The 56926-nt window shown below is 66.7% G+C and carries 52 protein-coding genes and 1 pseudogene (1 of these 53 cut by a window edge); 31 read left to right on the top strand and 22 right to left on the bottom strand.

Annotation, left to right across the window (positions count from 1 at the left end; translation table 11 throughout):
• Positions 1-945: the 5' portion of an ABC transporter ATP-binding protein gene (locus tag J7I89_RS01065; protein WP_214966581.1), read on the bottom strand. It extends 801 nt beyond the left edge of the window; only the first 945 of its 1746 coding nucleotides appear in the window; its start codon is at positions 943-945; its stop codon lies off the left edge, out of view.
• 212 nt (positions 946-1157) lie between these two features.
• On the opposite strand from J7I89_RS01065, the gene J7I89_RS01060 reads away from it, so the two are divergent.
• Complete coding sequence (locus tag J7I89_RS01060; RefSeq protein WP_214966580.1) at positions 1158-1604, top strand: hypothetical protein; 447 nt, start codon at positions 1158-1160, stop codon at positions 1602-1604.
• 19 nt (positions 1605-1623) lie between these two features.
• Here the strand turns inward: J7I89_RS01060 and J7I89_RS25870 are convergent.
• The 3 genes and pseudogenes from J7I89_RS25870 to J7I89_RS01045 form a co-directional block, all read right to left on the bottom strand.
• Positions 1624-1767, bottom strand: a pseudogene (locus J7I89_RS25870) (alcohol dehydrogenase catalytic domain-containing protein); the annotation flags it as partial.
• 112 nt (positions 1768-1879) lie between these two features.
• On the bottom strand, positions 1880-3361 hold the full coding sequence (locus J7I89_RS01050; RefSeq protein ID WP_214966579.1) for a cytosine permease: 1482 nt from the start codon (positions 3359-3361) through the stop codon (positions 1880-1882).
• A gap of 15 nt (positions 3362-3376) precedes the next feature.
• A complete protein-coding gene (locus J7I89_RS01045) occupies positions 3377-3775 on the bottom strand; it encodes a nuclear transport factor 2 family protein (protein ID WP_214966578.1) in 399 nt (132 codons plus the stop codon).
• A gap of 430 nt (positions 3776-4205) precedes the next feature.
• Here J7I89_RS01045 and J7I89_RS01040 point away from each other — a divergent pair, with 430 nt between their 5' ends.
• The 4 genes from J7I89_RS01040 (at position 4206) to J7I89_RS01025 (ending at position 7103) form a co-directional block, all read left to right on the top strand.
• Positions 4206-4451 carry a YbaK/EbsC family protein gene (locus J7I89_RS01040; protein ID WP_214966577.1) on the top strand — a complete coding sequence of 82 codons (246 nt, stop codon included), beginning with the start codon at positions 4206-4208 and terminating at the stop codon, positions 4449-4451.
• A gap of 141 nt (positions 4452-4592) precedes the next feature.
• Positions 4593-5441 (top strand): PhzF family phenazine biosynthesis protein, encoded by an 849-nt coding sequence (locus tag J7I89_RS01035; protein WP_214966576.1) that lies wholly within the window; start codon positions 4593-4595, stop codon positions 5439-5441.
• Positions 5442-5571: 130 nt separating this feature from the next.
• Complete coding sequence (locus J7I89_RS01030) at positions 5572-6375, top strand: alpha/beta fold hydrolase (protein ID WP_214966575.1); 804 nt, start codon at positions 5572-5574, stop codon at positions 6373-6375.
• Between the two features lie 5 nt (positions 6376-6380).
• Positions 6381-7103, top strand: a complete 723-nt coding sequence (locus J7I89_RS01025; RefSeq protein ID WP_214966574.1) for an alcohol dehydrogenase catalytic domain-containing protein — start codon at positions 6381-6383, stop codon at positions 7101-7103.
• An 83-nt stretch (positions 7104-7186) separates the two neighbouring features.
• On the opposite strand, the gene J7I89_RS01020 is transcribed toward J7I89_RS01025, so the two are convergent.
• Positions 7187-8578 (bottom strand): cation:dicarboxylate symporter family transporter, encoded by a 1392-nt coding sequence (locus J7I89_RS01020; protein ID WP_214966573.1) that lies wholly within the window; start codon positions 8576-8578, stop codon positions 7187-7189.
• A 201-nt stretch (positions 8579-8779) separates the two neighbouring features.
• Here J7I89_RS01020 and J7I89_RS01015 point away from each other — a divergent pair, with 201 nt between their 5' ends.
• From J7I89_RS01015 to J7I89_RS00965, 11 genes are all read left to right on the top strand, one after another.
• Positions 8780-9946 (top strand): GTP-binding protein, encoded by a 1167-nt coding sequence (locus tag J7I89_RS01015; RefSeq protein ID WP_214966572.1) that lies wholly within the window; start codon positions 8780-8782, stop codon positions 9944-9946.
• Positions 9943-10065 carry a type B 50S ribosomal protein L36 gene (gene ykgO, locus J7I89_RS01010; RefSeq protein WP_056624948.1) on the top strand — a complete coding sequence of 41 codons (123 nt, stop codon included), beginning with the start codon at positions 9943-9945 and terminating at the stop codon, positions 10063-10065. Before J7I89_RS01015 ends, ykgO begins: the two co-directional genes overlap by 4 nt.
• 134 nt (positions 10066-10199) lie before the next feature.
• Complete coding sequence (locus tag J7I89_RS01005; protein ID WP_214966571.1) at positions 10200-10781, top strand: AAA family ATPase; 582 nt, start codon at positions 10200-10202, stop codon at positions 10779-10781.
• A gap of 236 nt (positions 10782-11017) precedes the next feature.
• Positions 11018-11911 (top strand): SRPBCC family protein, encoded by an 894-nt coding sequence (locus J7I89_RS01000; protein WP_214966570.1) that lies wholly within the window; start codon positions 11018-11020, stop codon positions 11909-11911.
• An 876-nt stretch (positions 11912-12787) separates the two neighbouring features.
• Complete coding sequence (locus tag J7I89_RS00995; RefSeq protein WP_214966569.1) at positions 12788-14002, top strand: glycosyltransferase family protein; 1215 nt, start codon at positions 12788-12790, stop codon at positions 14000-14002.
• The gene (locus tag J7I89_RS25535; protein WP_214966568.1) at positions 13989-15206 is read left to right on the top strand and encodes a glycosyltransferase; all 1218 of its coding nucleotides are present in this window, start codon (positions 13989-13991) and stop codon (positions 15204-15206) included. Before J7I89_RS00995 ends, J7I89_RS25535 begins: the two co-directional genes overlap by 14 nt.
• Positions 15206-16408 carry a glycosyltransferase family 4 protein gene (locus J7I89_RS00985; protein ID WP_214966656.1) on the top strand — a complete coding sequence of 401 codons (1203 nt, stop codon included), beginning with the start codon at positions 15206-15208 and terminating at the stop codon, positions 16406-16408. Before J7I89_RS25535 ends, J7I89_RS00985 begins: the two co-directional genes overlap by 1 nt.
• Before the next feature lie 2 nt (positions 16409-16410).
• On the top strand, positions 16411-18342 hold the full coding sequence (locus J7I89_RS00980; RefSeq protein ID WP_214966567.1) for an ABC transporter ATP-binding protein: 1932 nt from the start codon (positions 16411-16413) through the stop codon (positions 18340-18342).
• Positions 18339-19661: an aminoglycoside phosphotransferase family protein gene (locus J7I89_RS00975; protein WP_214966566.1), complete on the top strand. Its 1323-nt coding sequence runs from the start codon at positions 18339-18341 to the stop codon at positions 19659-19661. Before J7I89_RS00980 ends, J7I89_RS00975 begins: the two co-directional genes overlap by 4 nt.
• On the top strand, positions 19658-20824 hold the full coding sequence (locus J7I89_RS00970) for a phosphotransferase (RefSeq protein WP_214966565.1): 1167 nt from the start codon (positions 19658-19660) through the stop codon (positions 20822-20824). Before J7I89_RS00975 ends, J7I89_RS00970 begins: the two co-directional genes overlap by 4 nt.
• Positions 20821-22371, top strand: a complete 1551-nt coding sequence (locus J7I89_RS00965) for a UDP-glucose/GDP-mannose dehydrogenase family protein (RefSeq protein WP_214966564.1) — start codon at positions 20821-20823, stop codon at positions 22369-22371. Before J7I89_RS00970 ends, J7I89_RS00965 begins: the two co-directional genes overlap by 4 nt.
• Before the next feature lie 125 nt (positions 22372-22496).
• Here the strand turns inward: J7I89_RS00965 and J7I89_RS00960 are convergent, their stop codons facing one another.
• From J7I89_RS00960 to J7I89_RS00950, 3 genes are all read right to left on the bottom strand, one after another.
• Positions 22497-22703 (bottom strand): hypothetical protein, encoded by a 207-nt coding sequence (locus tag J7I89_RS00960; RefSeq protein WP_214966563.1) that lies wholly within the window; start codon positions 22701-22703, stop codon positions 22497-22499.
• A 375-nt stretch (positions 22704-23078) separates the two neighbouring features.
• Entirely contained in the window at positions 23079-24092 is a 1014-nt protein-coding gene (locus J7I89_RS25865; protein WP_214966562.1) for a serine/threonine-protein kinase, read from the bottom strand.
• A 5-nt stretch (positions 24093-24097) separates the two neighbouring features.
• Complete coding sequence (locus J7I89_RS00950) at positions 24098-24505, bottom strand: hypothetical protein (RefSeq protein ID WP_214966561.1); 408 nt, start codon at positions 24503-24505, stop codon at positions 24098-24100.
• 426 nt (positions 24506-24931) lie between these two features.
• Between J7I89_RS00950 and J7I89_RS00945 the strand changes: the two genes are divergently transcribed.
• From J7I89_RS00945 to bcp, 7 genes are all read left to right on the top strand, one after another.
• Positions 24932-25732, top strand: a complete 801-nt coding sequence (locus J7I89_RS00945) for a hydroxypyruvate isomerase family protein (RefSeq protein WP_214966560.1) — start codon at positions 24932-24934, stop codon at positions 25730-25732.
• A 118-nt stretch (positions 25733-25850) separates the two neighbouring features.
• On the top strand, positions 25851-26729 hold the full coding sequence (locus J7I89_RS00940) for a 2-hydroxy-3-oxopropionate reductase (RefSeq protein ID WP_214966559.1): 879 nt from the start codon (positions 25851-25853) through the stop codon (positions 26727-26729).
• Positions 26730-26840: 111 nt separating this feature from the next.
• Positions 26841-28619: a glyoxylate carboligase gene (gcl, locus tag J7I89_RS00935; RefSeq protein ID WP_214966558.1), complete on the top strand. Its 1779-nt coding sequence runs from the start codon at positions 26841-26843 to the stop codon at positions 28617-28619.
• Positions 28620-28640: 21 nt separating this feature from the next.
• Entirely contained in the window at positions 28641-29867 is a 1227-nt protein-coding gene (locus tag J7I89_RS00930) for a glycerate kinase (protein ID WP_214966557.1), read from the top strand.
• Positions 29860-31203 carry an allantoinase AllB gene (gene allB / locus J7I89_RS00925; protein WP_214966556.1) on the top strand — a complete coding sequence of 448 codons (1344 nt, stop codon included), beginning with the start codon at positions 29860-29862 and terminating at the stop codon, positions 31201-31203. The genes J7I89_RS00930 and allB overlap by 8 nt, the downstream gene beginning before the upstream one ends.
• 11 nt (positions 31204-31214) lie before the next feature.
• Positions 31215-31991: a winged helix-turn-helix domain-containing protein gene (locus J7I89_RS00920; RefSeq protein ID WP_214966555.1), complete on the top strand. Its 777-nt coding sequence runs from the start codon at positions 31215-31217 to the stop codon at positions 31989-31991.
• Between the two features lie 123 nt (positions 31992-32114).
• Positions 32115-32594, top strand: a complete 480-nt coding sequence (gene bcp / locus J7I89_RS00915; RefSeq protein ID WP_214966554.1) for a thioredoxin-dependent thiol peroxidase — start codon at positions 32115-32117, stop codon at positions 32592-32594.
• 245 nt (positions 32595-32839) lie between these two features.
• Here bcp and J7I89_RS00910 read toward each other — a convergent pair whose 3' ends face one another.
• Positions 32840-33814: a polysaccharide deacetylase gene (locus J7I89_RS00910; protein ID WP_214966553.1), complete on the bottom strand. Its 975-nt coding sequence runs from the start codon at positions 33812-33814 to the stop codon at positions 32840-32842.
• A gap of 13 nt (positions 33815-33827) precedes the next feature.
• Positions 33828-35348: a cytosine permease gene (locus tag J7I89_RS00905; protein WP_251044754.1), complete on the bottom strand. Its 1521-nt coding sequence runs from the start codon at positions 35346-35348 to the stop codon at positions 33828-33830.
• A gap of 109 nt (positions 35349-35457) precedes the next feature.
• Here J7I89_RS00905 and J7I89_RS00900 point away from each other — a divergent pair, with 109 nt between their 5' ends.
• Positions 35458-37023, top strand: coding sequence for a PucR family transcriptional regulator (locus J7I89_RS00900; protein ID WP_214966552.1), 1566 nt, complete (start codon positions 35458-35460; stop codon positions 37021-37023).
• Positions 37024-37182: 159 nt separating this feature from the next.
• Here J7I89_RS00900 and purU read toward each other — a convergent pair whose 3' ends face one another.
• Genes purU through glyA form a run of 7 tightly spaced genes read right to left on the bottom strand, consistent with a single transcriptional unit; the run spans position 37183 to position 46051 of the window.
• Complete coding sequence (gene purU, locus J7I89_RS00895) at positions 37183-38079, bottom strand: formyltetrahydrofolate deformylase (RefSeq protein WP_214966551.1); 897 nt, start codon at positions 38077-38079, stop codon at positions 37183-37185.
• A 3-nt stretch (positions 38080-38082) separates the two neighbouring features.
• Positions 38083-39456, bottom strand: a complete 1374-nt coding sequence (locus J7I89_RS00890) for an L-serine ammonia-lyase (protein ID WP_214966550.1) — start codon at positions 39454-39456, stop codon at positions 38083-38085.
• A complete protein-coding gene (locus tag J7I89_RS00885) occupies positions 39456-40091 on the bottom strand; it encodes a sarcosine oxidase subunit gamma (RefSeq protein ID WP_214966549.1) in 636 nt (211 codons plus the stop codon). The genes J7I89_RS00890 and J7I89_RS00885 overlap by 1 nt, the downstream gene beginning before the upstream one ends.
• Positions 40084-43032 carry a sarcosine oxidase subunit alpha family protein gene (locus J7I89_RS00880; RefSeq protein ID WP_214966548.1) on the bottom strand — a complete coding sequence of 983 codons (2949 nt, stop codon included), beginning with the start codon at positions 43030-43032 and terminating at the stop codon, positions 40084-40086. The genes J7I89_RS00885 and J7I89_RS00880 overlap by 8 nt, the downstream gene beginning before the upstream one ends.
• A complete protein-coding gene (locus J7I89_RS00875; protein ID WP_214966547.1) occupies positions 43029-43451 on the bottom strand; it encodes a sarcosine oxidase subunit delta in 423 nt (140 codons plus the stop codon). Before J7I89_RS00875 ends, J7I89_RS00880 begins: the two co-directional genes overlap by 4 nt.
• 27 nt (positions 43452-43478) lie before the next feature.
• A complete protein-coding gene (locus J7I89_RS00870; protein WP_214966546.1) occupies positions 43479-44699 on the bottom strand; it encodes a sarcosine oxidase subunit beta family protein in 1221 nt (406 codons plus the stop codon).
• Positions 44696-46051: a serine hydroxymethyltransferase gene (glyA, locus tag J7I89_RS00865; protein WP_214966545.1), complete on the bottom strand. Its 1356-nt coding sequence runs from the start codon at positions 46049-46051 to the stop codon at positions 44696-44698. Before glyA ends, J7I89_RS00870 begins: the two co-directional genes overlap by 4 nt.
• A gap of 174 nt (positions 46052-46225) precedes the next feature.
• Here glyA and J7I89_RS00860 point away from each other — a divergent pair, with 174 nt between their 5' ends.
• Positions 46226-46897: a GntR family transcriptional regulator gene (locus tag J7I89_RS00860; protein ID WP_214966544.1), complete on the top strand. Its 672-nt coding sequence runs from the start codon at positions 46226-46228 to the stop codon at positions 46895-46897.
• A gap of 161 nt (positions 46898-47058) precedes the next feature.
• A complete protein-coding gene (locus tag J7I89_RS00855; RefSeq protein WP_214966543.1) occupies positions 47059-47592 on the top strand; it encodes a hypothetical protein in 534 nt (177 codons plus the stop codon).
• Between the two features lie 82 nt (positions 47593-47674).
• Here the strand turns inward: J7I89_RS00855 and J7I89_RS00850 are convergent, their stop codons facing one another.
• The 3 genes from J7I89_RS00850 to hxlB all read right to left on the bottom strand — a co-directional run bounded on the left by J7I89_RS00850 (position 47675) and on the right by hxlB (position 50020).
• Entirely contained in the window at positions 47675-48211 is a 537-nt protein-coding gene (locus tag J7I89_RS00850; protein ID WP_214966542.1) for a hypothetical protein, read from the bottom strand.
• Between the two features lie 516 nt (positions 48212-48727).
• Positions 48728-49351 carry a 3-hexulose-6-phosphate synthase gene (gene hxlA / locus J7I89_RS00845; protein ID WP_214966541.1) on the bottom strand — a complete coding sequence of 208 codons (624 nt, stop codon included), beginning with the start codon at positions 49349-49351 and terminating at the stop codon, positions 48728-48730.
• A gap of 66 nt (positions 49352-49417) precedes the next feature.
• Positions 49418-50020 carry a 6-phospho-3-hexuloisomerase gene (hxlB, locus tag J7I89_RS00840; RefSeq protein ID WP_214966540.1) on the bottom strand — a complete coding sequence of 201 codons (603 nt, stop codon included), beginning with the start codon at positions 50018-50020 and terminating at the stop codon, positions 49418-49420.
• 176 nt (positions 50021-50196) lie between these two features.
• Here hxlB and J7I89_RS00835 point away from each other — a divergent pair, with 176 nt between their 5' ends.
• Genes J7I89_RS00835 through J7I89_RS00825 form a run of 3 tightly spaced genes read left to right on the top strand, consistent with a single transcriptional unit; the run spans position 50197 to position 52955 of the window.
• Positions 50197-51510, top strand: coding sequence for a response regulator transcription factor family protein (locus tag J7I89_RS00835; RefSeq protein WP_214966655.1), 1314 nt, complete (start codon positions 50197-50199; stop codon positions 51508-51510).
• A 27-nt stretch (positions 51511-51537) separates the two neighbouring features.
• On the top strand, positions 51538-52119 hold the full coding sequence (locus J7I89_RS00830) for a GNAT family N-acetyltransferase (protein ID WP_214966539.1): 582 nt from the start codon (positions 51538-51540) through the stop codon (positions 52117-52119).
• Between the two features lie 26 nt (positions 52120-52145).
• Positions 52146-52955 carry an IclR family transcriptional regulator gene (locus tag J7I89_RS00825; RefSeq protein WP_214966538.1) on the top strand — a complete coding sequence of 270 codons (810 nt, stop codon included), beginning with the start codon at positions 52146-52148 and terminating at the stop codon, positions 52953-52955.
• Between the two features lie 59 nt (positions 52956-53014).
• Here the strand turns inward: J7I89_RS00825 and J7I89_RS00820 are convergent, their stop codons facing one another.
• The gene (locus tag J7I89_RS00820) at positions 53015-54151 is read right to left on the bottom strand and encodes an aromatic ring-hydroxylating dioxygenase subunit alpha (protein WP_214966537.1); all 1137 of its coding nucleotides are present in this window, start codon (positions 54149-54151) and stop codon (positions 53015-53017) included.
• Positions 54152-54234: 83 nt separating this feature from the next.
• Positions 54235-55440 (bottom strand): NAD(P)/FAD-dependent oxidoreductase, encoded by a 1206-nt coding sequence (locus J7I89_RS00815; protein ID WP_214966536.1) that lies wholly within the window; start codon positions 55438-55440, stop codon positions 54235-54237.
• A gap of 253 nt (positions 55441-55693) precedes the next feature.
• Between J7I89_RS00815 and J7I89_RS00810 the strand changes: the two genes are divergently transcribed.
• Positions 55694-56044 (top strand): bifunctional 3-phenylpropionate/cinnamic acid dioxygenase ferredoxin subunit, encoded by a 351-nt coding sequence (locus J7I89_RS00810; RefSeq protein ID WP_214966535.1) that lies wholly within the window; start codon positions 55694-55696, stop codon positions 56042-56044.
• 37 nt (positions 56045-56081) lie between these two features.
• Positions 56082-56926 (top strand): BCCT family transporter (locus J7I89_RS00805; RefSeq protein WP_214966534.1); only part of this gene is annotated, 845 nt, incomplete at its 3' end.

Raw genomic sequence — 56926 nt, 5'->3', positions numbered from 1 at the left:
TTCCATCTCGAGCACCTCGCCGATCCGGTCAGCGGACACGGCGGCGCGCGGGATCATTACGGCCATGAACGTGGCCATCATGACTGACATCAGGATCTGCAGCAGGTAGCTGAGGAACGCGATGAGCGTGCCCACCTGCATGGAGCCGTCCTCGATCCGGAACGCGCCGAACCAGATCACCGCCACGCTGGAGACGTTGAGCACCAGCATCACCACGGGGAAGGCGAGCGCCATCAGCCGGCCGGCGCGCAGGGCGGTGTCCGTGACGTCGTCGTTGGCCTGCGCGAACCGGGCGGTCTCCAGGTCCTCCCGGACGAAGGCCCGGACCACGCGGATGCCGGCCAGCTGCTCGCGGAGCACGCGGTTGACGGTGTCGATCCGGACCTGCATGCTGCGGAACAGCGGCACCATCCGGCTGATGATGATGCCGACGCCGATCAGCAGCACCGGCACGCTGACGGCGATCAGCCAGGACAGCTGCACGTCCTGCCGGATGGCCATGATCACCCCGCCGATGCTGAGCATGGGCGCGGCCACCATGAGCGTGGCGGACATCAGCACCAGCTGCTGGACCTGCTGGACGTCGTTGGTGGAGCGGGTGATGAGGCTCGGGGCGCCGAACCGGGTGACTTCCTGCTCGGAGAACTCCCCCACCCGGGTGAAGATGGCCCCGCGCAGGTCCCGCCCCATGCCCATCGCGGCCTTCGCGCCGAAGTACACGGCGGTGACGGCGCAGGCGATCTGCAGCAGGGTGATGAACAGCATGAGGCTGCCCACCCGCAGGATGTAGCCGGTGTCCCCCTTGGCCACGCCTTCGTCGATGATGTCCGCGTTCAGCGTGGGCAGGTACAGCGAGGCGATGGACTGCGCCAGCTGGAAAACGACGACGGCGATCAGCAGCCGCCGCTGCGGCCGCAGGTATTCAACGAGCAGCTTCCAGAGCATCCGGACTCCACGTCACTCGAAGTGATTCGAAGGCCAGTTTACGTCCGGCGGCTTGGGACGGGCTGGGACGGGGCGGGTCCGGCCGGGCTCGGGCTCCGGGCGGGGGCCATCAACCGGGCCGCCGACCGGCCTCCCCTGTAGGCTGTGGTCACCGCCGGAAAACCGCGGTGACCGCATGTTGAAGATTGGGGACTTCATTGGGGGAACAGCGTTTGGATTCCGGCGCGCCCGGGGACATACCGGCGGCCATCCGAATATCGACGGCGTGCTGGCTCACCAGCGCCGTGGTGTTCGGCATCGTGCCGGTCATCCTAGACGTGGCAGGAATCAAGTTCGGCCAGTCCATGCCTGACTGGGCGGTCCCCTTCATCGTGGCGTTCGCGGTGCCGCTGACTGCCCTGCAGGTGTGGGCCGCAGTCCAGCTGCAGCACGGGGCGGGGTGGGCGCGCCTCCTCCTGACGGCGGCCGCCGTCGTGTCCGTGCTGGCTGCGCCGCTGGCCCAGTCGGCGCTGATCCTGGCCGGTTTGGTGCTGACGCTGGCCGGCGCGGTGCTGATGTGGCTGCCGGTGAGCAGCCGCCACTTCCTTTCGGTCCGGGACGGCGCGCAGGCGGAGGCTTTGAACAGGCATTCCGAGCGATGCCCGACGGCGGGGCCGTGAACAGGGGCGGCGCGTCTCCCGCGCAGTTGCGGCAGCGGCCGCACGGTGCGAACCAGGACAGGACGACATGGTCGCCCACGGAAACACCGTCCACGTCCGGTCCGGTTTCCCTGATTATTCCGGCGGCTTCGTGTCCCAGGACGAGTGGCTTGTCGGCGGCCAGTCCCCGTTGACGATGCGAAGATCGGAGTGGCAGACGAAACGCGCGCGCGGGTGGTTGCCATTGGTCTAAGGCTTCCTTGGCGTTGGTCCGGAGTGTGTTGCCGTTCCTGTAATCAATGCCTCATCGTCGCTACTGGCGCACCATGGCCGAGTTGCTGCTCGCTGCGGGCCATTGCGGCGCCTTCCCCGGCAAGGTCCAGCGAGCGGCTAAGCAGGAAGTAGACGACCGAGGTGACCAGAAGTCCGACGAGCCAGGCGATGTCGACACCGCCAAGTGCCTCGGCAATTGGCCCGGTGTAGCTCCAGGAACCGATCTGGGGCAGCACCATGAACGGGATTTCAGCCAGGAGACCGATAGCGAAGGCGACCAGACCACGCCACGCCCAGACTCCGTAAATGCCCTTGGGGGTGAACAGGTCGGTGATGGCGTAATGGCCCTTGCGGACAAGGAAGTAATCGACAAGGTTCGTAGCCGTCCAGGGAACCAGCAGATACAACATCAGGGTCAGTGCGGAGAAGACTGTGGCAACCGCCCCCGAGGTGATCGTGCTGGCAATGAGGTACCACGCCGCAGTCAGGATGAGGACGGTGATGATCCGGGCTTTGCGGGTCGGTTTGATGGGCCGGATGGAATCGATGGTGGTCAGCACGGTGAGCATCCCGCCGTAGGCGTTCATTCCCATGGTGGCTGCCAGAGCGAGGGCCGAAAGCAGCGCGGTGGCGTCGCCAAGGTGGACGAACACGGTGTTTCCGGCCAGCTGGAGCCCGGCGAGGCCGTCGGTGGCACCGAGCCGGATTGCCAGCCAGGCCCCGAGGATGATCAGCCAGATCGCGGAGGAGGATGCGCCGAAGAAGACGGCAGCGATAACGGACCGGCTCCTGGTCTTGGACGGCAGGTAGCGCGAATAGTCGGAAACGTAAGGTGCGTAGGTGATGTTGTACGCTGCTGCCGCGGCGAACTGCGCCATGAACGCACCCCAGTTGAAGCCGTACTCAGTGGTGCTTTCGGCTCCGCCGGCGTTGCCGGTGATGACTCCGATGGTCAGGATCAGCATGAGCGGCAGGGAAACGTAGAGCAGCACGCGGAAGGCCTTGTGTACCCAGTCGTGGCCAAAAATCGCAAGCGCCGCCGCGCCGAGGGCCGCTACGACGGCGATGATGGCCGGGCTCCAGCCAAAGGCGCTGTTTAAGCCGTCACTGAGGAGCACCGTGTCAACCACGTTAAAAGCCACATAGGTGAACAGGGTGGCAATCAAAGGAATCACAACGCCCCGGTACCCGAACTGGGCCCGCGACTGGATCATCTGCGGAAGGCCCATAGTGGGGCCTTGAGAGGCATGGAAGGCCATAAAGACGGTTCCGACCGCGATGCCAAGGACGCTGGCGACGACGGTCCATCCCAGGCTCAGGCCCATCGAGGGGCCGATGAAACCGATCGGGATGGAGAAATATTGGAAGTTGCCCAGGAACCAGAGCGGCGTCTGGTGCCATAGCTTCCCGTGCCGTTCGTTATCGGGAACCCAGTCGATGGAGCGTATCTCGATCAGGGGTGCGCCGGGCCGCGCCTTGGGCTGGTCGGATGCTTCTGAGGTCATTGGTCGACTCCGTGATCAGAAAGTGTTGAGTGAGAGGTGCTCGTGAACGGCCAGGATGCCGCTGGAACCGGACCGGGTGAACACGATGGTCTCCCGTTCCTCAGTGGTTGTCCGCTGTCCCTGTTCCTCGGTGGTGGTTGCCACGCTGTGGGAAAAGACCGCGGTTGTGCCGCAGATCTGGATGAACGGATCACTGCTATGACAGCTGATCACTTTCCATCCTTCGGACATCCAGGTGCGCCACTGCGCTTCGTAGTCGTCCCGGCTGGTGAGCCGTTCAGGGGTCCCGTGGAAGATGAAGGTGGCCTGCGGATCGAAAGAGGCGAAGTATGCGTCGTCGTCCATGGCGGAATAGGCCGTGACGATCCGGGACGCTGCCGAAGTGATTTCTTCCGGGGTTAATTGCAGGCTCATTGTTCTCCACTGTCTGGTCGGGACTGCCGTGCCGGCCAAAGACTGCCGCCGGGCTAACCGGCAGGTGATCGGAGTGATTCCAATCACACGACCCACTATGCAACATATGATGCCCGATAGGCAACGATGTGACTGAATTGGTCGCTCCTGTCGTCCATGGAGGACTTAGCGTTTGATCAGCTTTACGACGTCCCGGCGTAGTTCCCCGCTGGGTGATACGTGCCGCGAGCAGCGTTCCCAGGACGATTGTCCGCAGGGCCGGGTGAAGCCACGACGCACCGTCACGCACTGCCTCACCCCCAGATTCTGGCCGGACGTAGTCTTGTTCCCAAAAGGACGCATATGCGATTCGCTCCCGCTAAGGGCGCGCCGCCCGCAGCTTTGAACGGAAGAGAGAACCCCTCTGACTGACACGATCCTCCTGCCCGCGGTGGCCGACGCCGAAACCACCGTGGCCCAGACCGGCATGCTGGTGGGCGGCGTCACCGCCGCCGGCATCGAAGGGCTCCCGATCTATATGGACCGGGCCGTCCTCGACGCGCCCCGGGTGGTGATGGGCGGCGGGAACCGCTCCAGCAAGATCGTCCTCGCCCCCGCCGAACTCCTCAAGCTGCCCGGCGTCGAGGTGGTGGACGGGCTCGCCACTCCGCGCGAGCCGGCGGAACAGCTGGACTGAAGCCGGACTCAGCGGCGCCGCCGGCAATCCACGGAGCGGAGGCCACTTTCGCAGATTGGCTATGGTGCCGCGTCCGGCCACCCGCCTACCGTGGGTGAGGGCTTCGCCAGAAGATCCGCCGAATCCGAGAGAAAGAGCAGCATGGCCGCCGTCGTCAACGAATACCCCTTCTCGCAAGTGGACGTTTTTGCTCCGGGACCGAAGCCGGGCAACCCCGTCGCCGTGGTCCATGACGCCGATGGCCTGTCCACGGAACAGATGCAAAGCTTCGCCAACTGGACCAACCTGTCGGAGACCACCTTCCTGCTGCGGCCGTCCCATCCGGACGCGGATTACAGGCTCCGGATCTTCACCCCGCGCGCAGAAATTCCGTTCGCTGGGCATCCCACCCTCGGCTCTGCCCACGCCTGGCTGGAAAACGGCGGCCAGCCCCGCGGCGAAGAAGGGCTCGTGCAGGAATGCGGGGCCGGCCTAGTCAACGTCAAGCGGGCGGACGACGGGTTGTCCTTCGCGGCGCCGCCCCTGCGCAGGTCCGGCCCGGTGGAACCCGCCGCCCTCGAACAGGCCGTGGCAAGCCTCGGCATCGGCCATAAGCAGGTCTTGGGCAGCAACTGGGTGGACAACGGCCCGGGATGGCTGGGAATCCGGCTGGCAACGGCCCAGCAGGTGGTGGACCTCAAGCCCGATTTCTCCGCCATGGGCGACCTCATGGTCGGCGTCATCGGCGCCTTCGAGGACGGCGGTCCGGCGGACTTCGAGGTCCGCGCCTTTGCCCCCGGTCTCGACGTGCCCGAGGACCCCGTAACCGGAAGCCTCAACGCCGGCTTGGCGCTATGGCTGCGCGGCGAGGGCGTGGTGGCCGCGGACTACACCGTCCGGCAGGGAACGGTCCTCGGGCGGGGCGGACTGGTCACGGTCACCAGCGAAGCAGAAACCATGTGGGTGGGCGGCGCCAGCCGCACTGTGGTCCGCGGCAGCGTGGGGCTGTAGGCCCCACCGTGACACTCCGGCCGCCCATGGATGCCGGAATCCCTCAGGTCTAGAATCTGCCTCAGGTCCGGAAAAAGGACCCGGCGGCCGCGTCCGGCGGACCGTACGCAACGCGAACACGGGGTGGTTCATGGACGCCGTCGAAGTTGCAGGATTGCGTATCGCCTACCAGCGCGCCGGCCGGGGGCCAGCACTGGTGCTGTTGCATGGAGCCTACGAAGACAGCCGCATCTGGCGGCCGCAGCTGGAAGCGTTGTCGGACGAGTTCACCGTTGTTGCCTGGGATGCTCCCGGCTGCGGCAATTCGGCTGTCCCTCCGCCGGACTTTTCGGGCGAAGACTTTGGGAACGCCCTTGCCGGTTTTCTTCGGGCCGCTGTGCCGGAAAGGCCCAGCGTCCTCGGCCTGTCGTGGGGGTCCGGGGTTGCCCTGGAGCTCTATCGAGGGCATCCGGAGCTGCCGTCTTCGCTGGTCTTGGCTTCCGCTTACGCAGGTTGGGCAGGTTCGCTGCCTCCGGAGGAAGTGGACCGGCGCAACGCCCAGGTGCTCAGCGAGCTCGACCAGCCGCCGGAGAAATTCATTCCGGTGTGGCTGCCCACGCTCTTCACCGAACACGCCGACCAGGCCGTCGTCAACGAGGTCAGCGGGATCATGGCCGATTTCCACCCGGCAGGCATGCGCGCGGTGCTGAACGCCAGCGGCCACGCCGACTACCGCGACGTCCTGCCCACCATCACGGTTCCCAGCCTGCTCCTCTACGGCGAAAAGGATGTACGGTCACCGTTGAACGTCGCCCACGAGATGCACCGGCAGATTCCCGGGTCAACGCTCGCCGTGATTCCCGACGTCGGGCATCTCGCCTGCGCGGAAGCGCCGGCGGCGTTCAATGCCGAAGTACGCCGGTTCCTGCACGGGCTCGAAGACCGGGCCGACTAGCCCGGATGAAACGAATCGAGATCCGGGAACACGGCGCCGAAGACGTCCTGCAGCTTGTGGATGCCGGTTCCGTTGCCGAGCCGGGCCCCGGGCAGGTCACGGTGGAAATCCATGCGGCCGGAGTGAATCCCGCCGACACCCATGTCCGGGCCGGCAACTACGAGTTCCTCAAGCCCGACCTGCCGTTCGCGCCCGGATACGACGGCGCCGGCGTGGTTTCCGCCACCGGCACGGGCGTGACCCACGTGCAGAAGGGCAGCCGCGTCTGGGTCTCAACCATCCCGGCGCGGACGCTCGGGACCTATGCCCAGACGATGGTGTGCGACGCCGGCATCGTGCACCCCCTCCCCGACCACCTGTCATTCGAGGAGGGCGCGGCGCTCGGGGTCCCCTACACCACCGCCTACCGCGCCCTGTTCCAGCGCGGACACGGCTCCCCCGGCGAGGTGGTCCTGGTCCACGGGGCCAGCGGAGGCGTGGGCATACCGGCCGTCCAGATCAGCCCGCGTTCCCTCATGGTGGCTGAAGCCGACGTACGGGGCACCGCCCTGTGGAACATGACCCCGGCGGAGTTCGAGGAGGCGTACGCCGCTCTGGACAGCGTGCTGCGCTCCCAAACCATCCGGCCCGTGATCGGCAAGCAGTTTCCGCTCGCCGAGGCAGCCGAGGCCCACCGGTTCATCACCACGTCGCGGGCACTGGGCAAGGTGGTCCTGCGGGTCAGGTAGCAGAACCACCGGCGTCGGGGCCCTGCCCGCGGGGGCCGGAGACCGCCGTCGTGGGCCGGCTGCCAGCCCACGACGGCGGCGGGTCACCGCGCCGGTTCGGGCACCTCGCGTTCGCCGGCGTCCGCCGGCACGCTGCCGACGGCGGCAGGAACCTCCGGCGAGCCGGCCGCCGTCGAGCTTTCACCGGCTCCCCCGCGGAACGCCTCGAGCATGGCCTCCCGGTCAAACTGGCCCTCCCACTTCGCCACCACGAAGGTGGCCACGCAGTTGCCCAGCAAGTTCACGGCGACCCGCATGGAATCCATGACACGATCCGCCCCCAGCAGCAGTGCCACGCCGGCCACGGGGAAGATGCCCAGCGCGCCCGCAGTGGCGGAGAGCGCCAGGAAGGCCGAGCCCGGCACTCCCGCCATGCCCTTGGAGGTGAGCATGAGGATGCCCAAGGCGGCGAGCTGCTGGCCGAGGTCCAGGCTGTGCCCGAAGGCCTGGGCAAGGAATAGCAGGGAGATGGAGAGGTACAGCGCCGCGCCGTCGAGGTTGAACGAATATCCCGTGGGAACCACCAGCCCGGTGGTGGCACGCGAGCAGCCGGCGTTGGTCAGTTTGGTCATGATGCGCGGCAGGACGGACTCGGTGGAAGCCGTTCCCAGGGCCAGCAGGAACTCCTCCCGCGAATACCTGATGAACTGCCACAGCGGCACCCGCGGATAGACCCACGCCACGAGGAACAGGAGCCCGATGAAGACCAGGGCTGCGCCGTAGCACGCGGCGATGAGAACCGCGTAGGTGCCCAGGGAACCGAGCCCGTACTGGCCGATGATGAACGCCATGGCCCCGAACGCGCCGATCGGCGCCACGCGCATGACCCAGCCCATGATCCTGAAGAACAGCTCCAGCACCGTCTCCAGCAGGTTCACCACCGGCAGGCAGCGTTCACGGCCCACCACCACGATCGCGGCGCCGAAGAAGACCGAGAAGCAGAGCACCTGCAGCAGGCTGTTGGAGGCGAAGGCGCCCACCACGCTGGAGGGAATGATGCCCAGCAGGAACTGGCCGGCATCCTTGGGCGGAGCGGTCCCGGTCTTGGCGTCCAGCGCGTCCTGGGACAGCGAGGACGGGTCGATGTTCAGGCCCGCGCCGGGCTGGACCACGTTGCCCACGATCAGCCCGAAGAGCAACGCAAACAGCGTGGCGCCCGTGAAGTACACCAGGGCCTTCACGCCGACCCTGCCCACGGCCTTGACGTCCCCCACCGCCGAGATGCCGGTGACGATCACCAGGAAGATCAACGGCGCAATGATCATCTTGATCAGCTGGATGAAGCCGTCGCCCAGGGGCCGCAGGCTCGAGCCGAGGCCCGGCCAGAAGTGCCCGATCAGCACTCCGAGGCACACCGCCACGAGGATCTGGAAGAACAGCTGTTTATGGAAGGGCTTCTTCGGTGCCTGGACAGCAGGAGACGCTGGGAGGTTCATCTGGTTGCCTATCGGTGTGGGGCGGCACTAGCGCCGTTCGGTCACAGGCAACGCTAGGGACCGGATGTTTCCGGGACGCTACATCCGCACTGCGGAATTGTTTAACCGCTTAATGGAACTTTCAAGTTTGGCTCGCGCGTCCGGCCGTCCCCTGCTCCGTGTCGGGTTGTATTTGAGAATCATTCTCATTAGAGTGGAGCCATGCATCTCACCGTCGTCAGCTCCCTCGATGCCCTGTGCCGCCAGCAGGCGTGCCAGGCCCTGGCCGCTGCCCACCCCAACGCCGTCATCGTCCTTCATGACCTGCTCGAGAACGGCCGTGTCATCCGCCGCGTCTTCGGCCGGTCCGGGCCCATCGAGCGTGAAGAAACCCTCCTGGAGCACGGCTGCCTCAGCTGCACGGTGCGCCTGGACGTGGTCCCCACCGTCGAGCGGCTGCTGGCACTCGGCGAGGACCACATCATCGTCGGGCTGCCGCCGGCCGTTCCCTCGTCGACGGCCATCAATGCCCTGAAGCGGGGACTCGCGCACGAGTTCACGGTCGACGCCGCCGTCCTCGCGTGCGCGCCGGATGCCGTGGAAGACCACATCTGGGACCACCACACCCTGTTCGAGTCCGGGTTCACTCCCGTCCCTGACGACGGACGGACCCCCGGGGAGTTCCTCATTGGAGAACTGCAGTTCAGCGACACGGTCCTTTGGGCCGATCCCGAACTTGTCCCGGTGGACCCAGAAGGGCGCGCCCGCGGCCTGCAACTGCTCCGCGAGCTGGCGCCGCACGCGGACATCACGGAGGATGCGGGCAGCATTCGCCGGGGCAGGCATGACTACGCGGAGGCAGCCGGCAGGACCGCCCTTGGCGCGGTGCGGGTCCCGGCAGGACCGTCCGCGTCACCGTTCACCACCGTCATGCAGCGGGTTCAGCGCCCCCTCCACCCCGAGCGGTTCCGCCACGCACTGGCCACGCTGGCGCAGGGATGCTGCTGGCTCCGCGGCCGGCTGTGGATAGCGGCTGCCCCCGGATGCCGGATCGCCGTCCAGGGAATCGGGCCGCGCGTCTGGCTGGAGAACACCGGCCCGTGGCTGGCCGACCAGAACGCCGCCCCCTCGGCGGACCGGGCAAGGGACTCGGACGCGCGGCTGGACTGGCACCCGGAGTTCGGCGACCGCGGGACTGTCCTCGCGGCCACCGGCGAAGACATCGATCCGGAGGAGATCGCCCGGCTGCTGACCGGCTGCGAACTGACCGATGCGGAAATGGAGGCCGGCTTTGCCGGTCTGGGCGATCCGTTCGGCCTCGCCGGACCCAACGAAACACAGCCCAACGGAACCCATCCCAATGACCCCAAACAATGGAGCAACACATGAAAGTACGGAACTCGCTGCGGGCACTGAAGAAAATGCCGGGCGCGCAGGTGGTCCGCCGCCGCGGCAGGACCTTCGTCATCAACAAGAAGAACCCGCGCATGAAGGCCCGTCAGGGCTGACCACGGCCGGGAACGTCGGCCGGTGAGTACCGCCAATCCGGCGGTGCCCACAGTGGCACCCACAGTGAGTTATGCCTCATCCCGGGACGATCCGGCGGCGCGCGTCGTTGGAACTGGTGGCGGAAGGAGGCCACTTGATCATTGTTCTGACGGGAATTGACGGCTCAGGAAAGACGACGGCCGCCCACTCCCTGGTTGCCGCGGCCCGCGCGCAGGGCACGGAGGCGCTGTTGCTCAGCAACTACGCCGGCCGGCGCAGGATGTCGCTGCTCAGCGCCAGGTTAGGCGTTCGGCTCCCTGGCCGGCTGGCCGATGCCGGGGAAACTGCCATCCGCGTGGCGAACGTGCTGGTGTCCCATGCCCGGGCCCGGCAGTTCCCCGGCCTGGTGGTCATGGACCGCCACCTCCAGTGCCAGCTGGCACTGCGCCGGACCAGGGGCCTGCCGCGCGGACGGTTTCTTCCCCGCCTCATCGGCGCGCTGCCCCGCCCGGACCTGGTGGTCAATCTGGACGTCAGCCCGGAACGGGCGCACGAGAGAATCGTGGCGCGCGGCACCGACGAGGAATCCCTTGATGATCTGAAATCACTTCGCGACGCCTACCGCTCGCTGCCCGAGTACACCGACTTCGTGAAGATCGACGCCGATGCGCCACCGGCTGAGGTGCTCGCCCGGCTGACACAAGCCATCGGCGACTCCGGCGTGCTCAAGGTTTAGTCAAGAATTCCCGAAACCCGGCAAATCCGCCGCAACGCGGTGAACGCGGCGGTACATTGAATCCAAGCTCTCCGCTTTCCCCCCAGACCGGAGTGCCGGAAGCCTCCGTGCTTGAGTCCCTGGATTCGCGCGGGGGCTTCCTTTTGCTCTGGCCGCGATGGGTCGCCGACGATATAGTAAGCATGCTGATGACCTTGGTTTGGTCATCGTCTGTTCACGTCGACGAAGGAGACACTATGAGCACGCGGGTCGAGAAACGCATTTTGGTGAACGTACCGGTAAGCACGGCGTACAACCAGTGGACGCAGTTCGAAGACTTTCCGCATTTCATGGGCGGCGTCAAGAAGGTGACGCAGCTTAGCGACGACCGCCTCGAGTGGGTTGCCGAGATCGCCGGCCTGAAGCGGAAATGGGAGGCGAAAATCCTCGAGCAGGTGCCGGACCGCAAGGTGGCCTGGGCGGCCACCGAGGGCGCCACCAATGCCGGTTCCGTGGAATTTGAGGATGTGGGCGGCGGGCAGACCTCCATCCGGCTCGTCATCGACTACGAGCCCGAAGGGCTGGTGGAGAAGGTGGGCGAGAAGCTCCACGTGGTGGATCGCCAGGCGGAGGCCGACCTCAAGAGGTTCAAGCAATTCGTCGAAGCCGAAGAGTACGCCAGCGGCGCGTGGCGGGGTTCCGTCAACGAAGGCGCCTCGGTGGGCACCCCGGGCGTTGAAGATGCGGCCGAGTCACGCGGTGACAGCGGCAAGGCCGGCATTTCCGGCAAGGTGGCGGCGGCCGCCGGAGTGGCCGCGGCGGCAGCGGCGGCCACCGCAGCGACTGCGGGCGGCAAGAGCCCGGAGGCTGCTCCGGCTGCGAGCGAACCGATCACTCCGGTGGCCACCCCGCCGGATACCGGAACTGCAGGCGCCACGGGCACAGGCGAAACATCAATCGCCGGCGGTTCACCGCTGACGGACGAGACAATCGCCCACCCCTTCGACCAGACCAACGGCCTGATCGATGACGAAGGGGACTCGGACGAAACCGCTGCAAGTGACACGCGGAGCGCTGCCGATCGGGCGGAAAATGCGGACCGCACCCCCGGCACCGTCCCGCCAATTGCAGGAAATCCCGGCCAGCACTAAACCCGGCACGAAACGCATGAAAAACGACGGCTGGCCATCCCGCCGTCGTTTTTCATGATTCGCAAATCGATGCATTTATTTTGCTGGTAAACGTACAATTAGAGCATTGACCTCCACGGAAAGCGGTGGCAACGTGGGATTCAACTCCCACCCTCCATCGTCGCGGGGTACCAATGCACAGCTACTTCATACCCTTGGTTTTTGCCTCGGGCAGGCGCAGACGCAGAGGTCTCCGCCACGCCGCGGTGCTGGTACTCCTCGCTGCCGCTACGTTCGTGGCAGCCTCCACCCCGGGCTTTGCCCGTGACCCGCTCCCCCCTCACACCGCACAGCTCGCGGTACCCGCCGCGATCACTGAGGCGCTGGGAAGCGTCCCTTCCGTGGCGCCAATCGCCGGCATCTTCAGCGAGCAGCAGACAGCCGCGTGGGCGGGCGCGCAGGGCGATGACCACTGGCTGCGGGAAAGCGCGTTGCGCACGTCGGTGCCGCTTGCGCCAACTGCGGATGCGTGCCCGTCCTCACTCCCGCCGCAAGAGAAAGGGACCTGGCAACACCTCAGCCGGTCACCGCCGACTCCCGGCGGCCACTGCGCGTGAGCCGGCCTGACGGCTATCGGAAGGGATGCACGCAGGCCCCCGCCGCCCAGGCACGAAAAAGCCGCCGGCAGTAAAGAATTACGTTCCGGAACTTGTTAGCCGGCGCATGGTCCGAAATACTCCGGGACATTTATGAGAGTTCTTTAATGATTCCTTGCCGGGACGGACATTTATGAGAGTTCTTTAATGATTCCCTCATTCCCGATTAAGTCTTGTCATTAAGGCTTGCCAAACCAAACGCTATTCTCGCCGAGAATCCGGCATGCTGCGAGGGCCCCACGTGGAACACATAAGAATTGTTCTTTATTCACACGACTCCCTGGGTCTCGGGCACGTGCGCCGCAATCTCGCCCTCGCCCATGCCCTGAGCAACCAGCTTCCAGGCCTGACCGGGCGTGCGGTGACGGGGGTCCTGGTTTCCGGCACGGTGCTCGCCCCGGGATTCAAGCTTCCCCCCGGCTGGGATTGGGTGATCCTGCCGGGCGTTGAGAAGAGCCGCAGCGGCTACCGTCCAAGGAACCTCGACGTTCCCATGCCGGACCTGGTGTCGCTCCGGGCTTCCTTGCTGGAGTCAGTCCTGGGCAGTTTCCGCCCCGATCTGGTGGTCGTGGACCGGCACGCCACCGGAATTCACCGCGAACTGGAAGTGGCCCTGCGCCGGGCCCGGGCCGGCGGCCCGGTGCGGGTTGTGCTGGGGCTGCGCGAAATCCTGGATTCGCCGGATGCGGCCATCGCTGAATGGGACCGTGAGGGCGGCGCAGGGCTCGTAAAGTCCCTGTTTGACGCCATCTGGGTTTACGGCGATCCTGCCGTCCACGATCCGGTTGCCGCCGGTGAAATTCCGCACTCCTTCCGGAAACTGATCCACTACACCGGCTATCTTGCGGCAGGGCGGCCGCCGGGTTCCGGGAAACTCTGCATGCTGCGCCCTTATGTCATGACGACGGTCGGCGGCGGCGCCGACGGCCATGCCCTGGCGAAAATAGCGTCCGACGTCGCCCTGCCCCCGGGAGTGGGCCACCTGATTGTTGCCGGACCGCAGATGCCCGACGAGCAGCTCAACGATCTGCGCCGGCACGCCACGGCGGGCGCCCGAATCGTCGACACCCTGGACGACATGGTGCTCCACATGCGCCAGGCCGAGGCCATCGTTTCCATGGGCGGCTACAACACGGTCTGCGAAATCCTGAGCACCAGGGTCCCGGCCCTCATTGTGCCGCGCACCGAGTCACGCGCCGAGCAGCGGATCCGGGCCGAATCCCTCGCCGCCGCGGGCTACCTGGAACATCGCGACATCGGCACGCTGACGCCCGCCATCCTCGCGGACTGGCTCGTAAAGCGGCTCGGCACCAAGGTGGACCGCCGGCGCGCACAGCTCAACGGACTGGTCCGGGTGCCCCAGCTGGCCGCCGGTCTCCTGCTGCCCGTGCTGGAATCCACGGGCACCCGCCCGCTGGGCCATATCCGGGAGGGCGCCGCGCATGTTGCAATCTGAACCGGCCACCGCCTACATCCTGAAAATGTACCCGCGGTTCTCCGAGACGTTCATCGTCTCCGAGATCCTGGCGCGCGAGGCCGCCGGGGACAGGATTGAGATCTTCTCCCTCCGTCCGCCCAACGACCCGCGATTCCATCCTGAACTGGCACGCGTCAAGGCGCCCGTGACGTATATCGCCCGTCCGAAGAGCGCCGAGGGCGTGTGGGAGACGTTCCGTGCCGCGGAAGCCGCCGACCTCGCCCCGGCGGTGTCCCGGGTTTTCGCGGAGCTGGCCACCACGGGCCCGAACGATGCGCTCCAGGCCATCAACCTCGCCGTCGCCCTGCAGAACCGGGACATCAGGCACCTGCACGTTCATTTCGCGTCAACCCCCACGAGCGTCGCGAGGCTGGCCTCGGCCATCACCGGCATTCCCTATTCCTTCACGGCCCATGCCGTGGACATCTTCGTTGACACGGACGACGGCGATCTCCGGACCAAGTTTGCGCAGGCCCACCATGCCGTGACCATCAGCGCCTACAACCTCCGCTTCCTGCGCCGCCGCTTCCCGGACGTCACCTCCCGCCTCCACCTCGTGCGCAACGGCCTGGACCTCGACCGCTTCCCGTACCGAGACCCCCGGCCCCTCGGCGCCACGGTGCGGGTGGCGGCCGTCGGACGGCTCGTGGAAAAGAAGGGATTCCAGCACCTGATGCCCGCCGCCGCCGAGCTCGTCGCCCAGGGCGTCCCCCTGGACCTGAGAATCGCCGGAACGGGGGTGCTCGCCGCGGAACTGCAGTCCGCCGTCGAACAGCTGGGGCTGGCGGACCACGTCAGGCTGCTGGGGCCGCAGACCCAGGACCAGGTCCACGAGCTGCTGCAGTCCTGCGACGTATTCGTTGCTCCCTGCGTGGTGGCGGCGGACGGCAATGCAGACGGGATGCCCACGGTTCTGCTGGAGGCCATGGCCACCGGCGCTCCCTGCGTCTCCACCGCCGTCACCGGGATCCCCGAGGTGGTGCACAACGGACGCACGGGAATCCTGACCACGCCGGGCGATCCGCATCTGCTCGCCCAGGCCATCCGCCGCATGAGCGCACCGTCAACGGACAGGGTGTCGCTGGCCCGTAATGCCCGCGCGCTGATCGAACGGGACTACGACGTGCGGCAGCAGGCCGAGACCCTCCGAGCCTTGTCGCTCGAGGCAAGGAAGGTGGCGTGATGCGCGTCGCCTACGTCTGCGCCGATCCCGGCGTCCCCGTCTTCGGCACCAAGGGATCCTCCGTCCATGTCCAGGAGATCGTGCGCGCCTGGCGCAGGGCCGGCGCCGGCGTCACGGTGTACTGCGTCCGCGCCGGGAACGACCGCCCGGCCGACCTGGCCGGCCTCGATGTCGTCGAGCGTCCGCCCCGCCGGGCAGAGCCGGCCGCGCGGGAGGGCGCCCTCGAAGAGGCGGCCCTTGCCCTCGCCGACACCGTGCTCCGCGACGGCTGCGACGTTGTCTACGAACGCTATTCGCTGTTCAGCCCGGCACTTTCCGTGGTGAACGGCGCGCTCGGGGTCCCCGCCGTCCTCGAGGTCAACGCACCGCTGATCGAGGAGCAGCAGCGCTACCGCCAGCTTTTTGATGTTGACCTCGCTGAATCAACGCTCCGCCGTAATGCCCTGGCCGCCGACGCGGTGGCCTGCGTTTCCGAGCCCGTGCTCCGGTGGGTGAAGCGGCGCGTCCCCGAGGCCAGGACCGTGCTGGCGCCGAACGGCGTCAACACCTCCCGGATCACCGCCCGGCCGGCTGGTGCGTGGCCATCCGGACGGCGGGCGGGACCGCAGGCGGGAATCCAGGACCAGGGCCCCTTCACGGTGGCCTTCACCGGCACCCTCAAGCCGTGGCACGGGGTTCCGGACCTGCTCGAGGCGGTGGCCCTGGCCAACGCTGATCCCAAGGGCACGGGCCGGTGGACTGTGAGGATCATCGGCGACGGGCCGGGCCGGCCGGACCTCGAACGGCTCGCCGCCCAGCTGGGCGTGGACGCCGAGTTCACCGGAGCGGTTTTGCCGGAGTCCGTGCCGCGGCTGCTGCACGAATGCGACGCCGCGGCGGCACCGTATCCGCGGCCGGAACCCGGCCAGGACCATTATTTTTCGCCTTTGAAGGTGTACGAATACCTGGCAGCGGGCATGCCGGTGATCGCCACGTCCGTGGGCCAGATTCCCTCCATCATTGAGCAGGGACGGACCGGGCTGATGGTCCCTGCCGACGATCCGGCGGCGTTCGCCGCCGCGCTGAACCGTCTGGCGGCGGACGCCGCGCTCCGCGAACGGCTGGGCACCCAGGCCCGGGCCGCAGCCGTCGAACATCACAGCTGGGACGGCGTGCTCTCCCTGATCGCCGCGGCGCTGGCATCCCGGCAGGAGGTGGCCTGACGATGACCGTGAAATTCCACCGAGAGCAGCCGCCGGGGCAGCAGGCGGCCGGGCAGCAAACTCCGGCCCCGCGGAAGCCGGGGCGCCGCCCGTCCCTGCGGCGCGGACGGAAATCCGCCCGGACCCCAAAGCCGGAGTCCGGGCTGCGGCGCACCCTGCGCTGCGTGCGCCCGCATCTCCGGGGCCACCGCCGACTCATGGCGGGCGGATTCGCCGCGCTGGCGTTCGATGTGGTTTTCCGCCTGGTCGAACCGTGGCCCATCAAGCTGGTGATCGACGCCGTTTCCCGCTCGCTGGGCGCCACGCTGCACAAACCAGGCCCCGCCATGGACGCCAGCGTGCAGACGCTCATCCTGTGCGGGGCGGCGGTGGTGGCCATCAGCATCGGACGCGCCATCTCCAACTACTGGTCCGCCGTCTGCTTCGCCCTCATCGGCTCGAGGATCGCCGCGGACCTGAGGGCCCGGGCCTTCCGCCATGTGCAGAGCCTGTCCATGCGCCACCACACTCGGGCGTCCACCGGGGACACCGTCCAGCGCCTGGTGGGCGATGTGTCCCGCCTGCAGGAGGTGGCCGTCACCGCGGGGCTGCCGCTCCTGGGCAACATGGCGACCCTGGTTGCGATGACCGGAATCCTGCTCTGGCTGGATCCCCTGCTCTCCCTGGTGGTGTTCCTGGCCGGCGGCGTCTTCGTCCTCCTGTCCCGCGCCAGCTCGGGCCCGATCACCGCGGCCGCCGGCAGCTCCCGCAAAGGGGAGGGTCAACTCGCCACGACGGCGGCGCAGACGCTCGGCGCCATCCGCGAAGTCCAGGCCTACGGCCTGGAGGACACCATCAGTTCCGGCTTCCGCAGCAGCAACCAGGCCACGCTGGGAACGGGCGTCGCGGCGCTGCGGCTCGCCGCCGGGCTCGAGCGGCGCACCGACGTGCTGATCGGCGTCGCGACGGCGGTGGTGCTGGCCGGCGGCGGCTGGCGGGTCATGGAACACGCGATCACGCCCGGTGACCTGGTGGTGTTCCTGATGTACCTCAAGACCGGCATGAAGCCGCTGAAGGACCTGGCCAAGCAGACCGGCCGGATCGCCCGGGCCACGGCCTCCGGCGAGCGCGTGGCGGACCTGCTGGAAGCGCAGACGGACCTGCCCGAGTCGGCCCACGCCCGCCGCCTGGACAGCAAGAACCCGGACATCGTGCTTGAGGACGTGTTCGCCGGCCACGGCGAAGGAATGGTGCTGCACGGGATCAACCTGGCCATCCCGGCCGGTGAGCATCTGGCCATCCTGGGCCCGTCCGGCGCCGGAAAGTCCACCTTGGCCAGCCTCATCCTGCGCATGATCGATCCCGCCACCGGATCGGTCAAGGTGGGCGGGGAGGACCTGCGGGACCTCAAGATCGCGTCCGTGCGGTCACATGTGTCCATCCTGCTGCAGGACTCCATGCTGTTCGGCACCTCCGTCCGGGACAACATCCGGTTCGGCCGACTCGACGCCACGGACGACGAAATCGAGGAGGCTGCCGCCCTGGCCCAGGCCGACGGCTTCATCCGGGCCCTTCCGGACGGCTACGACACGGTGCTGGGCGAAGCGGCGAAGGACCTCTCCGGCGGCCAGCGGCAGCGGCTCGCCATTGCCCGCGCCATCCTCCGGCAGGCCCCGATCGTCATACTCGACGAGGCGACGGCGGGCCTGGACGCCGCCTCCCGGGATTCCGTCCTGCAGGCCCTCGCCACCCTGACGCGCGAACGGACCTCCATCACCATCACCCACGATGCCCACTCCGCCCGTTCCTGCGACCGCATCATCTGGCTCGAGGACGGCAGGATCGTGGAGGAGGGACGCCCGGAGCTACTGTTGCGGGATCCCGGTACAAGGTTCGCCCGCTGGTTGGAAGACGAGGACCCCAGCCGGCCCGAAGAGAGGCTGGAAGTGCCATGACCGCCGCAGAGCCCGAGTTCAAGAATCCGGACCTCTCCCTGGCCAGCCGCGATGATGCGTTGCCCGGCCTTCCCTGGCTGCTGGACAACACCCGGCTGTCCTCGCTGCTTGGCGAAACCGTCCGCGTGACCCGTGTCCGCTACAAGCCGCGCACCTCGTTGCTGGTGGCCTTCCGCCGCATCCGCAACGGCGCCTTCGACTACGGCTGGGCCATGACCCGGACCCCCGCAGGCAACGCCAAGCTCCTCCGTCGCGAACTCACCTCGCGGTCCCGCAGCGGAGGCATCCGGGTCCTGCGGCCCGATCCCCGGCAGGACGACAACCTGGTGGCGGTGGGCGGCGTCGAGGACGACTGGGTCCTCTACGGTAACCTGCTCTGGCTGCGCGAACACGGCCTGGAACGGCTCGGCCTCCAGCACCGGCCGGGCGCGCTGCTGGCCGGCGCCGGCAGTACGCTCGCCGGCGCAGGCAGCGTGCTGCGGTACAAGCCCGAACGCCGCCTGGTTCTTTTCGTCCCAAACTCCGGCGCCCCGGTGGTCATCAAGGCCGCCGCAACGCCGGCCGGCGCCGAACAGCAGGCCCATTTCCTGGAGCGGCTGAACCTGCACGGCGTTCCGCACCTCACCCAGCTGGGCGACGCTGAATGCCTCGAGCACGGCATCAGCGCCTGCGCGGCCTGGGGCGGAGGCGACCTTGCCGGGCTCGACGACGACTCCGGGGCGGTCAGCGCAGGGGAAGCCCTGGCCAGGCTGCATGGAATACCTCTCGGAGGGTTCCCGGCCGGGCCGGAGGTCTGGCGGGACGAAATCGCCGCGCAGCTCCGGGCCACGCGGACCATGGTTGCGTCGCTGCTCCCCGACCTGGAGGAACCGGCCCGACGAATGGAAGCCGAGCTGCGCACCCGCCTGCTGACCGACGGCACCGCGTCCAAGTACGTCCTGGTCCACGGGGACTTCTCCGCGGACCAGGTGCTGGTGGGCGGTTCGGAAGTGCGCCTCATAGATTTCGACCGGGCGCGCACAGGCGTGGCCGAGGCTGATCTGGGATCGTTCGCAGCCGCGGAGGAAGCCGTGCGCGCCGAGGCCTCCGGAGGGCCTACCGGGCCCGCCCGGGGCACCGGGGGTGCCGGGGGCCCGAAAACCGCCCGGCTCAGCGAGGGCTACGCCGGGGCGGGCGGGCGGTTCACCCCAGCGGGCGTGGACGCCTGGGCAGCCTTCCGGCTGTTCAACAGCAGCGTTGATCCCTTCCGGGACCGGTCCCCCGAATGGGCCGCCGACATGTCCTGGCACCTGCGCCGGGCCAAGGAGCTGATCTCATGAACTGGCATCCTCCCGTCCCCAGCCGCGTCACCGACCCCGCGGGAAAACAATGGCTGGTGAGCCGAGCATGGCCCGGCATCTCGGCAGGCCGCTACGTCCTCGAGGTGCAGTCGCCCGACCATCCCGGCGTTCTGGGCGGGTTCTTCCGCGAAGGCCGGTTTGTCCCGGTAGACGCGGACGACTCCAAGCTGCCCGCCCTCGCACGCGAGTCATCCAAGGGGGAAACAGTGGTCCACCGCGCCCACAAGCGGGCAGTCCTCCGTGCCGGCGACACGTACATCAAGGTGTTCCGGCCTGAACAGGCGCCTGGTGCGACCACAAACCACGTGTTGGCCACCGCGCCCCTGGCCGGCGGCAGCTTCAGGACACCGGTCATGACCGCAGCCCGGCCGGACGTCCTGGTCTTCAGCCGCGTGGCCGGCCGGTCCTACTATGAGCTCGGCCAGGACAAGACCACCGTCACAGACAACTTCTTTGCCGGCATGTGGGCTGACTGGTCGCGGGCCTGGACAGAAACTGTTGCCCGCGCCAGCGGCTCCGCTTTCCGCGGCAGCCTGGAGCAGCTTCCGCTGCGCGATGCCGAGGAAGAACTGGCCAAGGTGCGGCGGTGGATGGATCGCTGGCTGCTCCACAGCGAAGGGATCCCCGAGGCTGCGCAGGGACGCGCTGCACTCATGGCACAGGTCGACGCCGTAACGGCCCGCCTTCTGGCCGGGCCCCACGATCCCCTAGGGTGGGCGCACGGAGACCTGCACGACAAGCAAATACTGGGCACGGACAACGCCGGAGCGCCGGGGCTGCTGGATTTCGACGAGGCCTGCAGGGCCGAGGCAGCCCTGGATTTGGCCAACCTGGACGTGCACCTGGAACTGCGCCGGAGGCAGAACCTGCTTACAGCCCAGCGGTTTGCGATCGCCCACGCGAGCATCGTGTCCGCGGCCAGCCGCCTGCACGTCAGCCCGGAACGGTTCGAGGCGTATGCCGCCTCCGCCCGGCTCCGGCTGGCCTGCATTTACTCCTTCCGCCCGCCGTGGGGATCCTGGGCGGTGAGATACCTGACATCAATGGACCTGGTTTCGCCGGAGCTGCGCCGATCGCCCGAACGCAGAGCGCCGGGGCGCGAACCCGTCCCCCTATTGAGCACAGAACAGAGCCTGACATGAGCAATTCCCGATGGGGAGATTACGTCGCCCCGTCCGTCCCGCCGTCGTCCGTTCCTCCCGCCCCTACTGACGTGGCCGCCACTGCCGCCGGCCCGTCAGGTAACGGCTCCGGTCCGTCCGGAAACGGTTCCGGTCCGTCCGGAAACGGCTCCCGTCCCGCAGGCCTTTCCCTGACCGTCATCGGCACAGGGTATCTGGGCACCACGCACGCCGTGTGCATGGCGCTCCTGGGCCACCGGGTGGTGGGGATCGACGTCGACGAGGCCAAGGTGGACTCGCTGTCCCGCGGAAAGCCTCCGTTCTTCGAACCGGGCCTCAAGAAGCTCCTGCAGATAATGCTGGAAAGCGGCAGGCTGACGTTTACCAGCGACTTCTCCGTGGCCCGCGGCGCCGACATTCACTTCGTGTGCGTCGGCACCCCGCAGGAGGCAGACTCCCCGGCCGCCGACCTCCGCTTCGTGCACTCGGCCCTCGCCCGCCTGGCGCCGCACCTGGACCGGCACTGCCTGGTCGCGGGAAAGTCCACCGTTCCGATCGGCACGGCGGCAGGCCTGACGGCGTTCGTCCAGTCAAGCGCTCCCGCCGGCGGGCTCGCTGAGCTGGCGTGGAACCCGGAGTTCCTGAGCGAAGGGCACGCGGTGGAGGACACCCTGCACCCGGACCGGCTGGTGTTCGGAGTTGCCTCCGAGTGGGCCCGGGAGCGGCTGGCCACCTGTTACGCGCCGATCATCGCCCAGGGCACTCCGGTGGTGGTCACCGACCTCGCCACCGCCGAACTGGTGAAGGCAGCCGCGAACTCCTTCCTCGCCACCAAGATCTCCTACATCAACGCGATGGCGGAGGTGTGCGAGGCGACCGGTGCCGACGTCAACGATCTGGCCAGGGCGCTGTCCTACGACACGCGCATCGGCGGCCGCTTCCTCAAGCCGGGCCTTGGCTTTGGCGGGGGCTGCCTCCCGAAGGACATCCGCGCCTTCACCCACCGGGCCAGGGAACTCGGCGTCGGGCAGGCGGTCGGGTTCCTGCAGGAAGTGGATGCCATCAACCAGCGGCGGCGCCAGCGCACCGTGGACCTCATCACCGAAATGGCCTGCGGGGACCTGACCGGCGTGCACGTCACTGTCCTGGGCGCCGCCTTCAAGCCCGATTCCGACGATATCCGGGACGCCCCGGCGCTGGATGTTGCCCGCATGCTCCATCAGGCCGGGGCCAGGGTGACCGTGTACGACCCCAAGGCCATGGACAACGCCCGCCGGAGCTACCCGGACCTGGCCTACGCCGGCTCGCTCGAGGCCGCCGTGACCGGCGCAGAGATCGTGGCGCTCCTGACCGAATGGGACGTGTTCCGCCGCGCAGATCCCGCCGCACTCGGCGAGCTGGTGCAGCTCCGCAACATCGTGGACGGCCGGCACGCGCTGGACGCCGACGCCTACCGGGCGGCCGGCTGGGACTACCGCGCCCTCGGAGCACCCACCCGCCTGCCGGCGCGGGCACCGGCTTCCCAGCCGTTTGAACCGGCGTCACGGGATGCGTCGCTGGGCGTGTAGGAGGGGTTTCAGCTGGAACAGCGATCACGGCGGCTCCGTGACGGTGCCGCCGTGATCTGGGTGGATTTCGGCTGTAAATATGAGGTGTTGTGGCCTGCTTCGGCTGGCCGTCGGAGCGGCCCTTGTCAGAGTGCCGGGTCAGGTGCTCCGGCGGGCTTGTTGCGGGTTTGCGTCAGGTGCAGCTGCAGTTTCGCTTCTGCTTCCCGACGGCGCCGAGCCTGCTCGCGCAGTTGCCGTGTTGCCTCGGAGCCTTCGGGATGGAACATTCCGGCCGTTCGATTGCGGGGAGCGCCACCGCCGGAGGGTGCCGCCGCCATCAGTTCTTCGCTCATGCCCCATGGTCACATGCACTTGTTCAGGCGGGAAGATCTCCGGGCGCAGCGTGACCGGATCGGAATGTTGCGGCGTTCGCGCCGCAATCATAAGGGCCGGCGGCGGTTGGGAAGGCACCCCGGGCTTGCCAGGGCTCTTGCCGTCGGCCCCACGTCAATTCTACTTACAACACCGTGGTTCTGGACAGCGAGAGGTCCTTGGTCTCCCGGAAGAAATGGAGCGTTATGAAACTCCATACTCCCTCGGCCTGAACCTATTTTGGCTATGGGTATTTAGCCTCGCTGGCGTCCTGAGAGTTCGTCCCTCCGCTACGGCTGCTGCCATGTTGAGACAACTTTCGTTAACGCGACCCACCCGCGGGGGCACATAAAGTATTATCGTCCTGCTTCGGCTATGCGACCGAGCACCGAAGCTGCATGGCCCGTGGCACCCGGTAGGCCGGGAAACGAGTCGCAATCTCTTACGATCCTTCGCCATCCCTTTCCATTTAAGGCCCGCTCTACCTTGAATGCCCATCGGTTGCGGGCGGCAGGTTCAATTGCCGCACGCCACGCCACGTCCCCAATCTCTGCCCACCCCGCCCAAGACTGTCCCTCCGCGGGCCCTTCCGGGACCCAAGAGACGACAGGACGAGCGGCCTCGAGCCCATGCCGGAAATCCCACGCAGACTGATATCGGGACGCCGGCTGCGCGTGCATCGCCTTCCGAACGACTCGCCTAAGCCTGGGATGAACATGCGGCAGCCAGCCGTCAGGAACCACGCTTCCTTTTGAGGCGATTGACGCTCGGAAGGATTCAAATTCTCGATCGCCGTTCAGTAGGCGATAAGCGGTGATTCCGAGCGCGTATACGTCACCGACAGCGGAGTCTATTCCCCGGTCAGCTTCCAGGGCCTCAGGCGGAAGATGAGCGGTATAAGACCACGGCGGCACGACTGACGATCCGTTAGTGAAACAGGACAACCCGAAGTCGCTCAGTTTTACCGCGCCGCCTGCTTGAAGAAGTAGGTTGCCTGGCTTTATGTCACGATGCAACAGGCCCCGGGAATGGAGGTGCTCCACCCCCCGACACGCTTCCTCCATTAACCGCACGGCATCTCTAACTGCGATGGGCAATCCGCTATAGCGATCCTCGACGCTGCCTGCCTCCAAATACTCCATACGGATGACTGGGACTCCGTCGGTTTCTTCGGCCGAAAAGATTTGCACGACGTTTTCATGCTTGGCAGCCATCATGGCCTGAGCTTCAGCATAAGGGAATGACCCAGGAGCCAAGCGCGAAGGTTCTAAGTACTTTGCTGCGCACAAACGACCAAGACCCTCATCCTCTTCAAGCCATACCTCTCCGAAGTAGCCGGCACCCAGGCGCCGAATCTGACGGTATGCCATTCGACTTAGGCGCCTGCGGGATACTGCGCTACGGCGACAGCCAATTGTTCGCGACGTAGTTTTGCCGTGCTGGCAATGCATGGAACCAGTTCCATGGCCGCCTCGGCCAAGGCCTGCGTCTTGCCAAATGCGCTGCGGACTGTGGCACTTTTGTAGCCCTTGACCGGAATATGCAACTCCGCCAGTGCTGCCTGGACGACACCGTCCACTTCGGCCCTGCCATAGTTCGGCGCGCCCGACCGTCCAGACTCCGCCAATCGAAGTGATGCCCTGTCGACCGCGTGTTTGGTCAGAATGGCTAGGATTTCCCGCCGAACCCAGGCCAATTGGCCCGCGCGATCATCAGCCGGAAGACTCACTTCTTTCGAGTGCAGAATCTGCACACTTGCCCTGTGATCGCCTTCTGTGATCACCCACCCGAGCTTTTCAGCGTGATTCCTTACTCCGATTACCCGCACCGCTTACCCCCAAATGGACGCCAACTTAGACCGAAAGCTCATCTTACCGATCAACCCCTGGATCACTTGGGGTGCGGCTTTTCCGCTCACTCAACAGCCGTCGTGCCGTCCCGAAACACGAAACAAGACGGAAGGGCGTCCAGACCCGCAGCCCGCTCGCACTCAGCAGCGCAGGTTCGGGACAATCGATCGCCTTCTCGGTCTGATCATCCGGCAGGCTTGGTATCCCAAACTCCCTTTCCCGTACCCACCCCCTTGACTCCCACCCCCACCTTCCCTAAACTTTTCATAAAGCAGAATCTAAATTCCACAAAGCGGAATCTCGTAAGAGCCAAGCTAGCAGGGAAGATAGATCAAAGCCCCTCCTCGGAAGGACCTACGATGACGTACACAGTGAACTGCTCCATCCTCCTGACGGAGCTGCCCTTGCTCGAGCGCCCCGCCGCAGCGAAGGCTGCCGGCTTTGACGCCGTCGAGTTCTGGTGGCCCTTCGAAACCTCCGTCCCCACCGATGCCCAGGTCACCGCCTTCGAGCGCGCCGTCACCGACGCCGGCGTCCAGCTCTCCGGCCTGAACTTCAACGCCGGAAACATGCCCGGCGGCGACCGCGGCCTCACCTCCTGGCCCGCCCGCTCTGCGGAATTCCGCGACAACATCGACGTCGTCGCAGGAATCGGCGAGCGCCTCGGCTGCAAGGCATTCAACGCCCTCTACGGCAACCGCGTGGACGGCGAATCCGCCGAAAAGCAGGACGCCATCGGCGCCGAAAACCTGGCGGCGGCGGCCGCCGGCGTCGCCCGCATCGGCGGCACCGTCCTCCTCGAACCGGTCAGCGGCGCACCCAAGTACCCGCTCCTCACAGCCGACGACGCACTCAAGGTGATCGCCCGCGTCAAGGCGGAGTCCGGCGTCGACAACATCAAGCTCCTCGCCGACTTCTACCACCTGGCGGTCAACGGGGACGACGTCGCCGCCGTCATCGAAAACCACGCCAAGGACTTCGGCCACATCCAGATCGCCGACAGCCCCGGCCGCGGGGCTCCCGGAACCGGCGAGCTTCCCCTCGGCGAGTGGATCGCCCGCAGCCGCGAACTCGGCTACGAGGGCTACATCGGCCTCGAGTACAAGGAGCCGGCGGAAACGGCCTTCAGCTGGGCCATCCGCGAGCACGCCGCCGGATAGTCCCCTAGCCCAACTGGGTAGCAGTAGATGTCGTTTAGAGCCCTCAAAACGACATCTACTGCGACCTAGTTGGGTCCGGCTAACTCAATCTCCGCACAGACTTCAGTAAGGAACCATCATGAGCAACGTTTCAGTCATCGGACTCGGCATCATGGGCCTGCCAATGGCCATCAACCTCGTCAAGGCCGGGCACACCGTCACCGGCTTCAACCGCAGCCAGGACAAGATCGACAAGCTCGTCACCGAAGGCGGCAAGGGCGCCACGAGCATCGCCGACGCCGTCAAGGACGCCGACGTCGTCATCACCATGGTGCCGGACTCCCCCGATGTTGAGGGCGTCGTCAGCGGCCCCGACGGCGTTTTCGCCAACGCCAAGCAGGGCACCCTCTGGATCGACGCGAGCAGCATCCGCCCGGACGTCGCCAAGCGCCTCTCCGACGACGCCCGCGCAGCAGGCATCCGCCCCCTTGACGCACCGGTCTCCGGCGGCGAGCAGGGCGCCATCGATGCCGCCCTCTCCATCATGGTCGGCGGCGACGCGGCCGACTTCGAGGCAGCCCAGGACGTCCTGAACGCCGTCGGCAAGACCATCGTCCACGTCGGCCCGTCCGGCTCCGGCCAGACCGTCAAGGCGGCCAACCAGCTGATCGTCGCGGTCAACATTGAGGTCCTCGGCGAGGCCATCGCCTTCCTTGAGGCCTACGGCGTGGACACCGACGCCGCCCTCAAGGTCCTCGGCGGGGGCCTTGCCGGCTCCAAGGTCCTGGACCAGAAGGGCCAGAAGATGCTCGACCGCAACTTCGACCCCGGCTTCCGCCTGGCCCTGCACCACAAGGATCTGGGCATCGTCAGTTCCGCCGCCCGCGAAGCCAACGTCGCCATCCCGCTCGGCGCCGTCGTCGCACAGCTCGTCGCCGCCACCGTCAACCAGGGCGACGGCAGACTCGACCACTCGGGACTCTTCAAGCAGGTCCTCCAGCTCAGCGGCCGCAAGTAAAGCACCTCCGGCCGCAGGCCGGATAACAAGCAAAACCGGGCAACCGCCGTCGTACACAAACGACGGCGGCTCCCTAACTACACCCAAAAACAGACTTTCAAGGAGCACACCATGACGAAGATGCGTACCGTAGACGCAGCCGTCGCCATCCTGGAGAAGGAGGGCGCCACCGAGGCGTTCGGCCTGCCAGGCGCGGCAATCAACCCCTTCTACTCGGCAATGAGGGCCCACGGCGGCATCCGCCACACCCTGGCCCGCCACGTTGAAGGCGCCAGCCACATGGCGGACGGCTACTCCCGTGCCGCGGACGGCAACATCGGCATCTGCATCGGCACGTCCGGCCCCGCCGGCACCGACATGATCACCGGCCTGTACGCCGCATGGGCCGATTCCATCCCCATGCTCTGCATCACCGGCCAGGCCCCCGTGGCCAAGCTGCACAAGGAAGACTTCCAGGCCGTGGACATCGAGTCCATCGCCAAGCCGGTCACCAAGATGGCCATGACCATCCTGGAGCCAGGCCAGGTGCCCGGCGCGTTCCAGAAGGCCTTCCAGCTGATGCGCTCCGGCCGCCCCGGCCCCGTGCTGCTGGACCTGCCCATCGACGTGCAGATGGCCGAGATCGAATTCGACATCGACACCTACGAGCCCCTGCCCGTCGAGAAGCCCAAGGCCAGCCGCAAGCAGCTGGAAAAGGCCCTGGACATGCTGACCGCAGGCGAGCGCCCGCTGATCGTGGCCGGCGGCGGCATCATCAACGCCGGCGCCTCCGCGCAGCTGGTGGAACTGGCCGAACTGCTGGGTGTTCCGGTCATCCCCACCCTGATGGGCTGGGGCGCCATCGCCGACGACCACCCGCTGATGGCCGGCATGGTGGGCCTGCAGACCTCGCACCGCTACGGCAACGAGAACTACCTGCGCAGCGACTTCGTGATCGGCATCGGCAACCGCTGGGCAAACCGCCACACCGGCGGGCTGGACACCTACACGGCCGGCCGCAAGTTCGTGCACATCGACATCGAGCCCACCCAGATCGGCCGCGTGTTCTCCCCCGACCTGGGCATCGCGTCCGACGCCGGCGCCGCCCTGGCCGGCCTGGTGGAGCTGGCCCGCGAGCGCCGCGACGCCAAGACCCTGCCCGACTACTCCGCCTGGGCTGCCGAGTGCGCCGAGCGCAAGGCCACCCTGCACCGCAAGACGCACTTCGACAACATCCCCATCAAGCCGCAGCGCGTGTACGAGGAGATGAACAAGTCCTTCGGCAAGGACACCACGTACGTGTCCACCATCGGCCTGTCCCAGATCGCCGGCGCCCAGATGCTGCACGTGTTCGGCCCGCGCAAATGGATCAATGCCGGTCAGGCCGGTCCCCTGGGCTGGACCGCCCCGGCCGCCCTGGGCGTTGTCCGCGGCAAGCCCGACGAGACCGTGGTGGCCCTGTCCGGCGACTACGACTTCCAGTTCATGATCGAGGAGCTGGCCGTGGGCGCGCAGTTCAACCTGCCGTACATCCACGTGGTGGTGAACAACTCCTACCTCGGCCTGATCCGCCAGTCGCAGCGCGGGTTCAACATGGAGCAGAACGTGTCCCTGGCGTTCGAGAACATCAACAGCCCGGAAACGAACGGCTACGGCGTGGACCACATCAAGGTGGCCGAGGGTCTGGGCTGCAAGGCCATCCGCGTGGAGGACCCCAACGACATGGCTGCCGCCTTCGACAAGGCCACGGCGCTCATGGGCGAGTTCCAGGTTCCCGTGGTTGTTGAAGTGATCCTGGAGAAGATCACCAACATCTCCATGGGCGTGGAAATCAACGCCGTGAACGAGTTCGAGGAGCTGGCGGCCACCGCAGCCGACGCCCCCACCGCCATCCTGGCCCTGCAGCCCTAATTAGGAAAGACAGGCACTGCAATGCGCATTGTGATCGCGCCGGACAAGTTCAAGGGCTCGCTCTCCGCCCCGGACGTCGCCCGGCACCTTGAGGAGGGGCTGCAGGCCGGCTTCCGCACCGCGGAGCTTGGTCCCCTTGAGGTACTGCGGATTCCCGTGGCCGACGGCGGTGAAGGCACCTTGGATGCCGCCGTCGGCTCCGGCTTCACCCGCCGCCGTGCCGTGGTGAGCGGCCCTACCGGGCTGCCGCTGACGGCGGAGTTTGCGGTCCGCGGGCGGGAGGCGGTCATCGAGATGGCCGCGGCCTCCGGGCTCGCCATCCTGCCGGGCGGCGCCGGAGGGACCGGCGGCCCGGATTCCGCCACCGCGAAGGCGGCCACGAGCCTGGGCACCGGCGAACTCATCCGGTCCGCGCTCGACGCCGGCTGCCGGCAGATCATCCTGGGTGTCGGCGGCAGTGCCAATACCGACGGCGGAGCGGGAGTCCTGCAGGGACTCGGCGCCATACTCTTTGACGCCGAAGGCAAGGAACTCCCGCTCGGGGGTGCGGCCCTGGCTGACCTGGCAAGCATCGACTTTTCCGGATTCGACTCCCGTTTGGACGAGGCCCGCTTCGTCCTGGCCAGCGACGTGGACAACCCGCTGCTGGGCCCGGAAGGCGCCCCCGCCATCTTCGGCCCGCAGAAGGGCGCCACGCCTGAGGACGTCCGTGCACTGGACGGCGCCCTGGCAAACTTCGTGCAGGTCCTCGCGGGCGAAATCGGGCCCCGCGCGCTGAAAGCCGCGGACGCGCCGGGCGCCGGAGCCGCCGGAGGCGTCGGTTACGCAGCCATCGCGGTACTGGCCGCGAGCCGCCGGCCGGGGATCGACGTCGTGCTTGAATTCACGGAACTGGCAGACCGGCTGGCCGGCGCCGATCTGGTGATCACCGGCGAAGGCAGCCTCGACGAGCAGAGCCTGCTGGGCAAGACGCCCATGGGCGTGGCCCGCGCGGCGGCGCTGGCGGGGGTGCCCGTGATGGCGGTCTGCGGCCGCACCACGCTCACGCCCGAACAGCAGAAGGAATCCGGATTCCGGCAGGTCTACCCGCTCACCGCGCTGGAGGCCAAGGTAGATATATGTATAGCCGAAGCGGCATCCCTGCTTGAACAATTGGGAACGAACATCGGCCTGGAGCTGGCGGAAACGGCCCCGGCCAACCCCGCACCAGCGAACAGTGCCCACACAAAGGAGCCCCTGAATGTCTGAAGAACGCTTTGACCTGGTCATCCGGGGCCGGCGCATCCTCACCACCGCCGGCATCGCGGCACGTGAAGTGGGCGTGCGCGGCGGCAGGATCGTCGCCATCGAGCCGCTCGGCAACGGCCTCGCCGGCGCTGAAGTGATCGAGCTCGCCGACGACGAAACCCTCATCCCCGGCCTCGTGGACACCCACGTCCACGTCAACGAGCCCGGCCGCACCGAGTGGGAGGGCTTCGCGTCCGCCACCCGCGCCGCCGCGGCCGGCGGCGTCACCACCATCATCGACATGCCGCTGAACTCCATCCCGCCCACCACCACGGTGGAAGGCCTCAAGCTCAAGCGAGAGGTGGCCGAGGACCAGGCGTTCGTGGACGTCGGTTTCTGGGGCGGCGCCGTGCCCGGCAACAAGGCGGACCTCCGCCCGCTGCACGACGAGGGCGTGTTCGGCTTCAAGTGCTTCCTGCTGCACTCCGGCGTGGACGAGTTCCCGCACCTCGAAGCGGACGAGATGGAGGAGGACATGGCCGAGCTCAAGTCCTTCGACTCGCTAATGATCGTCCACGCCGAGGACTCGCACGCGATCGACCACGCGCCCCACCCGGGCGGGGACAAGTACGCGACCTTCCTGGCCTCCCGCCCCCGCGGCGCCGAGAACAAGGCCATCGCCGAGGTCATTGAGCGGGCCCGCTGGACCGGCGCCCGCGCCCACATCCTGCACCTGTCCTCCTCCGACGCGCTGCCGATGATCGCCTCCGCCAAGCGCGACGGCGTCCACCTCACCGTGGAGACGTGCCCGCACTACCTCACGCTCATGGCCGAGGAGATCCCCAACGGCGCCACCGCGTACAAGTGCTGCCCGCCCATCCGCGAGGCCTCCAACCGCGAGCTCCTCTGGCAGGGCCTGCAGGACGGCACCATCGACTGCATCGTCTCGGACCACTCCCCTTCGACGCTTGACCTGAAGGACCTGGAAAACGGTGACTTCGCCGTGGCCTGGGGCGGTGTCTCCTCGCTGCAGCTGGGCCTGTCCCTGATCTGGACCGAGGCCCGGCACCGCGGCATCTCCCTGGAGCAGGTCGTGTCGTGGATGGCGGAGAAGCCTGCAGCCCTCGCCCGCCTCTCCAACAAGGGCCAGCTGGCGCTCGGGTACGACGCCGACTTCTCGGTCTTCGCGCCGGACGAGGCCTTCGTGGTGGACGTCTCCAAGCTCAAGCACAAGAACCCCATCACCCCGTACGACGGCAAGGCCCTCTCCGGCGTCGTCCGCCGCACCTACCTGCGCGGCAACGTGGTGGATGGCCAGACCCCCGGCGGCAAACTGATCCGCCGCGGCGGCGTCTGAGGCGCACCGCCATGGCTGTCCACGCCCATACGCCCGCCCCGCGGGTGCGGTGTGCGCCGGTTCCGGGGGCGCCGGTTCCGGGGGCGCTGGTTCCTGGGGCGGCGCCGCGGAGTGCGCCGTCCCTGAAGGCGCCGTCGCTCAAGGCGCCGTCGCTGAAGGCGCGGGGCCTGGCCGTTTGGGTGACCGTCGGGGCAGGGCAGGAAATCGATGAAGCCGTACTGGCGCGCGCTGCCGAACTCGTGCTGGCGCGAGCCCTGAAGATTGCTCCGGAGGCGGAAGTCCACTGGCCCGCCGCCGGAGCCGCAACGTCCGACGTCGGGATGTCACCGGCCGGGATGCTCCCTGGGGAGGGGGCGCCGACCGGTCCCGACGGCGGCACTCCCGCGCCGTCGTCGTCCTCCACGGAGGACTCCCCGCACACGGACGACGACGGCGCCTCCCTCCTGCCGCCGTCGCCCGGCCCGGTGAGCCGGGTCGCCGTCGACCTCGCCGCGGGCGAGGTGCTGCTGGACGGCGAGCTCGTGGGGCTGACCGGCGTCGAATTCAAGCTGCTGCGCTACCTCGTGGAAAACTGCTCGCGCGCCATTGGCCGGGACGAGCTGCGGCTGTTCCTGGAATCGTTCGACAGCCCCGGTGCGGCCACCCGCTCCATCGACGTATACGTGGGGCGGGTGCGGCGGAAGCTGCGCGGCGGCCGGCACGCGATCGCCACTGTGCGCGGCGGCGGTTACCAGTTCATCCCCGGTCCGGCGGCCACAGTGCGCGGCCCGGCGGAATACAGCATCTAGGCCGGCTGTTATCAGTTTCAGTCCTTGTTTGCCCGACTGAGTCCTTATTCGACGCGCATTTTTGCCTGACCAGTTTTTGTCTGACATGTTTTTGTTGACCCATGATCCGTCCGAAGGAATGCCATGAGCCCCAACCTGACCAATAAGCTCCAGCCCGGAACCCAGGCGCCGGACTTCACCCTGCGGGACGCCGAAGGCAAGCAGAACTCGCTGGCCGACTACCGCGGCAAGAACGTCATCGTGTACTTCTACCCCGAGGCCGCCACCCCCGGCTGCACCACCGAGGCCTGCGATTTCCGCGACAACCTGGCCACCTTGCAGGGCTCCGGCTACGAGGTACTGGGCGTCTCCCCCGATGCCCCGGAGAAGCTGGCACACTTCACCGGCGACTTCGCACTGACCTTCCCGCTGCTCGCCGACGAGGACCACTCCGTAGCGCTGGCCTACGGCGCCTGGGGCGAGAAGCTCGTGGACGGTGAGGTCCGCGAGGGCATCGTCCGCTCCACCGTGGTACTGGACCCCGACGGCCGGGTCCGCCTGGCCCGCTACCAGGTCAAGGCCCAGGGCCACGTGCAGGCGCTGAAGGACGAGCTCGGCGTCTAACCCTCCCCCTCCCGACGCTCTCTCACCTCCTGCAGGTTTTCCTGGGACGCTCTCTCACCTCCTGCAGGTTTTCCTGGGACGCTCTCTCACCTCCTGCAGGTTTTGGGCCCACGCTCTCTCACCCTTCGCAATAAAAGCCGGAACGCTCTCACCTGGTGAGAGAGCGTTCCGGCTTGAGCGACAGATGGTGAGAGAGCGTTCCGGATTAAGCGGCAGGAAGTGAGAGAGCGTCCTTTGTAGCGAAGTCAGAGCTTGCCGGCGGCCAGCTCCGACTGCCGGACCTCCGGCTGCAGGACCCTGGCCGGGGTGAAGCGGGCGCCGGCGTCGGGGAAGGCCGGGACCTCGATCCTGGCGTGGCTGTGGACTTCAGTGACGGTGTCCCGGGTGTGCTCGGCGATCTTGGCCATGGTGGTGACCCACATGCCGTCCATGGCCTTGACCCGGCTGATCAGTTGTTCGAGGGCCACGGCTTTTGAGGGTCGGCCGGAGATGAACGGGTGGTTGGTCAGCACGAAGCAGCTGCCGGCCGCGTGGTGCGCCTCGGCCTCCAGCGTCCACATCTCGAGCACCTTGGCGGGGCTTTCAATGACGCCGCTGCCGGTCACGCCGGGATAGAAGGCGTACTGCTCCCAGTCGTCCAGTGCCCAGTCGACCGGGATTTCGACCAGATCCCGGGGATCGCCGTCGGCGACGCTGAAGCGGTACGGGGCGTCGCCGTCGAGCAGGCTTGAGTCGTAGAGGAAGCCCCGGTCCGCCAGCAGGGCCGGCGAGTGCCAGTTCAGCTCCCACCAGGGAGCGCGGTAGCCGACCGGCCGCACGCCCGCGACCTTGGCCAGCGCCTCCAGCCCCCGGTCGATGTACCGCGCCTCGGTGGCGGCGTCGATGCCCTGCATGGGTTCGTGCAGGTAGCCGTGGTGGGCGATCTCATGGCCTGCGTCCACGATGCGTCGCACGACGTCGGGGTAGCTTTCCGCGGTGAAACCCGGGATGAAGAACGTGGCCTGGATGTCCTGCCGCGCCAGGATCTGCAACAGCCTGGGGACCGCGACCTTGGGGCCATAGGACTGATGCGTCATGAGGGACATCCGGCGCGTGCTGGTGGGGTCATGGGCAATGGTGCATGATTCGGCGTCGACGTCGAACGTGAAGGATGCGGCTGCCCGGTACCCTTCGGGCCAGGTGATGGGGTGGGCGGAGTCCGCGAAGGCGGGGAATTCCATGGTCCGTTCCTTTCTAGAGGACGGCGGGGGCTGTTGACGGGGTTACTGTCTCCGGGACGGCTGCCGGGACCTGCTGCGATCCGGCGTCAGCCAGAAACTTGCGGTGAACCCGGGGGCCAAGAACCGCGTAGCACGCGGCGCTGCTGAGGCCACCGGCGAGCCAGGACAGGTCCCAGCCGCCCAGGGCCACGGCGATGGGGCCCTGCATCACGGGAACCAGCCCGTACATGAACAGCCAGGTGGCGAAGATGCCCACCAGCAGCGACACGACGCCGGCCCAGTTGACGCCCGGGAGCCGCTTGGTTCCCACGCGGTCGAACAGCCGTGCGGGCTCGCCCGGCCAGCGCTTTTCAATCCAGAAGTGGTGCACCAGCATGACCCCGCCCCAGGCCGCCACCCAGGCCACGAGTCCGATGAGCCAGGCGTCCAGGACGGCGGCGAAGTCCTCCTGGAAGATGAAGAAGACGACGGCGGCGAGTGAGAAGACTCCGACGAACAGGTTCAGCTTGCGCCGGCTGATGGTGATGTCGAGGGCCTGGGTGGCGACGGAGAAGGTGTAGATGTTCAGGATGTTGGTGGCGATGGGGCCGTGCAGGACCATGAGGAGGACGGGCAGGGCCATGACGCCGAAGTTCTGGACGATGAGTTTTCCGGGATCGATCTCGCCGCTGTTCGTGGCCAGGCTGGCGCCGAGGATGCCGAGCCAGACCACAGGAATGAACTGCCCCAGGACCGATGCCAGGTAGACCTTGCGCTTGGGCACTTCGGTGCTGACGAACCGGGAGTAGTCGGCGGCGTAGGTGAACCAGGTGATCCCCCAGCCGATGCCGATCGCCGTCATGACGGCGCTCATCGCGGCGATCCGCTCCGAGCCTTCGAGGATGTTGCCGGCGGGACCGGCGTAGGCCCAGTCGATCTTCATGCCGAACCAGGCGACCGCGGACATGACCGCAAGAATGATGATGGTGGGCGGCACAGTCCACTTTTCAAATGCCGCGATGGCCTTGTAGCCGAACCACGCAATGGCCACCTGCGCAGCCATGATGGCCGTGGCGACGCCGATCTTCCAGCCATAGTTCTGGGCAGTCGGGTCAACCCAGCCGAGGGTTCCGAACAGCGCCATCACCAGATCCAGGATGATCCAGGTGTTGACGGCGCACCAACCGATCACCAGCAGCGCCTGAATTGCGGCCGGCAGGTAGTTTCCGCGCCGTCCGAAGGCCGCGCGGGCCAGGACCATGCCGGTGGCGCCGGTCTTCTGGCCGAGCAGGACAAAGCAACCGAACAGCAGCATTCCGATGAGGTTCCCCAAGACGAGGACGGTCACGGTGTCGGCGAAGCCGAGCCCGAGGTGGATGCCGAGGGCGCCGAGGACCCAGTTGATGGGCGCGAGGTTGGCGCCGGCCCAGATCCAGAACTGTCCGGAGACTTTCCTGGTCCGCTGGGATTCCGGAATGGGCTGAAGCCAGGCTTCGACATCTTTGTCGGCTGCCGGCACTGGGCCGGCCGAGGCTGCAGTGGAGTTGTTGTGCATGGAGGGCCTCCATTGGGGGAACGGGGATACAGCCAGATTATGTGTCCCAGGCCACACTCAACAAGATACGATGTGTACATCAAAACAGCCCTTTGTACTACGGAGCGTCATGCCTATTTTGCTCACTGAGGTACTGAAACATCCCACCCTCACCGCCGCCGATCCCGTGATCCGTGCAGGGGCGTCCGCAGCCGAGGGGACGCAGCTGCGGTGGGTCCATTCGAGTGAGGTTCTGGACATTGCGCCGTTGCTCAGCGGTGGGGAACTCCTCCTCACCGGGGGCGACGCCTTGGTTTCGGCGTCGGACGCCCGCCGCGTGGACTACGTCCGGCAGCTGGCTGAGCGCGGCGTCGGGGCCCTGGCCGTGGAAACCGGGCAGACCCTGGCCACCCTTCCGTCGTCGATGATCCAGGCCGCGGAGGAAGCGGGGCTGCCCCTCATTGAGCTCCGCAAAGTGGTGCCTTTTGTGGGCATCATGCAGGCGATCAATTCGGTCCTGGTGAGCGAATCGGTGGCGCACCTGCGCCGCGCCGATGAGGCCAGCCACGCCATGGCGGTGGAACTGGCCCATGGAAGCAGCCTGGACCAGATCCTTGCGGTGCTGGCCGGGATCCTTGAGGCAACCCTAGAGCTCTCCACGGTGTCCGGCGTGACAATGGGCAGCGCGGCGCCGGCCGGTGACGGCACCCACCAGCCGGAGGACTCCGGATCCGGGGAACGGCACGGAAACGGGCCGGAACCTGACGGCACGCTGATCAATATCGATGTCCCCGTCCGCGGCGTGCCCTCGGCGCGGCTGGCCATCAGCGTCCCTCCGCAGGGCGACGTGAACCTGGCCCGCATTGCGGGAGGACGCTGCGTCGACATCCTGTCGCTGGCGCTGCTGCAGCGGATGCCACCCGGGCTGAAGGAAGTGGCCGGGACTGCTCTCCTGCGTGCGGTCAGCTCCGGGGCCCAGCCCTGGCGGCTTCAACAGCTCGCTCCCGCCGCCGGGATACCGTCCTCGGCAACGGTGGTGACGGTGGTCATCCGGACCTCCACGTCGCAGCAGTTGCGGACCGCGATGGACAAGATCCTGAAGAAGTCCGCCCAGCAGAGCGCCAGTTATGTGGACAATTCGGAGCTTCTCGCCCTGGCCGTTCTCCCTCTGGGCCGGGAAGCCTCGGCGCGTGCCGATCTCGTGGCGGCGTTGCGCGCACTGCCCGTTGAGCCCGGAACCATGACGGCGGTGGGCCCCCTCGCCGCCGGGATCGAGAACGCACCTTGGTCGCTCACCGAGGCCAGATGCGCCCTGGACCTCGCCGGGAACGGAGCACTCCGGCCGGCGGAACGGCCGACGTCGGAGACGGCCGGAGTGGTGGTCGACGTCGAAGAACTCGCCGTCGAGCGTTTGGCTGCACAGCACCTGGACCACGGGGCACGGCGGGATTTTGTGCGCCAGCAGCTCGGCCCCGTGCTGGAGCACGACGCGCGGCGGAACTCCCAGCTGCTGGCAACCCTGGCAACCTGGCTCGACTCCGGCTGCAACACGGCACAGGCCGCCAGGGAACTGCATGTGGAGCGGCAGTCGATGCATCACCGGCTGCAGCGGATTTTTGAGTTGTGCGGCGGAGATCCGCGCGGAACCGGCCGGCTCGCTGCGCTGCATCTGGCCACCCGGCTGGCCGCTCTGTAGCCCCGGCGGACATTAGGACGCTCTCTCACCTTCCGCAAGAAAAACCGGCACGCTCTCTCACTTCCCCCAAGGAAGTGAGAGAGCGTCCCGGTTCAGGCGACACCAAGTGATAGAGCGTCCCGGTAGAAGCGACAGGAAGTGAGAGAGCGTCCTGCGGGGCTAGCGGAGCACCACTGTCCTGTTGCCGCGGAGGATCACCCGGCCCTCGCAGTGCCAGCGGACGGCGTTGCTCAGGGCCTTGCACTCGGTGTCGCGGCCGGCGGCCACCAGGTCCTCCGGTCCGTAGGTGTGGTCCACCTCCACCACCTGCTGGGCGATGATGGGCCCCTCGTCGAGTTCCGCGTTGACGTAGTGCGCGGTGGCGCCCACGGTTTTCACGCCGCGGGCATAGGCCTGGTGGTACGGCTTGGCGCCCTTGAAGCTGGGCAGGAACGAGTGGTGGATGTTGATGGCACGCCCGGCGAGCTTGCCGGTCAGCTCGTCGCTGAGGACCTGCATATAGCGGGCCAGGACCACCAGTTCGACGTCGAACTCGTCCACAAGTTCCAGGAGCCGGGCCTCCGCCTCGGGCTTGGTGGCGGCGGTGACAGGCACGTGGAAGAACGGGATCCCATGCCACTCCACGAGCGCCTGGTGGTCGGTATGGTTGGACACCACGGCCACCACGTCCACCGGCAGTTCGCCGATCCTGGCGCGGAAAAGCAGGTCGTTGAGGCAATGCCCGAACTTCGACACCATGATCAGCACGCGGCGCTTAGAACCGTGCGGCTCCAGCCGCCAGCTCATCCCGAAGCGCTCAGCCACCGGGGCAAAAGCGGCCCGCAGGGTGTCCGCGGTGGAGGCATCGCCGTCGGACGCAAAGTGCACCCGCATAAAGAAGTGCCCCTCGGAGCGTTCGCCGAACTGCTGGTTGTCGATGATGTCGCAGCCGTGTTCCAGCAGGAAGCCGGAGACGGCGTAGACAATGCCCGGCGACTCGCGGCAGTCCAGCGTCAGGACGTGCTCCACGGTGGTCGGGGTCGGACCGGTAAAGGAATCAGTCTGAATGGCAGTCATGGCTCAGCACTCGATCACATTCACGGCGAGGCCCCCTCGGGACGTCTCCTTGTATTTGGTTTTCATATCCGCTCCTGTCTCACGCATGGTTTTGATAGCTTTGTCCAGCGACACCTTGTGGCTGCCGTCGCCGTGCAGCGCCAGCCGCGCGGCGTTGATGGCCTTCACGCTGGCGATCGCGTTCCGTTCGATGCAGGGGATCTGCACTAGGCCGCCCACTGGATCGCAGGTCAGGCCGAGGTTGTGCTCGATCCCCACCTCGGCGGCGTTTTCCACCTGTTCGGGGATGCCGCCCAGCACCTCGCACAGCCCGGCGGCCGCCATGGAACAGGCCGAGCCCACCTCGCCCTGGCAGCCCACTTCCGCGCCGGAGATGGAGGCGTTGATCTTGAAAAGGATTCCGACGGCGGCCGCGGCCAGCAGGAAGCGGACCACACCGTCGTCGTCCGCTCCCGGAACAAACTTGACGTAGTAGTGCAGCACCGCCGGCACGATGCCGGCTGCGCCGTTGGTGGGGGCGGTGACGATGCGACCGCCGGCGGCGTTTTCCTCGTTGACGGCCAGCGCGAAGAGGTTCACCCACTCCATGGCCCGCAGCGGGTCGGTGACGCCGGTGTCCGCGGTCAGCGTGCGGAACAACGACGGCGCCCGGCGCCTGACTTTCAGCCCGCCGGGCAGGATCCCTTCCGCGGCGCAGCCGTTGTCCACGCATTCGCGCATGACGGCCCAGAGCCCCAGCAGTTTCTCGCGGAGTTCTGCTTCGCTGCGCCAGACCAGCTCGTTGGCGAGCATCACGTCGGAAATCGACATGCTTTCACGCCGGCAGATCGCCAGGAGTTGGTCGGCCGTGGTGAAGGGGTACGGCAGCGGGGTGTCGTCCGCCACCACCTGGTCGCCGGCGTCGGCGTCGCCGTCAACAACGAAGCCGCCGCCAATGGAGTAGAAGCTTCGTTCGCTGACTACGGCGCCGGTGTGATCCAGTGCCCGGAAGGTCATTCCGTTGGGGTGGGCCGGCAAAGATTTGCGGCGGTGCAGCACCACATCCTCGTCCCAGTTGAAGTCCACCCGGTGGTGCCCGCCGATCCGGAGTTCAGCGTTGAGGGCGGCCGCAGCCACCTGATCGTCGGCGGTGGACGTGTCCACGGTTTCCGGTTCCAGGCCCTGGAGGCCCAGGACCACGGCTTTGTCGGAGCCGTGGCCGCGGCCGGTGGCACCGAGCGACCCGAACAGTTCGGCCTGGACCCGGACCGTGGCAGCCAGGTGACCATCACCTTTTAGGCTGTCGGCGAACAGCTTCGCTGCCCGCATCGGGCCGACCGTGTGTGACGACGACGGCCCGATGCCAACGGAGAACAGGTCCAGCGCGCTGAGCGCCATCAGGGCACCTCGGGTGAAGCGAACTCCCTCATGGCGTCCAGGAGCCACCGGCCCAGGTAATCCGCGAATGAAGCGCGGGGGAAGAGCCGGAAGCTTTCCTCCCCGGATTTCAGCAGGGCGACGGGGATGTTGCCCACCTCGGTCGACACGGCGGTACCGGGCGTGAAGCTGCGCGGGTGCAGGTCCAGGGCGCAGCCCTTCTCCAGCACGGCACGGGCACGGGGGCCGCTGAGCTCGAACGTGGTGCGGTTGGCGGAGAGGTCCACCACCTGCCCCGGGGCGTCGCCCAGGGCGGCTGTGAGGGAGCCAATGAGGTCTCCGCCCAGGGAGTCGTGCGCCTCTTCCGGAGCCACGACCAGGAACTCGGACGGGCCGAGCCACAGAACGCTCACACCCTCCTTGCCGCCGACCTCGCCGCAGCGTGCCGGCAGGCCGCCGGCCACGGACGCGATCCGGGCGCCTTCCTCGGAGTTCGGATCCACCCGGACGCCGGCCATGGTCTGGAACGGGCCCTCCTTGAGGGCCACCGTCCCTGGAACGGAGCCGGTCTCCATCGCCTTGGCCAGATGGGAGGCCGGGCTGCGGCGGATTTCCCGGAGTCCATTGATGCCTGCGAATGCTGCGGTGTTAGCCATCTTTGCGGGTCCCTTCGGGGTCAAAAAGTACGGTTTCGGCGACGACGACATCAACCAACTGGTCGCCGGCTGCGGCCACGAGGGTCTCACCGATGCGGTTGCGGCCGTTCTTGATCAGCGCCAGTGCGAACGACCTTCCAAGCGCGGCGCTGTGGTAGCTCGAGGTCACGAAGCCCTGCATGGGCACGGGTCCGTAGGCCGGGTTCACCGGGATACCCTTCTCCACCAGCTGGGTTCCTTCCGGCAACCGGAGTGAACCGTCCACGGGCAGGACACTGACGAGGTGCTTGCGGTCCTCGCGCTGGGCGTCTGCCCTGGCGTAGGAGCGCTTGCCGATGAAGTCCTTGGCCTTTGAGACGACCCATTCCATGCCGGCATCCTGCGGCGTGACGGTGCCGTCGGTGTCCTGCCCGACAATCGGGTAGCCCTTCTCGGCCCGGAGCACGTGCATGGTTTCGGTGCCGTACGGGGTGATGTCGAACTCGGCGCCTGCTGCGGCCACGGCTTCCCAGGTGTTCAACCCGTACCAGGACGGCACGTTGATCTCGTAGGCCAGTTCGCCGGAGAACGAAATCCGGCAGATCCGCGCCTGCACGCCGGAGGCGAGCGTGGTTTCGCGGAAGGTCATGAACGGAAACGCCTCGGCGTCGAGCCCGCCGTTGGCGGCGAGTTCGGGTGCCACCTTGGCGATCACCGCGCGGGATTTGGGCCCGACGACGGCAATGGTGCTCCACTGTTCGGTCACCGAGGTGCAGTGCACGTCCAGTTCGGGCCATTCGGTCTGCAGCCATTCCTCCAGCCAGTCCAGCACCTTCGCGGCGCCGCCGGTGGTGGTGGTCATGAAGAACCGGTCCTCGTCGAGGCGAAGGGTCACGCCGTCGTCGAAAATCATGCCGTCCGCCATGCACATGACACCGTAGCGGGCAGAACCCGGAGCGAGCTTCTTGAACGCGTTGGTGTAGATCCGGTTGAGGAACTCACCGGCGTCCTTGCCCCGGATTTCAATCTTGCCGAGCGTGGTGGCGTCCATGAAACCCACGGACTCGCGGACGGCGGCGCACTCGCGCAGCACGGCGGTGTCCATGTCCTCGCCGGACTGCGGGTAGTACCAGGGCCGCTTCCACTGCCCCACGTCCTCGAACAGCGCGCCCTGTGCAACGTGCCACGGGTGGATGGACGTGACGCGGGCGGGGTCGAACAGTTCGCCGCGCTGGCGTCCGGCCAGTGCCGCGAAGGCCACCGGGGTGAACGGCGCGCGGTAGGTGGTGGTGCCAATGTCGCCGATGCCCCGGGACGCCTCGCCGGCCTGCCGGAGCGCGGCGGCGATGACGCCGATCGCGTTGACGCCGGAGGTCTTGCCCTGGTCGTTCGCGGTGCTGATGGAGGTGTAGCGCTTGATGTGCTCCACGGACCGCATGCCGGCCCCGGTGGAGCGGAGGACATCGGCCACGCTCTGGTCGCGCTGGAAGTCGACGAAGTGGTGGTGCCAGTCGTCCGGCGTGCCGGACTGCCCCGGGACCAGCCACAGCTGGCGGGTCGGGGCGGACGCTTTCGGCTCGCCGATCACGGACGGCTCGACGGCGGATTCGAAGCCGGCCGCGATCGCGGCCGAGGCTCCGGCCGAGATGCCTTCGGCGAGGCAGTCCTCGAGTTCGAAGCTGCCGCGACCCGAGCCAATGGTCTGCTGGTTCGGGACCACGGTGCTCGGCACGAACGCCGCCAGGTCCTCGTCCCAGCGCAGCTTTCCCTGCCGCTGCGAGTGCAGGTGCACCAGCGGGCTCCAGCCGCCGGAGACTGCCAGCAGGTCGCAGGCGATCTCTTCGATGCCGGAGGTGAGCTCGCCGTCGTCGTTGATGCTGCGGACGGTCACGGAGCTCAGCCGGCCGTCGCCGGACCCGGAGGAAGCGGTGTTGGCCACGGCGCTGCCGATCAGCACCCGGGTGCCGGCCTCGACGGCGGCGGCAGCCACCGGGGTGAGGCGGGGACGGGCGTCGACGACGGCCGCGACCTTGACGCCGGCGGCGCGCAGGTCCGCGGCCAGGGCATAGGCGGTGTCGTTGGTGGTGCCGATGACAACGCGCTGCCCGGCGGCGACGGCGTAGCGGTTGAGGTAGCTGCGGACGGCCGAGGCGAGCATGATGCCGGGGCGGTCGTTGTTCTCGAAGACCAAAGGCCGTTCATGGGCGCCGGGAGCCAGGACCACCTGATTGGCACGGATGTGCCAAATCCGCTGGCGGGACACCCCGGGAGCTGCCGGGCTGGACAGGTGGTCGGTGCGGTTCTGGACGGCGATGACGTAGTTGGCGTCGTAGGCGCCGAAGGCCGTGGTGCGGTTCAGGACGGTGCAATCGGCCGCGGAGACGAGCTCGGCTTCGACGTCCGCCACCCATTCCAGGGCCGGCATGCCCTCGATGGTGTCGGCCAGGTCAGGCGCCGTGGATCCGGAGAGGAGCGTGCCGCCCAGCTCGGGCTGGTCGTCCATCAGGATCACGCGGGCACCGGTGCGCACGGCCTCGCGTGCCGCTGCCAGGCCGGCGGGGCCGCCGCCGACCACCAGGACGTCCGTGTGGACGTACTTCTTGTCGTACTCAGCGCGGTCATCCTCCGGGTCCAGCCGTCCCAGGCCGTTCAGCAGGCCAGCCTTCAGTCCGTCCACCAGGGTGACGGTGGTGGCCGGGAGCATGGACTCTGCCACGTGGCCGGCGAACCTCGGCTCGATCCGGACCAGCGCGTTCGGTTCCTCCACCCCGGCGGCCAGGATGCCGCGGGGCCGGTCCTCGTAGAGGGAATTGCCGACGGCGATCCGGCCGTTGGCGAGCAGGGCCGAGGCGAGCGTGTCGCCGGGGTGGCCGGTGTATTCCTCGCCGTCCACGGTGAAACGCCAGGAGATGCTGCGGTCGATGCGTCCGCCGGCGGCGAGGCGGGCGTTCTGGGAAGTCACTTGGTTGCTCCTTCCGGGGCGGTGGTGCCGGACTTAGTGATGCCTGGGGCAGTGCTGGTTGCAGAGGTGCTGGGCGCGGTGGTCCCGGTGGTGGTGCTGTCAGCGGCGAGGCTGGCAGTGCCGGATTCGGGGGCTGCCGGGACCGCCGTCGAAGGCCGGGGCGCGCCCATCGGGTAGACGGCCTGAATGTCGTACGTGACCGTGTCACGGAGCATGTTGAACCACTGGCGGCAGCCGGTGCTGTGGAGCCAGCGTTCGGCGAACGTTCCCTTGGTGTTGTCCCGGTAGAACAGGTATTCGGCCCATTCGCGGTCGTTCAGCTCGTTCGGGTTTTCCGGGTACGGTACGTGGGCCTGGCCGCCGTAGTGGAATTCGGTCTCGTCGCGCGAGCCGCAGTTGGGGCATGAGATAAGCAGCATGTGCGTCTTCTTTCTATGGGACGGCGGCTAGTGGGCGACGGCGGCTGCGCCGTGTTCGTCGATCAGCGCCCCGGTTTCGAAGCGCTCCAACGCAAAAGGCTTGTTGAGCTTGTGCGGGGCGCCCGTGGCGATGGTGTGCGCGAACGTGAGTCCGGCAGCGGGGGTCCCCTTGAACCCGCCGGTCCCCCAGCCGCAGTTGACGAACATGTTGTCCACGGGGGTGGTGCCCATGATGGGCGAGGCATCCAGCGTGGTGTCCACGATGCCGCCCCAGGTCCGGAGCACGTGTGCCCGGGCGAAGATGGGGAACAGCTCGACGGCGGCTGCCATCTGGTGCTCGATCACGTGGAAGGATCCGCGCTGGCCGTAGCCGTTGTAGGAGTCGACGCCGGCGCCCATCACCAGTTCGCCCTTGTGGGCCTGGGAGACGTAGACGTGCACGTGGTTGGACATCACCACGGTGGGGTGGACCGGTTCGTGCAGTTCGGAGACCAGCGCCTGCAGGGGGTGGGACTGGATGGGGAGCCGGAAGCCGGCCATTTCCGCCAGGACCGAGCTGTGCCCGGCGGCGCACAGGCCCACCTTTTCGGTGTTGATGGTGCCGCGGTTGGTCTTGACGCCCACCACGCGGTTGCCGTCCTTGAGGAAGCCGGTGACTTCGCAGTTCTGGATGATGTCCACGCCCAGTTCGTCGCACTTGCGGGCGAAGGCCCACGCCACGTGATCGTGCTTGGCGATGCCGGCACGGGGCTGGTAGGTGGCACCCATAACGGGGTAGCGGATGTTGTCGCTGATGTTCAGGATGGGGCAGAGTTCCTTGACCTGGTCCGGTTCCAGCCACTCCGCGTCCACGCCGTTGAGCTTGTTTGCCCCCACGCGCCGGATGCTTTCGCGGACATCACCCAGGGTGTGGGCGAGGTTCATGACGCCGCGCTGGCTGAACAGGAAGTCGTATTCGAGCTCCTCCGGCAGGATTTCCCAGAGCTTCAGGGCGTGCTCGTAGATGGCTGCGCTCTCGTCCCAGAGGTAGTTGGAACGGATGATGGTGGTGTTCCGCGCCATGTTGCCGCCGGCCAGCCAGCCCTTTTCCAGGACGGCGATGTTGGTCATGCCGTGGTTCTTGGCCAGGAAGTAGGCGGTGGCCAGACCGTGCCCGCCGCCGCCCACGATCACGGCGTCATAGGAGGACTTGGGCTCCGGGTTGTGCCAGAGGAATTCCGGGTGTTCCGGGAGCTGGTGGGTGCTCACTGGGCTGCTCCAATCAAGTCTGCTTCGAAGTCGGCAATCTTGGTGCCGCTGTTCAGGTGCGGGTAGAGGGGGAACCGGTCGGCCAGCGCCGTGACCCGGGCGCCGAGTTCGACGGCGGTGTCCTCCGCCAGGGTTCCGACGCCGTCCGTGCCACCGCCGGCGGCGGAGATGAGCGCCGTCGCAATAATGTCCGCCACTTCGGTGAAGTCGGCGGCACCGAAGCCGCGGGTGGCGAGTGCCGGTGTTCCGACGCGGAGTCCGGAGGAGACCATCGGCGGGCGGGGGTCGAACGGGACGGCGTTGCGGTTGACGGTGATGCCGATCCGGTGCAGCACGTCTTCGGCCTGCTGGCCGTCGAGTTCCGAGTTCCGCAGGTCCACGAGGACCAGGTGGACGTCGGTGCCGCCGTTGACCACGGAGATGCCGGCCGCTGCCACGTCATCCTGCAGGAACCGTTGGGCGAGGAGCTTGGCTCCCTCGAGGACGCGTTCCTGGCGTTCCTTGAATTCCGGGCCGGCTGCCAGCTTGAAGGCCACGGCCTTGGCGGCGATGACGTGCTCCAGCGGGCCGCCCTGCTGGCCCGGGAAAACGGCGCTGTTGATCTTCTTGGCGTACTGCTCCTTGGCGAGGATGACTCCGCCGCGCGGTCCGCCCAGGGTCTTGTGGGTCGTGGTGGTGACGACGTCGGCGTACGGCACCGGGTTGGGGTGCAGCCCAGCCGCGACCAGGCCGGCGAAGTGCGCCATGTCCACCATGAGGTAGGCGCCCACGAGGTCCGCGATCCGGCGAAACTCGGCGAAGTCGAGCTGGCGGGAGTAGGCGGACCAGCCGGCCACGATCAGTTTTGGCTTGTGCTCAAGTGCCAGGGCCTCGACTTCAGCCATGTCCACGCGGAGGTCGGATTCGCGGACGTGGTACGGGACCACGTTGTAGAGCTTGCCGGAGAAGTTGATGCGCATGCCGTGGGTGAGGTGGCCGCCGTGTGCCAGGTTCAGGCCCATGATGGTGTCGCCCGGGTTCAGCAGTGCGAACATGGCGGCGGCGTTGGCCTGCGCGCCGGAGTGCGGCTGGACGTTGGCGAATTCCGCGCCGAACAGGGCCTTCACCCGGTCGATGGCGAGCTGCTCGATCACGTCAACGTGTTCGCAGCCGCCGTAGTAGCGCTTGCCCGGGTAGCCCTCGGCGTACTTGTTGGTCAGGACCGAACCCTGCGCCTCCATGACGGCCGCGGGAGCAAAATTCTCCGAAGCGATCATTTCGAGGGTGGACTGCTGGCGGACCAGCTCGCGGGCAACGGCCTGCTCGACCTCTGGATCGACTACGGAAAGTCGCTCATTCAACTGCTCAACCACGGATGCTCCTTTGAAATACCATTTTGCCTGTAACTGATATATCAGTGTGATGACAATGGTATGATCGGAATCACAACAGAGTCAATAGCAGGACGTAAATTGGAACCGGGCTTCCGTTTGAAGCTCGGAACCAGTACCTAAGAGGACCCCAGTACCGAAGAACGGAGCCGCGCTGTGAACGCACTTCCCGTCTTGCCTCCCGCCGAGGACGAAGCACTGTCCCAGGCGGAGGCGGCTTACCGGCAGTTGCGCGACAAGCTGATCATGCTCGAAATCCGGCCGGGCGAACCTATCAACGACGGGCAGCTGGCCGCCGAGCTCGGCTTCGGTCGCACGCCCGTGCGGGAGGCGATAAAGCGGCTGGAGGTGGACCACCTGGTGGTGTCCTATCCGCGGCGGGGAACCTTTGCCACCAACGTTGACCTGACCGAGCTGGCCGACGTCTCGGAAATCCGGGAGCTCCTGGAACCTCTGGCTGCGCGCCGTGCCGCGATGAGGGCCAGCGTCGCCATGCGCCGCGAACTGCTGAGCGTTGCCAAGACCATCGCGGAGCTGGCTCCCGGCCCCGCAGAATCCCGCGAGCTCATGAAGTACGACCTCACGGTGCACCGCCTCATCTACAAGGCGGCAGCGAACCCGCATCTGGAAGACGCCCTGATCCGCTACGACAACCTGGCAACGCGTATCTGGTGCCTGGTCCTGGACAAGGTCCCATCCGTGAGCGGCCACATCACCGAACACGTGGAGCTCCTCAGGGCGGTGGCCGACGGGGACGCCGACAAGGCCGGTGAACTCGCTTTGCATCACGTCACGAGCTTCGAAGAGACCATCCGCAAGGTCCTTTAGGCACGGCCGCGCGCAACGCTAATTCCGCGCAACCTTGTTAGCAACCTTGTTAACGGCCACGGCGGCGGCTATTCTGCCAGAAACGTTCGTCGCCAATGAGGGTGACAGCCAGCCAGGCACCCGTCCCTCGAGGCCTGCCCAGCGTTTCGAAAGAGGCCGCCGTGTCCGTTGAACCCAGCCCGTCCGATGAACCCGGCGCTCAGGCCAAGTCCCGCCGCAGGCTCCTGCTTATTGTCGTTGCCGCGGTACTGGTGATCCTGGCCGGTATTGCCGTTGCCGTTTCGTCGCTGGCCACCAGGCCAGGCCAGGAAACCGCCCCGACGGCAAGTGCAACGGCCTCCCAGCCGTCTGACCCATTTTCCACCTCTCCGGCGAACTCCGACGAACCGGCTTCCCCGGCAGTTCAGACATCCGCGGCAGTTCAGTCATCCCCGGCCAGCCCGAAAGCAGTGAGCCCACAGGAAGCCGAGCTGCTCGACGAAGCAAACACCGTCTGCGAGATGCGGCTCATCGAAAAGCACCCCACCGCAGTGATCGAGCCGGGCACCAAGTCCACCGCCAAGGCGACAGCCGGCAGCTTCGAAACCGCAGGCTCCTACACTGACGAGACTGCCGGCAACGCCGCGCCTCAGCAGTTCAAGTGCTCCTCGGTAAGTAGCGGCGGCAGCTGGACCGTGGAACTGGAGCAAGGCTAGAACGGACTTGAAAGTGGAATCCCCCGGGACATTCCCCGGGGGATTCCTTTATGCGGCCGGCACGCGCCGGCCGGGTCGGTGCCTAGTGGCCGCCTCCGCCGATCACTCCCTTTTCCACGGCCTTCGTGACGGCATCGGCCTCAGCCTGCGTCAGGGTGCCGTCGGTGACTGCCGTATCCAGCCTGGTCTTCAGGGCGGCCGCGCGCTCCGCCTGGGCGGCGGCGCGGATTTCCGTCAGCGCCGCGGTGACCTCGGATTCGTCGACACCGAGTGCGGTCGCCAAGGACTTGGCCATCGCCGCGTCCTGGGCCGTGCGGTCCGGCTTGGTGCCCTCGGCCGGCGGAGTGGTGGGCTTGTTGGCCTCCCGGAACGCCTGGAGCGCCTCGGTCACCTTGGCCTCCTCGACGCCGAGCTTTGAGGCGAGGTCCGCGGCGATCTGGCCGCGGTCCCCCTTGTGGCCGCCCCGCATGCCGTCCGCGGACGCGGTGCTGTCCGCGGACGCACTCGCGCTCGGGGTTGGCGTGGTGGCTGCGGAGGCCATGCCGGTGACTCCCAGTCCGGCGCCCAGTGCCAAGGCTCCGGCCGCAACGCCGAGCGTGATTCTCTTCGTTCGTGACATGCTCTGTCTCCTCGATCCGCCGTACGAAACGGCTTGTGGCTAAGGGCCTCTGGTTCAGCCCTCTCACACAAAGATGAGGCAACGGGATATGGCACCGCTGTTCGGAAACTGTCAGGAACCTGTGAGAGTCAGGTGCACGGTCATTTCCGGCGTTTCGGCCAATTCACGTTCAGCAGCAACAATCCCAGCAAGAGCGAGTCGACTGTCATGATGGCCGCCATGAGGTAGGCCCAACCCGCCATCATGCGTTGCTCACCGCCAGCCGATGGCCCGAAGTGCGGGTATGGATCAGACTCTTCATTACAATCTCCTGACTTGGATCCCCCAGCCATTCGATAGTGCATCAAGTGTGGCACGACGTCGTCCAGGAAGGAACGGCCCCAAGCGTACGACGGCGGCGCTCACCGAAACGGCGCCCCGCACCAGAATGGCGGCCCGCACCGAGAGGTGCGGACCGCCGTCGGGGTTTCCCGGAACCCGTCAGGCGCCGGAGCGCCTGCTAGATGCCGGCGCCTGCTAGATGATCGCGGCGCGCAGCTCCTTGGCGGCGAGTGCGGGATCGGCGGCGCTGTAGATGGAGCCGCCGACGACGGCGACATCCGCACCGGCACGCTGCACGGCGTTGATGGTGGAGATGTTCACGCCACCGGCCACGGAGAACGGCACCCGGGCTTCCTCGCCGGCGCTGAGCAGCACGTGCAGGTCGTAGCCCGGCTTGGCCTGCTCATCAAGGCCAGCGTGCATCTCCACGAACTTCGCACCCAGCGCGCGGACTTCCTTGGCCCGGGTCACCTTGTCCTCAACCCCGATCAGGTCAACGACGACGCCCTTGTTGTGGGCCTTGGCTGCCTTCACTGCACCGGCGATGGTGGAGTCGTCGGCACCGCCCAGCACGGTGACGAGGTCAGCACCGGCGGTGAAGGCGATGTCGGCTTCGAGTTCGCCGGCGTCCATGGTCTTCAGGTCGGCGAAGACGATCTTGTCCGGGTGCGCCGCCTTCACGGCGGTCACAGCGGACAGCCCGGCGTTCTTCACCAGCGGGGTGCCGAGCTCGATGATATCGACGTATTCGGCGACCTGTCCTGCGAGCTCGAGGGCGGCTTCGACGGTCAGGACATCCATGGCGACTTGCAGTTTCATGTGTTGTTCTCTTTCTGGTTGAGGCGGGGTTTAAAGGGGTGGTTTTCGGTCAGCGGGCGTGGCCGCTCATTCGAGGTTCGCGTGGCGCTGCCAGAGTTCCTCGGGGGATGCGGCGTCCTCGTCCCACAGGCTTTGGAACACCGCTTCGGTGGTGGCAAACAGCACCTGCTCGAACAGGCTCCCCGAGTACTGCCGGGACACGGCGGAGCCGTGGTCCGTCTTTTGCGCGGCAGGGATAAGTACGACGGCGGAGGCTGCCTTCGCGAGCGGGGAACCGGAGTTCGTGGTGTAGACGGCGATCCGGGCGCCCTGTGCGGCGGCCGTTTCCGCCGCCTTGACGACGCCGGCGGTGGTGCCCGAGCCCGACGCCGCGAGAAGCAGGTCGCCGGAGCGGATGGCGGGCGCCGTGGTTTCGCCGGCGACGTGGACCGTCAGCCCCAGGTGCATGAGCCTCATGGCCGCCATTTTCAGGACGAGGCCGCTGCGCCCAGCCCCGGTCACGAAGATTCTGTCGGCCAGCCTCAGCTCTGTGACCAGGGCCGCGACCTGTGCCGAATCGACGCGCTGGAACACTTCGCTGATTTCGTCCTGGACAAGGAGCCGGTTGCGGTCAAAAGCCCGGGACACATCGGCCGGGGCGGCCGGATCAGTTTCTGAGACGACGCTCATTGGCAGTATCTCCTTCACGAAAGTTGGTACCTCTCCATCCTCGCCCGCCTGTTGAGTGGGGCCAACGGCATGATCGGACGGTCTTAACCACCCAAAGGGATAGGCAAATCGGCGGGAGCCCGTAAACTGGGCAGGTGGTAACTCCTATCGAAGCTCCCGAAACCGCTCCCCCGCTCATGGAAGCCGGGCTGCTGGACCTGAGCACGCTCGTCCGCCACGCGGAGCCACTGCTTGGTGCAATCGCCGCGCTGTCCAGCGCGCCGCTGGCGACCATCGCCGCACGGCTGCGCGACGCCACGCTCCCCTATGTGCGCAGCAGCGCCCTGGTCATCTTCACGGAGGACTGCACCGGCCGGCCGCAGAAAAAGGCCGGCGACGAAGCCATCATCAGCCGCGTGTCCATTGCCGAACTTGACCACATCCGGGCGTCGGTGTCTGGCTCCGATGGCGGCAGGACCGGCTCCCCCTGGCAGGGTGAAGCCGTGCTCGGGGGAGCCAAGCGCCCGGTCCTGGCCCTCTCCTCACCGAGCAACGCGCTGCTGGTCCTCGCCGACCCGCAGCCCCTGCCGGATCCCGCTGACCGGCTCCCTGCCGAGCGGCTGCTCCGCTACCTCTGGGCGCTGGCCGCCGAGCGGATCCGGGAAAAGGTGGCGGATGCGCCGCCGTCGTACCTTATTGAGTCCCGCGCAGCCTCGGCCGAACGCGTGAGGGTGACAGCCGAACTCGTGGACAGGCACTCCACCACCCTCGAAACCCTGATCGCCGCGCTGCGTTCTCCGGCCCTCGCCGACGAGGCTGCGCGCAAGGCGGCCACAGAAACCGCTGCCAAGGCCCTGGTGGGACTCCGGACGCTCAGCGACCGCACCACCGAACTGGTGGAAGAACCCGTGTCGTCGGCGTTCCAGCGTCTGCGCGAGGATCTAAAACCGCTGATGCATTTCAGCGGCATTGATGTCCAGTTCATCGAACCTCCCGTCAATGGCCGTGCCCTGCCTGGCGAGGTGGCCCACGCAGCCCGGGCGATCGTCCGAGGCCTCGTCCTCGCGATGGTGGACCAGGGCGGGGTCCGCCGGATCCGGACGCAGTGGGATTGCGACGGCGAGAACCTGTTGGTAAACGTGCGCGACGACGGTCCGGGCGAGCTGTCCGGAGAGGCCCCGAACATGGCCCGCCTGGGCGACCGGGTCGAAGCCCTGAACGGACGCATGTCGGTCGATGTGATGCCGGGCTGGGGCGCGGACGTCGCCGTCGCCATTCCCCTCGATCCGCCGGCGCGCCAGATGGCCGACGTCGCGGAGTGGAATCTTGGCGACCGTGAGCTTGAGGTGCTCCAGCTCCTGGCTGCCGGGCAGCGGAACCGGGGAATCGCCGCGAAACTGCACATCAGCGAGAACACGGTGAAGTTCCACCTGCGGAACATCTTCCGCAAGGTGGGTGCGTCTTCCCGTACGGAAGCCATCGCGATGGCCAACAGCAAGGGCCTGCGGTAGGCAAGGAGCGCGAGCGAAAGGACACGCATGGCGATCGAGATCCGTCCGGCAACCCGGTTCGAGGACGTGAAGGTCATGGTGGGGCCCAAGCGGCCCGACGCGAACGTGTGCTGGTGCCTGAGCTACCGCATCCCCTCTAAGGAGCACCTGCAGTTGCGCGGCCCCGAGCGCGGGGAACGGGTGAAGCAGCTGGTGGGACAGGATCCGCCGCCCGGCGTGCTCGCATACGACGGCGACGAGGTGGTGGGCTGGGCGGCCGTCCATCCGCGCGCCGACACCAGCTTTGCCCGCAACCGCAAGATTCCGCACGTGGGCGACCTCGATGTGTGGTCGGTGTGGTGCATTAGGGTGCGGCCGGGACACCGCGGTGAGGGAATCTCCCACCACCTGCTGCAGGGTGCCGTCGACTTCGCCCGCAGCTACGGGGCGCCAGCCATCGAGGGCTACCCGGTCGATAACCGGCGCAGGAAGGTGGACCTCACCATGGCGTACGTCGGAACACGGACGCTCTTTGAACGGGCCGGCTTCACGATGACAGCCGACACGGACTCTGTGATCAACGGCTTCCCCCGCGTTCTGATGCGGCTCGATCTGCGTCAAACCACTTAACCCAATGCTTCTGGAGAGTACGAATCATGGCTTCAAACATTGACCCCGAATCCGACGTCGATGCGGAGTCAGGTCAGCAGGGCGGTGTCCAGTCTGTTGAGCGGGCCCTTGCGGTCCTGGAAATCCTAGCGCGGGACGGCCATGCGGGCGTCAGCGATATCGCTGAGGAAATGGGTATCCACAAGTCCACCGTCTCCCGACTGCTGGGTTCCCTGCTGAGCAGGGAAATGGTCCAGCAGAACACCGAGCGCGGGAAATACCAACTGGGGTTCGGCATCCTCAGGCTGGCAAGCTCCATCCCCGGGCGGCTCAGCCTGGTCCGCGAGGCCCGGCCCGTACTGGAAAGCCTGGCCGAGGACTTCAAGGAGACGGTGAACCTTGCCGTCCTGCGCTCCAACTACGCCGTCAACGTGGACCAGGCCATGGGGCCGTCAACCCTTGCCACGTATGACTGGGTGGGCAGTCTCACGCCCCTCCACGCCACCTCCAGCGGCAAAGTCCTGCTGGCGGCGCTGACCGCGGAGGAACGGAACCGCGTGCTGCAGGAGACCGGGCTTCCGGCCCGTACTTCCCGGACCATTACCAGCAGGAGCAAGCTCGAAACCCAGCTTCTCGAGGTCGCGCGCGACGGCTACGCGGTGGTCCGGGAGGAGTTTGAGATCGGACTGAAATCCATGGCCGTGCCGGTGTACAACCACATCGGAACGGTCATCGCGGCGGTCAGCATTTCCGGGCCGTCCTTCCGTTTCGACCCGGAAAATACACCCGGCCTCATCCAGGGCCTTCGGGAGGCGGGGCTGAAGATCAGCGCAAAGATGGGCTACAGGCAGCGTTAAACGGGTTGAGCCCGCCGGGGTCGGCGGGCTCAACCATGTTTCGATACGTCGGATCCGGCTCAGCCAGCGGGCTTGACGTCGCCGATCATTTCCTGGACCCAGTCGTGGAAGGCGCCGATGTGGTGCTCGCTGGGCACCAGCACGCCGCCCTTGGCGTAGATCTTCGAGCCCATGGCCGGCTGGCACCGCTCGCAGGCGTCGAAGTCCTGCTGGTTCACGCGGTGGAACAGCTCCACCGAGGCGCTGACGTCCTTGCCGCTCTCCACCACGCTGGGCAGGTACAGCCAGTCGCATTCCACGATGGTGTGATCCGCGGCCATCGGGAACATCCGGTGGATGATCACGTGGTCCGGGACCAGGTTCACGAACACCGTGGGCTTGATCGTGATGGCGTAGTAGCGGCGGTCCTGTTCCTCGCTCACACCGGGGATGTGGTCCAGGCCCTCGGAGCCGTCCACCGTGAAGCCCTTGACGTCCTCGCCGAACTCCGCGCCGTGGCCCACGAAGTACTGCGCAGCCAGGCCGTCGGCGAACTCCGGCAGGACCTCGGTCAGTTCCGGATGGATCGTGGCGCAGTGGTAGCACTCCATGAAGTTCTCAATGATGAGCTTCCAGTTCGCCTTCACGTCATACCGGATCCGCCGGCCCAGGCTCAGGTTCGCCACGTCATAACCGTCGATGGCATGCACATCACCGAGCCGCTCCTCGATGGCGCCCATGACGTCCTCTTCGAACGACGGCGGCTCATCGGCCAGGCACACCCAGACATAGCCCAGGTACTCCCGGATATGGACCTTCACCAGGCCGTACTCGTCCCGGTCGATGTCCGGCATCTTGGTCAGGTTCGGCGCCGCGATGAGCTTGCCCTCGAAGTCATAGGTCCAGGCGTGATACGGACACTGGAACGAACGGGCCGCTTCGCCCTTTTCCTCCATGCACAGCTTCACCCCGCGGTGCCGGCAGATGTTATAGAAACCCCGGATCTGGCCCTTGCGGGTGCGGCTGATCAACACGCTCTCCCGCCCGATCTGCACCGTCTGCCAGGCACCGGCCTTATCCAGATCCGCCGACCGGATAGCGCAGAACCACATCTGCTCAAAAATCCGCTCCTGCTCAGCCCGGAACACGGCCTCATCCACATAAGTCGACCCCGGAAGGGTAGGAATCAGACTCGGGGTACTTACCTCAACAGACAATTTGTCCTCCTTGGAACAGCACTAGTTAGTGCTTGGAACTTGTGAACATGAACTTCTTGCCGACATTGACGGCGGAGTACTACTCAAGGCGCTGAAGCAGCCACCAATCCGGACTGGTCCTCTGGCTTGCGCGCCTGGCTCACCAGGTTGCGCCGCCACTTGGTGAACAGCCGTGGCTGGTTCATTCCGAGAACGGCCACGGCGTCGTCGCCGAGGTAGTAGACGGCAAGGAAATTGTGTTCCTCGGGATCACCTGCCTCTATTTCCACGCGGTCATGACCGTCGGAGTGTCCGGCGAACTGGATCTTGACGCCGTGCTGGTCTGACCAGAAATAGTGTGGCTTCAACGGTTGCCCTGCGGAACCGCTGTCCAATAGAACCTGAACTGCGAGAGCCGCCCGCTCAAGCGCCCCTGTCCAATGCTCGACCCTCCGGTGACAACCCCGGGACTCGTCGAACCAGGCCGCGCAGTCACCGACGGCGACAATTCCGGGGATGTTTGTACGGCCCATGGCATCGCACACCACGCCCGAGCCCAATTGGATGCCAGATTCCTCCAGCCATTCGGTGTTCGGCTCGGCGCCGATACCTACTACGACGACGTCTGTCGAAAGCTGGCGGCCATCCGTCAGCTTGAGTCCGGTGACGGCACCATCTGCACCGTAGAACTCTTCGATGACCGCACCGGAAATCAGATCCACGCCGTTGGCTGCGTGCAACTTGGCGACAACGGCTCCCATGTCCTGTCCAAGCTGCGCGGCAAAGGGAACCGGCGCATTGTTGATCATGGTTACCTGCATCCCGCGAGAGGCAGCGGCGGAGGCAACTTCGGCACCGATGAAGCCGGCACCGATGACGGTCATGCGGGCACCGGCTACCAGCCTGGGGGCCAGGCCTTGAGCATCGGCGATCGTCCGAAGGTAAAAGACATTCCCCAGTCCAGCCAGCGCGGGTAGCTGCCTTGCACGCGCGCCGGTAGCAATGACGATGCCGTCGGCACTGACAGATTGTCCGTCTTGCAGATGGATGGTGCGCGAAGCAGCATCCAGGCCAACGGCGCCGCCTCCGAGCATCCACTCTGCCTGCAGCCCGTCGTCATCCGTCTCTAAGAACAGGTCCTCGGCCGTGATGCTGCCGAGAAGGAAGTCCTTGGATAGCGGCGGCCGGTCATAGGGACGGTGGTGCTCATCGCCTATGATGACGAGCCTTCCGGCGAAGCCTTGGGCGCGGGCTGCCCTGGCTGCGGAGAGCCCGGCCAGCGAGGCTCCAACGATCGCAAGCGTCTCCATAATCTACCCATCTCTGAATTGCTTGATGCGCAACATCAATCACGATATGCAACAGCGTGACGCATGACACGCTCAGTGTCAACAGTCCGGGGTGCGCGAAAAAAGGAACGCGTAACGGCCGAAATGCCTTGACATCGAGTATGACCTGGCGCACGCTGTTGCTTACCGCGAAATGTGTTGATCCCTGCGGAACAGAATGACAGCGACACTTCTTCCGATTCGCAAATCTCATCTGAATGAAAAGAGGTGCTTCATGCACAAGGCCTGCCCGCTCAGTGAACTTGCACCCGGGGAGGCGCTGCGGCTCGACACTGCCCCACCCATCGCCGTCTTTCATACGGAAGAAGGCGAACTTTTCGCCATTGACGACACATGCACCCATCAGGATGCCTCCCTGGCCGACGGCTATGTGGAGGACTGTTGGGTTGAGTGCCCCCTTCACGCATCCAGGTTCAACCTCCGTACCGGAGCCCTCGATGCGCCTCCGGCCAAACTGCCGGTACGCGCTCACGAAGTGCAGATCGTCGACGGCTACATCATGGTCATCGAATCGGACGAAGCCCCCAACCTTCCGCCCGGTCTAACCCTCGACGGCCATGTTTAACCGCAAGCCCATGACTCGCCGAGCAAAGGACCCGCTCATGGCCATCAGTAGTGACCTAAAGCCCTCAACCCCTGAAGACCTACCTGCCGAGACTGGCGTGGCAGGGACTCCCCCTAGCGAAGAACCCGAAAGTACGGAGAACACCACAGCAGTGATCATTATCTCCAAGGAAGAAAGCACCACCCCCGCAGTCCTCGACCCGGAGGACGCAGGCGTAGCGAGCTTGCCGGACGCCGAAGAGTACGAGCAGATTCTGGAAGAGCTGCGCCATGCCAAGACGGAGCAAGCCGCTGCGGAAGGCCGGAACCACAAGCTCATCCTCGACAAGGTCACCTTCGGAATCACGGGCGCCATCGCCGTCGCCTTTGTTGCCTGGGGCTTTGTTGGCCGGGACAGCCTCTCCGTCACCTCCACAAGCGTCCTGAACTGGGTCATGGAATACACCGGCTGGCTCTTCATGGTCACCGCCTCGCTCTTTGTGATCTTCGTCCTCTGGCTGGCCCTGGGCAAGTTCGGCAACATCCCGCTGGGCAAGGACGGCGAAAAACCCGAATTCCGGACCGTCTCCTGGGTCGCGATGATGTTCGCCGCCGGCATGGGCATCGGCCTCATGTTCTACGGTGTGGCCGAACCGCTCTACCACTACATCTCTCCCCCGCCCGGCACCGTGGACGGCCGCACCCCCGCAGCCATCCAAACCGCCATGGCCACCTCGATCTTCCACTGGACCCTGCACCCCTGGGCCATGTACGCCGTGGTCGGCATCGCCATGGCCTACGGCACCTACCGCCTCGGCCGCCGGCAACTGATCTCCGTCGCCTTCACCTCACTGTTCGGCGTCAGGACGGTGGAAGGGCCGGTCGGGAAGTTCATCAACATCCT

The sequence above is a fragment of the Arthrobacter sp. ISL-5 genome (assembly GCF_018613835.1).
In the GTDB taxonomy this organism is placed as follows: Bacteria; Actinomycetota; Actinomycetes; order Actinomycetales; family Micrococcaceae; genus Arthrobacter.
Note: the sequence above shows the minus strand (reverse complement) of the source record. Positions and strands in the feature narration are given on the sequence as shown.

Coding starts and splice junctions, on each gene's coding strand:
- bcp (WP_214966554.1), top strand. CDS start 32,115: ATGAGCCCCAACCTGACCAATAAGCTCCAGCCCGGAACCCAGGCGCCG.
- J7I89_RS00960 (WP_214966563.1), bottom strand. CDS start 22,703: ATGAGCGAAGAACTGATGGCGGCGGCACCCTCCGGCGGTGGCGCTCCC.
- J7I89_RS00980 (WP_214966567.1), top strand. CDS start 16,411: ATGACCGTGAAATTCCACCGAGAGCAGCCGCCGGGGCAGCAGGCGGCC.
- J7I89_RS00965 (WP_214966564.1), top strand. CDS start 20,821: ATGAGCAATTCCCGATGGGGAGATTACGTCGCCCCGTCCGTCCCGCCG.
- J7I89_RS00930 (WP_214966557.1), top strand. CDS start 28,641: ATGCGCATTGTGATCGCGCCGGACAAGTTCAAGGGCTCGCTCTCCGCC.
- J7I89_RS01035 (WP_214966576.1), top strand. CDS start 4,593: ATGGCCGCCGTCGTCAACGAATACCCCTTCTCGCAAGTGGACGTTTTT.
- J7I89_RS00910 (WP_214966553.1), bottom strand. CDS start 33,814: ATGGAATTCCCCGCCTTCGCGGACTCCGCCCACCCCATCACCTGGCCC.
- J7I89_RS00920 (WP_214966555.1), top strand. CDS start 31,215: ATGGCTGTCCACGCCCATACGCCCGCCCCGCGGGTGCGGTGTGCGCCG.
- J7I89_RS00815 (WP_214966536.1), bottom strand. CDS start 55,440: ATGGAGACGCTTGCGATCGTTGGAGCCTCGCTGGCCGGGCTCTCCGCA.
- J7I89_RS00810 (WP_214966535.1), top strand. CDS start 55,694: ATGCACAAGGCCTGCCCGCTCAGTGAACTTGCACCCGGGGAGGCGCTG.
- J7I89_RS01045 (WP_214966578.1), bottom strand. CDS start 3,775: ATGAGCCTGCAATTAACCCCGGAAGAAATCACTTCGGCAGCGTCCCGG.
- hxlA (WP_214966541.1), bottom strand. CDS start 49,351: ATGAAACTGCAAGTCGCCATGGATGTCCTGACCGTCGAAGCCGCCCTC.
- J7I89_RS00825 (WP_214966538.1), top strand. CDS start 52,146: ATGGCTTCAAACATTGACCCCGAATCCGACGTCGATGCGGAGTCAGGT.
- gcl (WP_214966558.1), top strand. CDS start 26,841: ATGACGAAGATGCGTACCGTAGACGCAGCCGTCGCCATCCTGGAGAAG.
- J7I89_RS00850 (WP_214966542.1), bottom strand. CDS start 48,211: ATGTCACGAACGAAGAGAATCACGCTCGGCGTTGCGGCCGGAGCCTTG.
- ykgO (WP_056624948.1), top strand. CDS start 9,943: ATGAAAGTACGGAACTCGCTGCGGGCACTGAAGAAAATGCCGGGCGCG.
- J7I89_RS00975 (WP_214966566.1), top strand. CDS start 18,339: ATGACCGCCGCAGAGCCCGAGTTCAAGAATCCGGACCTCTCCCTGGCC.
- purU (WP_214966551.1), bottom strand. CDS start 38,079: ATGACTGCCATTCAGACTGATTCCTTTACCGGTCCGACCCCGACCACC.
- J7I89_RS01000 (WP_214966570.1), top strand. CDS start 11,018: ATGAGCACGCGGGTCGAGAAACGCATTTTGGTGAACGTACCGGTAAGC.
- hxlB (WP_214966540.1), bottom strand. CDS start 50,020: ATGAGCGTCGTCTCAGAAACTGATCCGGCCGCCCCGGCCGATGTGTCC.
- J7I89_RS00835 (WP_214966655.1), top strand. CDS start 50,197: ATGGAAGCCGGGCTGCTGGACCTGAGCACGCTCGTCCGCCACGCGGAG.
- J7I89_RS25535 (WP_214966568.1), top strand. CDS start 13,989: ATGTTGCAATCTGAACCGGCCACCGCCTACATCCTGAAAATGTACCCG.
- J7I89_RS01015 (WP_214966572.1), top strand. CDS start 8,780: ATGCATCTCACCGTCGTCAGCTCCCTCGATGCCCTGTGCCGCCAGCAG.
- allB (WP_214966556.1), top strand. CDS start 29,860: ATGTCTGAAGAACGCTTTGACCTGGTCATCCGGGGCCGGCGCATCCTC.
- J7I89_RS01020 (WP_214966573.1), bottom strand. CDS start 8,578: ATGAACCTCCCAGCGTCTCCTGCTGTCCAGGCACCGAAGAAGCCCTTC.
- J7I89_RS00830 (WP_214966539.1), top strand. CDS start 51,538: ATGGCGATCGAGATCCGTCCGGCAACCCGGTTCGAGGACGTGAAGGTC.
- J7I89_RS00970 (WP_214966565.1), top strand. CDS start 19,658: ATGAACTGGCATCCTCCCGTCCCCAGCCGCGTCACCGACCCCGCGGGA.
- J7I89_RS00875 (WP_214966547.1), bottom strand. CDS start 43,451: ATGCTGCTTATCTCATGCCCCAACTGCGGCTCGCGCGACGAGACCGAA.
- J7I89_RS00900 (WP_214966552.1), top strand. CDS start 35,458: ATGCCTATTTTGCTCACTGAGGTACTGAAACATCCCACCCTCACCGCC.
- J7I89_RS00890 (WP_214966550.1), bottom strand. CDS start 39,456: ATGGCGCTCAGCGCGCTGGACCTGTTCTCCGTTGGCATCGGGCCGTCG.
- J7I89_RS00885 (WP_214966549.1), bottom strand. CDS start 40,091: ATGGCTAACACCGCAGCATTCGCAGGCATCAATGGACTCCGGGAAATC.
- J7I89_RS01030 (WP_214966575.1), top strand. CDS start 5,572: ATGGACGCCGTCGAAGTTGCAGGATTGCGTATCGCCTACCAGCGCGCC.
- J7I89_RS01025 (WP_214966574.1), top strand. CDS start 6,381: ATGAAACGAATCGAGATCCGGGAACACGGCGCCGAAGACGTCCTGCAG.
- J7I89_RS00985 (WP_214966656.1), top strand. CDS start 15,206: ATGCGCGTCGCCTACGTCTGCGCCGATCCCGGCGTCCCCGTCTTCGGC.
- J7I89_RS01050 (WP_214966579.1), bottom strand. CDS start 3,361: ATGACCTCAGAAGCATCCGACCAGCCCAAGGCGCGGCCCGGCGCACCC.
- J7I89_RS00905 (WP_251044754.1), bottom strand. CDS start 35,348: ATGCACAACAACTCCACTGCAGCCTCGGCCGGCCCAGTGCCGGCAGCC.
- J7I89_RS00945 (WP_214966560.1), top strand. CDS start 24,932: ATGACGTACACAGTGAACTGCTCCATCCTCCTGACGGAGCTGCCCTTG.
- J7I89_RS25865 (WP_214966562.1), bottom strand. CDS start 24,092: ATGGCATACCGTCAGATTCGGCGCCTGGGTGCCGGCTACTTCGGAGAG.
- J7I89_RS00940 (WP_214966559.1), top strand. CDS start 25,851: ATGAGCAACGTTTCAGTCATCGGACTCGGCATCATGGGCCTGCCAATG.